Annotated in this window: 53 protein-coding genes and 3 pseudogenes (1 of these 56 running past the window's edge); 17 read left to right on the top strand and 39 right to left on the bottom strand. The window is 54.1% G+C overall.

The features are described from left to right. A protein-coding gene (locus LKE08_RS19100; RefSeq protein WP_324705842.1) for an N-acetylmuramoyl-L-alanine amidase crosses the window boundary here: on the top strand, positions 1–1,486 show its 3' portion. Its footprint begins 383 nt before the window's first position; only the last 1,486 of its 1,869 coding nucleotides appear in the window; its start codon lies beyond the left edge, outside the window; its stop codon occupies positions 1,484–1,486. Between the two features lie 71 nt (positions 1,487–1,557). Here the strand turns inward: LKE08_RS19100 and LKE08_RS19095 are convergent, their stop codons facing one another. The 10 genes from LKE08_RS19095 to LKE08_RS29330 form a co-directional block, all read right to left on the bottom strand. After that, entirely contained in the window at positions 1,558–1,905 is a 348-nt protein-coding gene (locus LKE08_RS19095) for a DUF86 domain-containing protein (protein ID WP_324705841.1), read from the bottom strand. Next, positions 1,902–2,219, bottom strand: coding sequence for a nucleotidyltransferase family protein (locus LKE08_RS19090; RefSeq protein WP_324705840.1), 318 nt, complete (start codon positions 2,217–2,219; stop codon positions 1,902–1,904). Before LKE08_RS19090 ends, LKE08_RS19095 begins: the two co-directional genes overlap by 4 nt. A 140-nt stretch (positions 2,220–2,359) precedes the next feature. Next, a complete protein-coding gene (locus tag LKE08_RS19085; protein ID WP_324705839.1) occupies positions 2,360–3,493 on the bottom strand; it encodes a TIGR03364 family FAD-dependent oxidoreductase in 1,134 nt (377 codons plus the stop codon). Positions 3,494–3,496: 3 nt separating this feature from the next. Further along, positions 3,497–4,255 (bottom strand): HAD family hydrolase, encoded by a 759-nt coding sequence (locus LKE08_RS19080; protein WP_324705838.1) that lies wholly within the window; start codon positions 4,253–4,255, stop codon positions 3,497–3,499. 111 nt (positions 4,256–4,366) lie between these two features. Further along, positions 4,367–4,930: an AAA family ATPase gene (locus tag LKE08_RS19075; protein ID WP_324705837.1), complete on the bottom strand. Its 564-nt coding sequence runs from the start codon at positions 4,928–4,930 to the stop codon at positions 4,367–4,369. Next, positions 4,918–5,463 (bottom strand): ASCH domain-containing protein, encoded by a 546-nt coding sequence (locus LKE08_RS19070; RefSeq protein WP_324705836.1) that lies wholly within the window; start codon positions 5,461–5,463, stop codon positions 4,918–4,920. Before LKE08_RS19070 ends, LKE08_RS19075 begins: the two co-directional genes overlap by 13 nt. Next, positions 5,432–7,048, bottom strand: a complete 1,617-nt coding sequence (locus LKE08_RS19065) for a hypothetical protein (protein WP_324705835.1) — start codon at positions 7,046–7,048, stop codon at positions 5,432–5,434. The genes LKE08_RS19070 and LKE08_RS19065 overlap by 32 nt, the downstream gene beginning before the upstream one ends. Next, positions 7,038–7,694: a DUF4186 family protein gene (locus LKE08_RS19060; RefSeq protein WP_324705834.1), complete on the bottom strand. Its 657-nt coding sequence runs from the start codon at positions 7,692–7,694 to the stop codon at positions 7,038–7,040. The genes LKE08_RS19065 and LKE08_RS19060 overlap by 11 nt, the downstream gene beginning before the upstream one ends. Positions 7,695–7,702: 8 nt before the next feature. Next, positions 7,703–9,175, bottom strand: a complete 1,473-nt coding sequence (locus tag LKE08_RS19055) for a helix-turn-helix domain-containing protein (RefSeq protein ID WP_324705833.1) — start codon at positions 9,173–9,175, stop codon at positions 7,703–7,705. After that, positions 9,172–9,630, bottom strand: a complete 459-nt coding sequence (locus tag LKE08_RS29330; RefSeq protein ID WP_375341442.1) for a hypothetical protein — start codon at positions 9,628–9,630, stop codon at positions 9,172–9,174. Before LKE08_RS29330 ends, LKE08_RS19055 begins: the two co-directional genes overlap by 4 nt. Before the next feature lie 220 nt (positions 9,631–9,850). Here LKE08_RS29330 and LKE08_RS19045 point away from each other — a divergent pair, with 220 nt between their 5' ends. Next, positions 9,851–10,669, top strand: coding sequence for a PD-(D/E)XK nuclease family protein (locus LKE08_RS19045; protein ID WP_324705831.1), 819 nt, complete (start codon positions 9,851–9,853; stop codon positions 10,667–10,669). After that, entirely contained in the window at positions 10,670–12,880 is a 2,211-nt protein-coding gene (locus LKE08_RS19040; RefSeq protein ID WP_324705830.1) for a Piwi domain-containing protein, read from the top strand. Positions 12,881–12,941: 61 nt separating this feature from the next. Here LKE08_RS19040 and LKE08_RS19035 read toward each other — a convergent pair whose 3' ends face one another. Further along, positions 12,942–13,913, bottom strand: coding sequence for an adenylate/guanylate cyclase domain-containing protein (locus tag LKE08_RS19035; protein WP_324705829.1), 972 nt, complete (start codon positions 13,911–13,913; stop codon positions 12,942–12,944). A 164-nt stretch (positions 13,914–14,077) separates the two neighbouring features. Then, positions 14,078–14,809, bottom strand: coding sequence for a DUF3120 domain-containing protein (locus tag LKE08_RS19030; protein ID WP_324705828.1), 732 nt, complete (start codon positions 14,807–14,809; stop codon positions 14,078–14,080). Positions 14,810–15,066: 257 nt separating this feature from the next. On the opposite strand from LKE08_RS19030, the gene LKE08_RS19025 reads away from it, so the two are divergent. Beyond that, a complete protein-coding gene (locus LKE08_RS19025; protein WP_324705846.1) occupies positions 15,067–15,990 on the top strand; it encodes an undecaprenyl-diphosphate phosphatase in 924 nt (307 codons plus the stop codon). A gap of 383 nt (positions 15,991–16,373) precedes the next feature. Here the strand turns inward: LKE08_RS19025 and mnmA are convergent, their stop codons facing one another. Next, a complete protein-coding gene (gene mnmA / locus LKE08_RS19020; RefSeq protein WP_324705827.1) occupies positions 16,374–17,543 on the bottom strand; it encodes a tRNA 2-thiouridine(34) synthase MnmA in 1,170 nt (389 codons plus the stop codon). 232 nt (positions 17,544–17,775) lie between these two features. Here mnmA and LKE08_RS19015 point away from each other — a divergent pair, with 232 nt between their 5' ends. After that, positions 17,776–18,267 carry a hypothetical protein gene (locus LKE08_RS19015; RefSeq protein WP_324705826.1) on the top strand — a complete coding sequence of 164 codons (492 nt, stop codon included), beginning with the start codon at positions 17,776–17,778 and terminating at the stop codon, positions 18,265–18,267. Here LKE08_RS19015 and LKE08_RS19010 read toward each other — a convergent pair. The 6 genes from LKE08_RS19010 to LKE08_RS18985 all read right to left on the bottom strand — a co-directional run bounded on the left by LKE08_RS19010 (position 18,249) and on the right by LKE08_RS18985 (position 21,069). After that, entirely contained in the window at positions 18,249–18,635 is a 387-nt protein-coding gene (locus LKE08_RS19010) for a hypothetical protein (protein WP_324705825.1), read from the bottom strand. The two genes, LKE08_RS19015 and LKE08_RS19010, sit on opposite strands and share 19 nt — an antisense overlap. Continuing rightward, positions 18,601–18,972 (bottom strand): hypothetical protein, encoded by a 372-nt coding sequence (locus LKE08_RS19005; RefSeq protein ID WP_324705824.1) that lies wholly within the window; start codon positions 18,970–18,972, stop codon positions 18,601–18,603. The genes LKE08_RS19010 and LKE08_RS19005 overlap by 35 nt, the downstream gene beginning before the upstream one ends. Next, positions 18,972–19,178 carry a hypothetical protein gene (locus LKE08_RS19000; RefSeq protein ID WP_324705823.1) on the bottom strand — a complete coding sequence of 69 codons (207 nt, stop codon included), beginning with the start codon at positions 19,176–19,178 and terminating at the stop codon, positions 18,972–18,974. Before LKE08_RS19000 ends, LKE08_RS19005 begins: the two co-directional genes overlap by 1 nt. A 25-nt stretch (positions 19,179–19,203) precedes the next feature. Further along, positions 19,204–19,446 carry a hypothetical protein gene (locus tag LKE08_RS18995; RefSeq protein ID WP_324705822.1) on the bottom strand — a complete coding sequence of 81 codons (243 nt, stop codon included), beginning with the start codon at positions 19,444–19,446 and terminating at the stop codon, positions 19,204–19,206. Next, entirely contained in the window at positions 19,421–20,335 is a 915-nt protein-coding gene (locus tag LKE08_RS18990) for an ATP-binding protein (RefSeq protein ID WP_324705821.1), read from the bottom strand. Before LKE08_RS18990 ends, LKE08_RS18995 begins: the two co-directional genes overlap by 26 nt. 239 nt (positions 20,336–20,574) lie before the next feature. Next, positions 20,575–21,069, bottom strand: a complete 495-nt coding sequence (locus LKE08_RS18985; RefSeq protein WP_324705845.1) for a hypothetical protein — start codon at positions 21,067–21,069, stop codon at positions 20,575–20,577. 99 nt (positions 21,070–21,168) lie between these two features. On the opposite strand from LKE08_RS18985, the gene aroA reads away from it, so the two are divergent. Further along, entirely contained in the window at positions 21,169–22,515 is a 1,347-nt protein-coding gene (gene aroA, locus LKE08_RS18980; protein WP_324705820.1) for a 3-phosphoshikimate 1-carboxyvinyltransferase, read from the top strand. Positions 22,516–22,647: 132 nt separating this feature from the next. Here aroA and LKE08_RS18975 read toward each other — a convergent pair whose 3' ends face one another. Both LKE08_RS18975 and LKE08_RS18970 read right to left on the bottom strand, forming a co-directional pair. Further along, positions 22,648–23,202 (bottom strand): cyclic nucleotide-binding domain-containing protein, encoded by a 555-nt coding sequence (locus LKE08_RS18975; protein ID WP_324705819.1) that lies wholly within the window; start codon positions 23,200–23,202, stop codon positions 22,648–22,650. Between the two features lie 223 nt (positions 23,203–23,425). Continuing rightward, positions 23,426–24,034, bottom strand: coding sequence for an alpha/beta hydrolase (locus LKE08_RS18970; RefSeq protein ID WP_324705818.1), 609 nt, complete (start codon positions 24,032–24,034; stop codon positions 23,426–23,428). A gap of 214 nt (positions 24,035–24,248) precedes the next feature. Between LKE08_RS18970 and LKE08_RS18965 the strand changes: the two genes are divergently transcribed. After that, a complete protein-coding gene (locus LKE08_RS18965) occupies positions 24,249–25,730 on the top strand; it encodes a BCD family MFS transporter (protein WP_324705817.1) in 1,482 nt (493 codons plus the stop codon). Positions 25,731–26,115: 385 nt separating this feature from the next. Here LKE08_RS18965 and LKE08_RS18960 read toward each other — a convergent pair whose 3' ends face one another. The 4 genes from LKE08_RS18960 to LKE08_RS18945 form a co-directional block, all read right to left on the bottom strand. Beyond that, positions 26,116–26,709, bottom strand: coding sequence for a DUF6940 family protein (locus tag LKE08_RS18960; protein WP_324705816.1), 594 nt, complete (start codon positions 26,707–26,709; stop codon positions 26,116–26,118). 320 nt (positions 26,710–27,029) lie between these two features. Beyond that, positions 27,030–27,776, bottom strand: a complete 747-nt coding sequence (locus LKE08_RS18955; protein WP_324705815.1) for a PEP-CTERM sorting domain-containing protein — start codon at positions 27,774–27,776, stop codon at positions 27,030–27,032. A gap of 416 nt (positions 27,777–28,192) precedes the next feature. Beyond that, positions 28,193–29,350: an META and DUF4377 domain-containing protein gene (locus LKE08_RS18950; RefSeq protein WP_324705814.1), complete on the bottom strand. Its 1,158-nt coding sequence runs from the start codon at positions 29,348–29,350 to the stop codon at positions 28,193–28,195. Positions 29,351–29,585: 235 nt separating this feature from the next. Further along, positions 29,586–31,094 (bottom strand): site-2 protease family protein, encoded by a 1,509-nt coding sequence (locus tag LKE08_RS18945; RefSeq protein ID WP_324705813.1) that lies wholly within the window; start codon positions 31,092–31,094, stop codon positions 29,586–29,588. Between the two features lie 68 nt (positions 31,095–31,162). Between LKE08_RS18945 and LKE08_RS18940 the strand changes: the two genes are divergently transcribed. From LKE08_RS18940 to LKE08_RS18930, 3 genes and pseudogenes are all read left to right on the top strand, one after another. Further along, positions 31,163–31,837 (top strand): MBL fold metallo-hydrolase, encoded by a 675-nt coding sequence (locus LKE08_RS18940; RefSeq protein WP_324705812.1) that lies wholly within the window; start codon positions 31,163–31,165, stop codon positions 31,835–31,837. A 187-nt stretch (positions 31,838–32,024) separates the two neighbouring features. Further along, positions 32,025–32,276, top strand: a pseudogene (locus LKE08_RS18935) (zinc ribbon domain-containing protein); the annotation flags it as partial. 228 nt (positions 32,277–32,504) lie between these two features. Beyond that, entirely contained in the window at positions 32,505–32,969 is a 465-nt protein-coding gene (locus LKE08_RS18930) for a hypothetical protein (RefSeq protein WP_324705811.1), read from the top strand. Positions 32,970–32,993: 24 nt separating this feature from the next. Here the strand turns inward: LKE08_RS18930 and LKE08_RS18925 are convergent, their stop codons facing one another. Next, a complete protein-coding gene (locus LKE08_RS18925; RefSeq protein WP_324705810.1) occupies positions 32,994–35,141 on the bottom strand; it encodes an ATP-binding protein in 2,148 nt (715 codons plus the stop codon). A 471-nt stretch (positions 35,142–35,612) separates the two neighbouring features. Next, on the bottom strand, positions 35,613–37,370 hold the full coding sequence (locus LKE08_RS18920; RefSeq protein ID WP_324705809.1) for a ShlB/FhaC/HecB family hemolysin secretion/activation protein: 1,758 nt from the start codon (positions 37,368–37,370) through the stop codon (positions 35,613–35,615). Between the two features lie 125 nt (positions 37,371–37,495). Here LKE08_RS18920 and LKE08_RS18915 point away from each other — a divergent pair, with 125 nt between their 5' ends. Beyond that, on the top strand, positions 37,496–37,669 hold the full coding sequence (locus LKE08_RS18915; protein WP_324705808.1) for a hypothetical protein: 174 nt from the start codon (positions 37,496–37,498) through the stop codon (positions 37,667–37,669). Between the two features lie 74 nt (positions 37,670–37,743). Here the strand turns inward: LKE08_RS18915 and lptC are convergent, their stop codons facing one another. The 3 genes from lptC to metG form a co-directional block, all read right to left on the bottom strand. Continuing rightward, positions 37,744–38,895 carry an LPS export ABC transporter periplasmic protein LptC gene (lptC, locus tag LKE08_RS18910; protein WP_324705807.1) on the bottom strand — a complete coding sequence of 384 codons (1,152 nt, stop codon included), beginning with the start codon at positions 38,893–38,895 and terminating at the stop codon, positions 37,744–37,746. 6 nt (positions 38,896–38,901) lie between these two features. Beyond that, on the bottom strand, positions 38,902–39,513 hold the full coding sequence (locus LKE08_RS18905) for an NYN domain-containing protein (RefSeq protein WP_324705806.1): 612 nt from the start codon (positions 39,511–39,513) through the stop codon (positions 38,902–38,904). A 136-nt stretch (positions 39,514–39,649) separates the two neighbouring features. After that, positions 39,650–41,257 carry a methionine--tRNA ligase gene (metG, locus tag LKE08_RS18900; protein WP_324705805.1) on the bottom strand — a complete coding sequence of 536 codons (1,608 nt, stop codon included), beginning with the start codon at positions 41,255–41,257 and terminating at the stop codon, positions 39,650–39,652. Positions 41,258–41,674: 417 nt separating this feature from the next. Between metG and LKE08_RS18895 the strand changes: the two genes are divergently transcribed. From LKE08_RS18895 to LKE08_RS18875, 5 genes are all read left to right on the top strand, one after another. Beyond that, positions 41,675–42,391, top strand: coding sequence for a lysophospholipid acyltransferase family protein (locus LKE08_RS18895; protein WP_324705804.1), 717 nt, complete (start codon positions 41,675–41,677; stop codon positions 42,389–42,391). 89 nt (positions 42,392–42,480) lie between these two features. Then, on the top strand, positions 42,481–43,287 hold the full coding sequence (locus LKE08_RS18890) for an alpha/beta fold hydrolase (protein WP_324705803.1): 807 nt from the start codon (positions 42,481–42,483) through the stop codon (positions 43,285–43,287). A 172-nt stretch (positions 43,288–43,459) separates the two neighbouring features. Further along, entirely contained in the window at positions 43,460–44,383 is a 924-nt protein-coding gene (locus LKE08_RS18885; protein ID WP_324705802.1) for a class I SAM-dependent methyltransferase, read from the top strand. 174 nt (positions 44,384–44,557) lie between these two features. Then, a complete protein-coding gene (locus tag LKE08_RS18880) occupies positions 44,558–46,762 on the top strand; it encodes an alkaline phosphatase D family protein (protein WP_324705801.1) in 2,205 nt (734 codons plus the stop codon). A gap of 387 nt (positions 46,763–47,149) precedes the next feature. Further along, the gene (locus tag LKE08_RS18875; protein ID WP_324705800.1) at positions 47,150–47,416 is read left to right on the top strand and encodes a DUF1816 domain-containing protein; all 267 of its coding nucleotides are present in this window, start codon (positions 47,150–47,152) and stop codon (positions 47,414–47,416) included. Here LKE08_RS18875 and LKE08_RS18870 read toward each other — a convergent pair. The 5 genes and pseudogenes from LKE08_RS18870 to LKE08_RS18850 form a co-directional block, all read right to left on the bottom strand. Then, positions 47,413–48,231 carry an alpha/beta hydrolase gene (locus tag LKE08_RS18870; RefSeq protein ID WP_324705799.1) on the bottom strand — a complete coding sequence of 273 codons (819 nt, stop codon included), beginning with the start codon at positions 48,229–48,231 and terminating at the stop codon, positions 47,413–47,415. The genes LKE08_RS18875 and LKE08_RS18870 overlap by 4 nt on opposite strands. A gap of 514 nt (positions 48,232–48,745) precedes the next feature. After that, a complete protein-coding gene (locus tag LKE08_RS18865; protein ID WP_324705798.1) occupies positions 48,746–50,083 on the bottom strand; it encodes a serine hydrolase in 1,338 nt (445 codons plus the stop codon). Between the two features lie 123 nt (positions 50,084–50,206). Beyond that, entirely contained in the window at positions 50,207–51,100 is an 894-nt protein-coding gene (gene argB, locus LKE08_RS18860; protein ID WP_324705797.1) for an acetylglutamate kinase, read from the bottom strand. 89 nt (positions 51,101–51,189) lie between these two features. Beyond that, positions 51,190–51,339: pseudogene (locus LKE08_RS18855) on the bottom strand (IS66 family transposase); the annotation flags it as partial. A 244-nt stretch (positions 51,340–51,583) separates the two neighbouring features. Further along, a complete protein-coding gene (locus tag LKE08_RS18850) occupies positions 51,584–51,895 on the bottom strand; it encodes a hypothetical protein (RefSeq protein WP_324705796.1) in 312 nt (103 codons plus the stop codon). 740 nt (positions 51,896–52,635) lie between these two features. Between LKE08_RS18850 and LKE08_RS18845 the strand changes: the two genes are divergently transcribed. Next, entirely contained in the window at positions 52,636–53,982 is a 1,347-nt protein-coding gene (locus LKE08_RS18845) for an NB-ARC domain-containing protein (RefSeq protein WP_324705795.1), read from the top strand. 182 nt (positions 53,983–54,164) lie between these two features. Here LKE08_RS18845 and mreD read toward each other — a convergent pair whose 3' ends face one another. The 4 genes and pseudogenes from mreD to LKE08_RS18825 all read right to left on the bottom strand — a co-directional run. Beyond that, positions 54,165–54,719, bottom strand: a complete 555-nt coding sequence (gene mreD, locus LKE08_RS18840) for a rod shape-determining protein MreD (protein ID WP_324705794.1) — start codon at positions 54,717–54,719, stop codon at positions 54,165–54,167. A 33-nt stretch (positions 54,720–54,752) separates the two neighbouring features. Beyond that, positions 54,753–55,544 (bottom strand): rod shape-determining protein MreC, encoded by a 792-nt coding sequence (gene mreC / locus LKE08_RS18835; RefSeq protein ID WP_324705793.1) that lies wholly within the window; start codon positions 55,542–55,544, stop codon positions 54,753–54,755. Between the two features lie 83 nt (positions 55,545–55,627). Next, positions 55,628–56,635, bottom strand: coding sequence for a rod shape-determining protein (locus tag LKE08_RS18830; protein WP_324705792.1), 1,008 nt, complete (start codon positions 56,633–56,635; stop codon positions 55,628–55,630). 505 nt (positions 56,636–57,140) lie between these two features. Next, positions 57,141–57,671 (bottom strand): annotated as a pseudogene (locus tag LKE08_RS18825) (photosystem II q(b) protein); the annotation flags it as partial.

The following is a 57,671-nucleotide window of genomic DNA, read 5'->3' as shown; positions in this document are numbered from 1 at the left end:
CCCCCGCCCCCAGCGCACCCAAACCGCCCCAACTGCGGCTCCCCGGCCGGCTCCTCAACCCGTCTCTCAACCGGCTCGACAGACAGCCCAAAACACCGCCGCCCGCCCCGTCCCCGACTCGGCCGCCACCGTCCTCGAAGACGTGGAAGTGCGGGAGAATGGCATCGTGCTGCACACCAGCGGCCAGATGCCGCAGATCGAGTTCAAGCGATCGCAAGACGGAACCTGGATGACCGTGGACATTCTCGGCGCCAATCTGGGGTTGCGATCGAGTACCTACGGGCGCCAGGTCAACAAAGACGGCGTCAGTGTCAGCCAAGTCACTCAGCTTTCTTCCACCCCCCCCGTGGTGCGGGTGACCCTCAGTACCCCCAACGCCAACCAGAATTGGGAGGCCCGACCCGCCGCCGGAGGGGTGGCGATTTGGCCCCAGGGCGGCGTCCCCCCCGCCGTCCAGGTGAGTACGGGTCTGACCATCATCGAATCCATCGACCTGCAAAATCAAAATTACATCGTTGTCCAGGGCGACGGCCCCCTCAACTACACCCACGGCTGGGATTCGGAAACCGGAGCCTACGGCATCACCTTTTTCTCGGCCCGACTCGCCGACGGGGTACAATTGCCCCGGCGGGAGGTGGGCGGACCGATCATTTCCTCCCAGTTGCGCCAGGAAGATCCGGAAACGTTTACGGTCTTATTTCAACCGGCCACCCGGGTTCAGGTGGGGCAGATCACCCAAAATAGCCCCCAAGATCTCGCCCTGCCGATGGGCATCAACGTGGCATCCGTGACGCCGCCCCCCCCCAGCAATCCGGCACCTCCCCCGCCCCGCAACGACCCGCCCAGACCTCTATTGCCGCCCCGCCGAGATCCCCCCGCCAACCGATCGCCCCTGCCTTTCCCCCCCCGTCCCACGCCACAACCGCCGACGAACCGAATCCCCAACACCCGGGTCGTCGTCATTATCGACCCGGGACACGGGGGCAGCGATCCGGGCGCCGTCGGGGTCGGCGGCCTCCGGGAAAAGGATGTGGTATTCCCCATTTCCCAGCAGGTGGCGCAGATTTTGGAACAGAACGGCGTGCAGGCCGTGATGACCCGCCTCGACGATCGCACGGTGGAGTTGGAACCCCGGGTGGCGATGGCCAACCGCATGGGGGCTACCCTGTTCGTGAGCATCCACGCCAATGCCGCCTACCGCGCCGGGGCGACGGGGATCGAAACCTTCTACTACCAGAGCGGCTACAGCCTCGCTCAGTACATTCAAAACAGCATTTTGGCAAACTTCTCGATGACCAATCGGGGGGTGAAGCAGGCGCGATTTTATGTACTCAGAAATACCGCCATGCCGGCGGCTTTGGTGGAGGTGGGTTTTTTGACCAACAGCTACGATGCCAGCGTCCTCGCCGACCCGGGACAGCGCAGCCGCATGGCTCAGGCGATCGCCCAGGGTATCCTGCAATATATTAAGGCGGCGGGGTACTGATGTGAGGACGAAAGGCGATCGCGTGGGGGTGCCAAGTTTGCGCCCGACGATGCGATCGCTCCAAATCCCGTTCATTCGGACTCAAGATCGGTCAGGATTTGAGAGACGATCAATTTGATTGTGGGAAGATCTTGTCGAATGGTATCCCACAAAATTTGATAGTCGATCCCGAAGTATTGATGGATCATCTTATCGCGCATTCCAGCCATGCTGCGCCAAGGAACGGTCGGATAGCGATCGCGGATCGGTTGAGGAATGCTTTTAGTGGCTTCGCCAATAATTTCAATGGCGCGGGTGACGGCATAAAGGGTGCGTTTATCTTCTCGAAATTGTTCGTAAGTTAGGTCGGCGATAAACTCGTTTGCAATATCAATATTTTCGAGAATATCTTGCAGATAGTCGGTCGCGTCGCGAGTCATAGATATCGCACCTCGGCTAAAATTCGTTCGCCGATGCGGGGTTTGAGTCCGGTTTTCATCACCAGATCGACTTTCACCCCCAAGCGATCGCTCAGTCGGTTTTCCAGTTCGCAAAAAGTGAGAAGACCGAAGCGACGGTCGCGATCGAATTCGACCAAAAGATCGAGGTCGCTGTCGGGGGTTTGTTCGCCGCGCACGTAGGAACCGAACACGCCGATTTGGGTAATACCGTAGTTTTTTTTGAGTTCGGGCAGCGCTTCGTTTAAGCGTTCCAGAATCTGCTTCAGGGTGGGTGAAGGTGAGTTGGCGTTCACGAGCGATTGATTCCGTTCGAGATGGGCGATAAAATTTGATCTAGCGATGTGAAATGATGAGTGAAAACTACAGGGTAAGAGCCCCCAGGATTGGGGGTTTGGGGGCGCGACGATTTACAAATGGTTTCCGATTGCTATCTTTACAACCGCCCGGAAACCACTTCTTCCGCCAAGCCGAAAGATAAGGTCATCCCCGCGCCACTCAAACCATTGACGATGGTGACGTCCGGTTCGGGGCGGGCGATAAATTCCGTCTGTCCCGCCAGTTTCGCGTAGACGCCGTTCCAGGTTTCGGCGATGTCGGGGGAGGGGACGCGGACGAAGGTTTTTAAATAGTCCAAAATATGGTTATTGATTTCGGCGCGGTTGAACGGGTCGGGATTGAGTCCGTATTCGTGGGAGTCGCCGATGATTAATTCTCCTTTTGCATTTTGCGACATCATGACGTGAATTCCCCACCGAGGAAATTGGGGCGTTTCTCCCTTGATTCTCGCTTTCAATTCCGGCAAAGATCGGCAGTGGGCAAACGATTCATAATGGGTTAAAGTCAACCCCCCGCACAGGGCCGCACCGATGCGAAAACCGCCGGGTTGGGGGGCGGTTCGCATCATCTGCAATTTGACTTTCGTCAGGCCGCTGTCGGCGTAAATGTCGGGATAAAGGGTTTCAAAATCCGCGCCACTACAGAGGAAAATGCGATCGCCCTTCCAGACTTCTCCGCCGGCGACGACCCGGGCATCGGAAATCTCCGTGACGACCGTCCCGAAGTGAAATTTTACCCCGTATTTTTGATTGAGAAAACCGGGAATTTTGGCGATCGCTTCCCGAGGATCGACGATGATTTCCGTGGAACTCCACAACCCGGCCAGCAGCCCCTCCGTCCGCACCGCCGGACTCTTTTTTGCCACTTCATCGGGGGTCAATAGGGCGACGGTATCGGTTTTTTTACCCGCCGTTTCGACGAACTCTTCCAAGACGGCTTTTTCGTCGGGGCGGTAGGCGAGGTGGAGGGAACCGCAGGGATCTAAGGAAAATCCGGCTTGGCTTCCCACCTGCAACCAAATTTCTCTGGCTTTTAAGGCGCGATCGCGGCGTTCTCCCCGGGGTTGTCCGATCGGCCACAGCATCCCGAAGTTGCGGATCGATGCCCCAACTGCCTGCAAGTTGCGCTCGAAAACGACCACTTTAAACCCCCGTTTCGCCGCCGCCAAAGCGTGAGCTAAACCGACGATTCCGGCACCGATAACGATGACATCTGCGCGATTTTCAGCCATAATTTACAACCCCGAAATGATGTCTTTTAATTCCCACAAAGAATCGAGCAAGCCATGATTTGGATATCCTTGCAACTGTTCCCGGCTGTGGGTGCCGTTGGTGACGCCCAAAGATAACCGACAACTGGCATTCATTCCCGCCGCCAAGTCCGACGGCGTATCACCAATGACGATAACAGATTTCGGATCGCTGACGCCCACCTGATACATGGCTTTTTGGATCATGTAGGGGGCGGGGCGACCTTCTTGATTATAAATCTCCGAGGGGGTGACGGAAACCTGGATGGTGGATTCGTCGGAGCCGACATAGCGATCGCCCAATCCTTCATCCCAGCCCAGACGATTTAAAATGATATCAGTAACAGCTCGGTAAAATCCCGTATTCAACCCGATTTTAATTCCCCGAGATCTGAGCCAGTCAAACACCTCCAAACATCCTTCGGTGGGTTCCACGGGTTGCGTCCGGTAGTGATGTTCTAAAACTTGCTTGAAACGATGGTAGGACGCTTCGACGCGATCGCGATAGTCGGGATGGTCGCCGCCGATTTGTTGAGCCCACAGGGTTTCAAACACCCGGCGTTTCGTCCACCCCATCATGGAAACGATGCGATCGCTCTCTGCCTTGAGTTCGGTTTGTTTCGCTGCCTGGAAAAAGCAATCTTGAACTTCATTTTTATCTTTGACCGTCGTCCCCGCCATGTCGAAGACCGCCAGTTGAATGCCGGACATCTGAGTATTTAAAATAGCGTTTGTCAACAGCATAACATGGTGCGATTACCACCGGAGTTTAAAAAAAGATTAATTCCTTTGCTCGCTATAAAACGTAACCAAAACTCAAAACGAGGTTGAAATTTTGGTAAATTTATCCAATTTTTATTCTTCTTTGGAAGTCATTACAGTTCCTCTAATCCAGTCAATTACTTCCATTTTTATATCTTCTAAGGAATGAAAATTATAAATTACTAAGCTTGCGACTTTTTCCAACTCGCCTTTAACCTGATTCTCCGTCGAGTCCCATTCTAGATGCCGTTGATACTTGATCGAGTTTTCTTCTTCTCTTTTTAGCAATCGGGCTTCTCTTACCGTCTCGTCAACTTTGATAAAAATCAGATAAACTGCCACTGGAGCAGTTATTTCTCGTAAAGTATTGAGAACTTTGATATGCCGAATACCATCGATTATTACTGATTCTCTATGTGGCCAGTTGACCTGAGCCAGGACATCATAGCAAAATTGCTTTACATTTCGTTCTACCAAGTCAGCTCCAATCCTTTGCAAAAACTCTCGTGATTCCGGAAGTCCTCTCTGTCGGGCAACCAATCGAACGTAATCCCCAAAGCTGACGCGAGGCAAATTCAAATTTTCTGCAACTGCTTTCGAGATGGCAGTCTTACCACTGGCAATCCTTCCCGATAAAGCAATAATTATTGGTTCCATACTTCCTTAAGATTCAGTTCTAGCTGACCCGATGATTTGTGCAAGACGACCCAACCTCGGCGGTCGCGCTTGGTGAATTTAATTGGTTCTATAGCCTTTACATTGTTTACTCGCATTAGAGTTGCATAAGATGCAGCTTCTCGCGCCTTCCAAAATTCGGGATCTTGAGCGCATAGCGCTTGAGAAAATTCTTGTCGGATAGTGTGCCAAGATTGGGGATCGAGCTCATAAAACCAAACGTAAGAAATTTGGCAAATCCCCAAAATCGGACCGCTTGAGCGCTTCAGTAAAACAACATCACCCTTTTGAACTTTATTGTAAGGAGCAAAACGTCGGGTAGAAAATCTAGATTCCACTGTTTTCTTTCCCTCAAGAACAAACTGAAGATAAGGTTCTACAAAGATTGCCAGATGTAGTGAGAATGGAACCGCATCCTGAGACATCAATTGTTTCAAATAGTTTTCCCAAAAATTATCTCCTTGCACACCCAACAAGAGTTCATCAATCAGGGGCAAGAGCGAAGTTTGAATCATTCCAGCAATCTGCAAAGAGTAGGTTCTCCTTTTGTTCGGTGCTAATCAAGGTGAGAATTTGCTCAGTAGTTTCAGAGATGAGCTTCACTTCCTGAAGAGCCAGGGAGCGCCCCAGAAAGACTTTCACCGCCTCATAAGGCGAGAATCCATTCGATATCGCTTCAAGAATCTGCCAAAGTATACTTCTTCCGGAGCAACCGAAGATTCGATTTCCAGAAGTCCAGACATCAGCAAGCTTGCGATGTGGATCTCGACGGCTAACAGAAGTAAGTATATCATTGGGGACTACCGATTGCAGCCTCGGATCGACAAATTCTGTTTGTTGACAGGGACGAACCCGAATTTTAACGCCGAGAAGGTTTACCTCCAGCCAATCATGGTCCCGGATATCAATATTTGGGCGGGAGACGTTGGTCAGACGGGTTCGTGAAAAAATTGCTAAATTTCCATGACGCCAGCTTTCCCCGACGCTGGGGAGGCCGGCCGCTCTAAAAACGTTGCGTTCAAAAACTGGAGTTAGATATGAAAGCGCCAACTTCTCTAGTTGAACAAGCTGAAGCCCAAGATATTCGGCCCAAGCTACCGTGCTTTCCCACTCTCGTTCAATTCCGGGCCGGGTACCTACCGGAGGCAAGCAGACCAAAATATACCCATTCAGGCAGCAAAGCTGACTGGCAGCCCATAAAAATGATTTAATGTGTTCGGGATACCAGGGAGGATCTAACATTACAAAAGAAGCACATAAATCGGGCAAATCATCTTTCAACAAGTTGCATAGAATAACTTGAAAACCAGATGTTTCTAAGGTCAGGTAATTTGTCATGGTTAAATTTGCCTCCAGCAGTATCATTTGTCGCCGATAGGTCGTCCTCGTACCCGCTCGAAACAAACTGGGCGTGCCAAGTAATGCTACAGTCTCATTTGGTGCTGTAAACTTCTCAGAAATTTTTAGTATATAGTCCGCCGTTGCATCGGTAAATCGCCAGTCAAAATCGAGTGGATGCGGTAATGGCAACCCTGTTTGATAATCAGAGTAAGGTGGTTGACCGAACTCCCGTCTCGTTGGGTTAACTATTCGATTCAGCAGGTTTTGAGCTGTCGCCGAACTCTTACCAAGTTTCTGCAATGCTTTGAAGGTAAAAATTGGGTCAACGCTGGGAAGTGTCTTGAGAAAATGAATGATTGGTGGCGGATCGGGTTGATCTAGATACAGGTCAATCAACTGTGATGGACTGATCCAATCGGAGTATTTAGGATTGGCAGCAAGCAACTCAAATGGAACATAACAGTACCAACATCGCCAATTGCACGCCGCATTTTGAAAGACTTGTGCACGTATCATGTCAACTTTTGGCAATCCCAAAGCTTTACAGGCGGGGTCAATTGGCAGCGGGTTGGGTGGAAATAAATTGCCACTTCGCCTCTGGAAATGCCTGATTCGTCCGAATCCATGACAGTTAGAAGGCTCTGTAAAATCTTGTTCTTGATGAGTATTATGAAAATTTGTGATCAGGAGACGTTTATTAATGATGTCAGCAGATGCAGCTCGATAGTGTGCCGATAAAGTGTCTGTATTAATCGTCATTTGAGCGATCCTCACTTTTTTTTGATTTTTTTTTACGAATGGGTGGAATGTATTCACCACCCTCTGTCAGAAGTGGAAATCTCTCCCCGATGTAACGCATTCCCAGTTTGGTCAAGTAGTCAATTTCTGCTTCTGTCATATGGCGATCGCGAGGGATTCCGTACCAGTATTCAGCACATTTGCGACAACAAGATGCCGTCCCGTGTTGGGCAAAGTGAACGGCGTTGGGTTGATTTGAAGTTTCTCCCGGAGTTTGGCGACCGTCATATTTCCCTTCCGGCGGAGCAATGTACTTGCGAATCCGTTTTTCAATTGCTTCCTTCATTTTCACTGTTCCTTTTCTACGCGCATAATTTTGAACTTTTTCAGGAATTTCATTGGTCCAGTAGTGTTTTCTGATCAATTCGTTTTTGAGCGCCGCTACAATATACTCAATATCTCCAGAGTCGCATTTATGAATGCGTTCCCAATCAAAAGGAGCATCCACCTGACAAGAGCGACATTTTCCAGCCGAATTGTTGACCTTCTTTCTAAGATCAGGTTTAAAGCAGTGCAATCCATTCTTGCAATCCGAACTCGTACAAGTAATCTTTTTTTCACTTTCGAGCGATTTAATTCTGTCTTTTAAAGATCGCTTCTTAGACATAAATTTTATCACTCCTCATTATCAGATAGCGCTCGGAATAGAAGATTTCGATCCATTTCATTCAACTTTCCAAAGTCTACATATTCCAGAAATATATCTCGTGCAGTTTCCCAGATCTTTTCATCTCGAACTTGAAGATTATTAGCCGTCCCCCACCAATTAATCTTTTGGTCATCCATCAGCGACAAGCAAAAAGCCACATAATTGGCAAGTGCACCTGTGGAAACATTCTCCTGTTGTGCAATTTTTGGGACAACTCCTTTGAGCCTTGCTACATCATATTTTTCATTATTTTCTGCCTTTTCAAGGCACATCTCAAATAGTTGATAGGCACGGTTATCTAGAACAACGTCAGCAGCATACTCGCTGGCATCGACTTCCTCATCAGATTCTCGTCTTTCCTCGGACATGATATCCTCTTCTATGATTGTGCGTTCGCTCGATTCCGGTTCTTGTGCGGCGTGATACAGTTCGTGTAACAGATCAAACAGCCAACGGGCAATAAAAGGGGTTTGTTGCTTGAGAACAATTACGTTACGTCCATTCATACGCCAGAATGCACCGTGAAATGCACCCGAATCTTTAAGGGGCAGTACGGGTATGCCCAAACTCCAAACATAACGCAGTGCATTCTCAAAAGTTAGAGAGCCGTATGTAGAGAATATTGCATCTCGGATCTCAAGCGGGTCAGTGGGTATTGGTCGCTTCGGTAAGTCAGATGTAATTTCCAGTGTAAGAAGAGCCAAAAAATGAGCATAGACCGTATATGCACTCAGTCGCCGTTCGTTGGTTCTGGCACCTACCTTAAAACGGGCAGAACCGAGAGCCGCCGTACTCAACTGAAGAGGCTGGGAACCAAAGATATCCGCCCATGACCAACCGAAAACTCTTTTCAATGCGGCGACTGTATAGATCACTGAATTATCGGTATATTCATTGCTTTCTGAACGCGAATCTATAGCTCTCAAGGAAGGCAAAAAACGCCGAACAATTAATTTGCGATCAATGCCCGCTTCGCTCAAGCGATTCAACAAATTTCCGAGTGTAATCTGAGGCAGAAGAATATCTTCTCGAATCCGGACACCAAGCGCATGACTCACCTCTACTAACCGGGTAAAACTGGCAGAGGCGTATTCGGTTTCCTCATAGCGTTGGATTTGTTGCTCTTTCAAGCCAAGCCGTTGCGCCAAATCTTTTTGAGTCAAGCCGGCGGCAATGCGAGCTTTAATCAAGGCAGGTGGCAATTCTTCGAGGGAATTTAGCTCCAGCACTGCATATCGTCCCGCCTTCAATGCCTCATATTCTTCAACTTGAGTACGCAGTTCGGCAAGTTGAGCTTCGAGAGCTTCTCTTTCAGCTTTTCGCAACAAGGGATGAACCGATCGATCCTGTTGCGCATGAACCGACTGTTGTGCTAAAGCATCTGAAAATTTCTCAACTTGCGCCTTTGTAATTCGATATTGCCGCTCGTTTTTGATCATGACCATATCTCCCGCAGTTTTAGGGCAACAATGCCTTTATGGTTTCCGGTCGTCTTATCAATTTGAAAAAACTCTAAGAATACTTTCCCACTTCCGCCTTCGATGACTTGAGTCGGAAAAAATTTGCCACGATATTTCAACTTCTGAGCATCCCAACCGCCTTTGTCTACTTTCAACAAAAGTGGGGCAAGTTGCTTAAGTTGATCGCCATCTACTCCAGTGGTATCCCAACAAACGTCAAAGTCATCTGGATGCTCCCTCGATGTTACAAAACTGCCATCGACATACACCATCTGGCATCTAGCTTGTCGCAGTACCCCTAGGGCAGACTTCATTCCCAAGAGAAGACTCTGCCGATGGGAGGTTTGTCCGAACCGCGAGGCAAACTCTTGCCATGTGTCTGCCACATGAATTCCAGGTGGTAGTAGTCCGTTCTCGTCAAAAGTAGGGAGCATGACACAACGAAAAGTTTGTGTTACCATGCTACTATTGGTAACACAACAATTTTGTTTTGTCAATGACGACATCGGTTGCCTCACGCAAAATCTGCATCAGAGCCGATTGCTCAAGTCGCCGAAATCCACTGCTGGCAAAGGATTTAGGCTTCTTACGATTTCATTTATAAATCGGCTCTCAAAGGGGGGACACCGGAACTGTTGGTAGGAGGTAGTAGGAATGGGAAAAGCATGGTTGCCGTTTGCGAGCTATAACCTTTGGTCTCAATTTGCTCCGCCTGTTGGCCAAGAGCGTTGGTACTGTGATATGAAGCGAGGCTATGCTAAGGTTCGCAAGCGAGAACCTGAAGTCACTGCGATTTTGGCTGAAGATACTCAGCCTCAACGGGTTGGTTTGCTGGCTCAACGAGGAGTCTATGAGTTTCATGCCGATGCGCAACGTTTGGCAAATGATGATGGTCTAGCGCAGGTTTCTCAAATTTTGAGGCTCGAACAAGAATCTCATGGAGTAAAAGAGCGTTTAAACCAAATTTTGAGTAAATATTGCGAAAATCCTATTCTCTTGGGCAAAAGGATTTTCAGTCTTAGTCGAGGGGATGAAGGTGTTCCAGAGCCGATTAGAATTCGTTGTGGCAACTATGCTTTTCATCTCTTTGCTGCCATTGACTGCATCTTTCTTGAACCAGACGGTACGCTGCACATTTTAGATTTCAAAACGGGTCGGTCGGATTTTGATGAACGGCAAGCATTCGTTTATTTGCTGGCTGCCAGCTATCTCTACCCCCAACGTCGGGCGATCGCTTCTTTTTACAACCTCGAACTGTGCAAATGGTCAGAGCCGATTACGGCGACGGCCAGCCAGCTCAACGCAGTCCGGATCGAATTGATGCGGTTGGCTCAACGCCATGAATGGGAGAAAAAGCAATATCGGAAGAATCCAGTTGATTTTGAACGCATTTTTCCCCCCAATCCCGGCTTTCAGTGCAAACATTGCCAGTTCAATCGCATTTGTCAGTTTTCTACCAGGGAGATTTCATAGATGACTACCATGACCGTTGCACAATCACAAAAACAAATTTTTTTCAGCGAAGTTTTTCCATTATCGCTTGCTCGACCGACTCTTACCTGTTGTTCCATCTTCCCAGATCTCGATCGAGAGTCCGGCAACCGTCTGAGCTATCATCTCTGTCGGGCTATGGAGGAAACCATCGCCATTTGGCAGGATCAAAAGCTTTGGATACTCACTTCCACCGGGGGAACAGAACCGAACGCTGCCCGGTGCCAAGAAGCTCTCGCTGCGGTTCAACGGGATTTGCCGGATATCGGCGATCGCCCCCTGGTTCTCCAAAAAGTCGAGCGCTCGCCGGCAACTCCAACTGTTATCTCTAAACTGGCGTTTCAAATTCTGAGAATCCAAGGAGCATTTACACCCAAACTTGTGACTTCAGTTGACAAACTCACAGTGATTCGCAAGGTTAAGTTTTGGGCAGAAACAGTTGAGTTGCAAGAGCAGATTTGCCCCGCACTGGGGTTGACGGTTCGTACCGACATTACCTTCAAGGGCAATTTGGCAGATTTTTATGCCAGCAATGCTGCGATCGAAAGCCCTGAAAGTCTTCTCATTGGCTTGCCCGTCCAAGATTTGGATCTCGGCAGTGGGGGGAGTATCGTTGGAGTTATTGGAACAGTAGCAGAACATCGCGATCGACTACTAAAACTGGCAACTGGCAGGTTGACTCAACGGGCAATTCAACAGGCTCCGGATGACCAGCTAATTGTTGGGCTTCAATTTGGTAAAGGGAAAAAAGTATTCCACTATCCACTCTCAGCACTTCGACCTTCTATCACGGCGGAAACGGCTGGAAAGTTCGGGTTTGACTACGGGCAACTTCTGAAGTTTACCAAAATTCCCTACCAAGAGCGTCAGGAAGTATTGGCTACCTTCAAAGAGCAAGCCACTACAGCATTAGCTCGTTACGGTTTTCGGATAGAACGGAGCCTCAATAGTCGGCAGTACCCCCAACTGTTCTGGCAACCCCATGTTGCTGTCGATCAAACCTCTCTGCTATTCGGTCGGAATGTAACGGGGATTCGGGGACGCATTTTACAAGGATTGTCCCGAGGAGGAGTTTACAGTCGTCATCCCCATTTTCAACCCGGCACTATTCGGATTGCAGTTTTTAAGCTTTGCGATTTTAAGGTCGGTCAATTTGTAAAAGCCACTCAAGAGCGTCTCAAGCGATATGGATTCGATAGCGAACTTATCGATCGCAAACAAGTTTCCCTGGAAGATTTAGATCCGGCTTCTGCCAGGGCTTCTGTAGAAAAAGCCGTGAATAAATTGATCACTGTTCCGGTTGATATTGTGCTGACATTTTTGCCGGGACGCGATCGCGCGGCGGATGATGAGGATGGCGGCAGCTTTTATCACTTAATTTATTCCCTTCTGCTGCGACGTAATATTGCCAGTCAAGTCATTTATGATGACACATTAAAAAGCGTCGATCGCGGACAAATTATCAATCAGGTCGTTCCGGGTATACTGGCAAAGCTGGGAAATTTGCCCTTTATTTTGGCTGAACCTTTACAAATTGCGGATTATTTCATCGGACTCGATATTTCCCGCTCTCCAAAAGTCAAACTTGCCGGAACCCTCAATGCTTGTGCCAGCATTCGGCTTTATGGCAAGCAAGGAGAATTTATCCGCTACGTTTTGGAAGATGCTTTGCTGGAGGGAGAGGAAATACCTCAACGCCTGTTAGAGCGTTTGTTACCAGCAACCCTGGAAGGTCAGACCGTTCTCATCTATCGGGATGGTCGGTTTTGCGGGCAAGAAGTACCCCACCTGTTAAACAGGGCGAAAGCCATCGGAGCAAAGTTTATTCTGGTTGAGTGCAAAAAATCGGGCGTTCCGAGGCTTTACAATTTAAATCAAAAAACTTTGGCTGCTCCAGTGCCGGGGTTGGGATTGATCTTATCTTCTCGGGAAGCTTTACTGGTGACAACGCAAGTGTCTGAAAGGGTCGGCTTGGCAAAACCGATTCGTTTGACGGTTCACGAATCGGGGGAATCTGCACCCATCGAACAAGTGCTGGACACGACGCTTAAACTGACATTACTCCATCATGGAGCGTTAAAAGCTCCCCGCCTACCCATGCCAATTTTTGGAGCCGATCGGGTTGCCGGGTTGAGACTGCAAGGCATTTATCCCAGTAGCTTGCTGGAAGGCGATCGCCAGTTTTGGCTGTAGCATTATTCTTGTGTTAGCCGTGTATTCTAACCCAACATTTCGCCGGCGTGGCTTTCCCACCTCAAGCGTCCGCCTGCCCCAAAAAAGCGTCGATCGCCGCAAACTCCCCCGCATAAGCCACGGTGGGGGCATCATCACCGGGCAGTTGCAGGGTATAGGCGGGGAAGGTGGGGCCGGGATTCAACGCGGTCAAATATCGGTACGTCGTCTCTCCCACGGCGATGTCCCGGTTGATTTCCCGGGTCGATAATTCCAGGCGAAAGGCGGCGTTGACGGTATCGCCGAGGGCGGTATATTCGGAGGTGTCTTCCCCCCCCCGACTGCCCGCCATGCCGTAACCCGTGTTCACCCCCGCACTGACCCGAAAGGGGCGGGGGAGGGAATAGGTGTGGGTGAGGCGGACGGCGACTCGGTTCAAGTTGCTGACGGCCGAAAACAGCAGCAACAGTTCTTGGGGGTTGACCTCCCGGGTCCCGTGGAACCAGACGGCCATGATGGCGTTGCCGATGTATTTATCGACCCAACTGCCGTGATCTCGGACGATCTGTCCAGCTTGGCGAAACCAAACCCCCATGACTTCGGATAAAATTTCCTCGTCGAGTTGACGGGTCAGGGTCGGAAAATTCCGGATATCCATGACCATCACGGACACCAGACAGCGGAATTTGAGGGTGGAGGTGAAGTCTTCAGCGTCGGTTTCCGGGGTGCGGCAGTCTTCTGAAGGGGAAGGGGCGTGAAATTCCAATTCGGTCCCTCCGAAACGGATGCGATCGCCATCTTTGAGGGAAACGGGGATGGTGACGCGGCGATCATTGACGAAGGAACCGTTGCGACTTCCCAGGTCGATCAAAAAAAATTCCCCCCGGTCCATCTGCTGCAACATGGCGTGATTTCGGGAGATCCAGCGATCGCGCAATACGATATTATTGTCCCTACCCCGTCCCAGAGTCCAGTAGCTTTTCCCGATCAGGGGAAGGTAGCGGTGGCCGACTTCGGTTCGCACGAGCAGGTGAGGGGTGAGTTCTGAGGTCACAGTCGTCCGCGAAAGATACGAGGCTTCAACAATTCGGATCTCGAAGGTCGAAAACTCACGGGAATTGAGGGGTCATCCCCATCGCCGATCGCCGTGGGTCGAACTCCGCCTCTCAATCATAGTCGAACTTGAATTTTGACTTCGATCGCCCGCCCCCTTTTCTTTCACGCGAAACAGGCCGCGACCAAAAACAGGCTGTCCACCAAAATCGTACTCAAAACCGCGCCGCCGAAGACCCACCAGTGGGATTCTTTGGACTGCAGCGGAAACACGCCCACCCCGAACAGCACCAGGGCCAACCCCACGGCCCAACTGATGCCCCAGGGGGTACTCACGCGGGCGATCGCATCCTGGAAAATCGGCATCGCCATCGACGGGTCCGCCTGCATCAACTGCCGCCAACTCGGCATCAGTCCGGCGATGTAAAAATATCCGTCGGTGACGCCGGTCCCGAACAGCGAACCCAGATAAAACCAGTTCCCGACTTTGCCCCACCCCCGCCACAGGCAGGCGATCGCGAAGGGAACCCCGATCGCCTCCACCGGCAGGTGCAGCAGGGGTTCCCACCGCAGCCAACCCCAGTAAATCGAACCCGTCAGCCAACTCCAGCTAAACCCCAGCAGCAGATCCCCCCACAACTCGGTTTCTTTCCGCCGCAGCAGGTAGAGGCTGGCCCCCAGCCATCCCCCCGTCAGGACCATGCTCAACATCGGCCAGATGCGGACGAGGGGGGCTTGGAAGAACACCGGGACGGAAACTAAAAAGACGGCGATCGCGAAGGGAAGCCACCGCCGACTCTCCCGAACTTTTCTCATCAAAGCCACCCCCGGCTCCTTCTGGGGCCAGGTGGGCTGAGTTGTTGTCAGGATGTATGCCAGTAGAATATTGCTAAACAAGGTTACTTTAAGATTTGTTACTTTAGTTCATCTTATTTAAGATATCACAGGATTTATCCCCCGGGGGGGCATCCTGATTTCATTATAACACGGTTTTTTTTATCCCCCCCGGGGGGGTATGACTTCGACTTTTTTTAAGATTTGTGTCGCGATCGCCCCGGCCGATCTCGCCGTTCGGGGGGCGGAAATGCTAAATTTGTGGCAATTTGTAGGCTGTCAATTCAAACATGGAGTTAACGACCCAATTGCCCTCGGCGATGCCGTTTCAGGCTTTTTTTCCCCTCCTCGCCGACGTGGTGACGGAAGGGACGGTGGAGGTTCCCGGCGTCCCGGCGGAATCTCAAATTAATATCTTCCAAGCCGTCATATTGGGACTGGTGCAAGGCTTGACCGAATTTCTCCCGATCAGCAGCACCGCCCACCTGAAAGTGGTTCCCGTGGCCCTGGGGTGGGGCGATCCGGGGGTGGCGTTCACCGCCGTCATCCAACTCGGGAGTATCGCGGCGGTGTTATGGTACTTTTGGGCCGATCTCAAACAGGTGACAATGGGATCGGTGCGGGCGATCGCCAAATCCGACTACCAATCCCCCGACTTTCGCATGGCTTTGGGGATCGCCTTGGGAACCCTGCCGATCGTCTTTTTCGGGTTGCTGATCAAAATCTTTATCCCCGACTTCGACAATTCCCCCCTGCGGAGTACCGTCGCGATCGCGATCGCCTCCATCGTCATGGCGATCCTGCTGGGACTAGCCGAAAAAATTGGCGCCCGAAAACGCAACTTTGAACAACTCGACGCCAAAGACGGGGTGTTGATGGGATTCGCCCAGGCGTTGGCCTTGATTCCCGGCGTCTCCCGGTCCGGTTCCACAATCACCGCCGGGTTGTTCATGGGACTCCAACGAGCCACCGCCGCCCGCTTTTCCTTCCTGTTGGGGATTCCCGCGATTACCCTGGCGGGGTTGGTGGAATTGAAGGGGTTGATCGACAGCGGTTTGACGAATATTGGTCCAGCCGCGTTGGTGGCCGGTTTGATTTCTTCGGCGGTATTTTCTTATTTGGCGATCGCGTGGCTGATCCGCTACCTGCAAACCCGGAGCACCTGGATCTTCGTCTGGTATCGGCTGGCCTTCGGCGTGGCGATTTTGGCCGCCGTTTTTGGGGGCGTTTTGCAGAATCGATAATATAGCGCTGCGTGCGGGTGTAGGGTGTAGGGTGTAGGGTGTAGGGAATAGAAACTGCCTTGACATGGGGGTTTCGGATTCTGTCTTCCGAACAGAACTCACGCCAGCGCTCATTGCTATATAGCAGTTTTCGATCCGATGAGATACGGACGATCCCCCTAAATCCCCCTTCAAAAGGGGGACTTTGAATTTTGAGAGACGGACGATCCCCCTAAATCCCCCTTCAAAAGGGGGATTTTGAATTTGCAAGCGTACCTCGCGGACTTGAAAATTGCTATATCAAATCCGGAGAATTATAGCAACGAGCGCCGGCCTATTTACACAGAGGAGAAGTCAGGGGACTCCAGAATTTCTCTTTCCTCTCTCCTCTCTCCTCTCTCCTCTCAATTCGGCCGTTCGAGGACCCCGCCGCCCAGCAATAAATCGCCGTCGTACCAGACCGCCGCCTGACCGGGGGTGATGCCGAAAATGGGATCGTCAAAAATCAGTTTCACCCGCCATCCGACCTTCGGAGCGGCTTCGCCCTCGTCCTCCGAAGAAAAGGGAACCACCGTCACCGGCAACGGCTTGGTGCGGTAGCGGATTTGGACTTCTGCCCGGATCGGCGCAGTGGGGGGGGCGACGGATACCCAATTCACCCGCCGGACGGTACACTCGGTTTGGGTGACGCTGTCGCGATCGCCTACGATCACCCGATTTCGACCCGGATCGATGCCGATGACGTACAGCGGGTTCGGTGCCGAAATGCCCAGGCCCCGACGCTGGCCGATGGTGTAGTGGTGGATGCCGTCGTGCCGCCCCAACACCCGGCCTTCGGCATCCACAATGTCGCCTTTTTGACCCGTGATGTACTTGTCCAAAAACGCCCGCATGGAGCCGTTAGCCTCCACCAAACAGAGGTCTTGACTTTCCGGTTTATCGGCGGTTTTCAACCCGTATTCGGTGGCAATTTTGCGGGTTTCGGACTTCTCCACTTCCCCCAAGGGGAAGACGATTCCCGAGAGCAATTCTTGGGTGAGATCGTAAAGGAAATAGGACTGATCTTTGCCGCGATCGACGGCCCGTCTTAACTGGTAGCGATCGCGATCGCGATCGTAGGAAATTCTGGCGTAGTGACCCGTCGCCACCTGTTGAATCTCCAACTCGGTGCGGGCATAATTCAACATCGGGCCGAACTTGACCGCCCGGTTGCACTGGGAACAGGGTAGGGGGGTGATTCCGGAGCCGTATCCTTCCACCAAATAATCGATAATTTCCGTTTGAAATAAATCCCGGCTATCGACGATGTGATGGGGGACGCCGAGTTGTTCGCAAATGTGGGCCGCATCGACCATTCCCTCGGAACAGCACTGACCTTTGCCCCGCATCAACCACAGCGTCAAACCTTCCACCTCGTAACCCTGATGGTGGAGGATCGCCGCGGCGGTGGAACTGTCAACGCCACCGGAAAGACCGACCACAATTTTTTTCATCAATAACCTCCGCAACTTTTGGAAATTCAAATATTGACATCGGACGAGTTTTCTCCGAGTCGGGGTTGATGCCCCTCCCATTTTCAACCCATCATTTGAGAACGGGATATATCTATCAGTTCCCCATCGGATTCAGCGGCTGACAATGACACGGCGAGCGATCGCCGATATCATCCGATCCGTTTTTGAATCATCATTGTAACATTTCTTGACTCGTACCGACGACCCCATGCCGACCCCTCAAACTTGCAATCCGGGACATTTTTTGGAATAATCGGTAGCCGAAACCTTATCGAAACAAAATTTAACTGCCGTGGCGCGATCGCAAACTCTACCGTTCTCTCGTAAAATCCTTTCCAGGTTGGCGTTCGGCCTCCTGTTGAGTACCGTAACCGGGTGTACCTGGACGAAATCGGCCCAGTGCACCAAACTCATGGATGTCGTCCACCGGGGCAATTCCCTCATTACCGCCAAACGCGATCGCTTCGATGCCGCGACCACCAAACAGTTGGCCACAGAACTGGAGGGGATCGCCGAGCAGATGAAAAGCCTCAATTTGGGAAATCAGACCCTCAAAGAGATGCAAACCGGCTACGGGGAGAACTTCGGCGAGATGGCCAAAGCCCTGGACGACATGGGTCAAGTTTTGAAGATAGGGGAGACGATCCCGGTGAGCTTCGATGGACGCCAGCAACTCAACCAAGCCAAAGAACGCATGGAAAAAGCAACCGAAGCCGCCAACCAAGCAGCCGATCGCACCGATGCCCTCACCCAGCAACTGATCAGTTATTGCCCGACCAATTGACAGACTCCCGCCGCCAACCTGCGGTATGGCGGGAGCCTTGTTTTCGCATTCGAGGTCATCAACCGGATGTGATCTGAGTTGGCATTGGGTTCGGATCGAACCCTTGTTTTCGGTTGCCAACTACAATGATTCCGCTGGTGGCGATCCCTCCGATCGCTCCGGTTTGTGTCGGGTATTTTCGCCCGAACCGCTTCGTATTTCGAGCGATCGCTCCGCCGGGCCCGTTTTCGCAGGTAACTTTCCGCCGTCAACGCCGAAATTTTCTCGGCGATCGCCAGCGTCACAAATTGATCCGTCGAAATCCCATCCTGCTCGGCAAGTTTCTGCAAAATTTTATTCCAAACGACCCAAATATTTGATGGTTTCATTTTCTATCTGTTTTCGCAGATCTTGCAACAGTTTGAGCCGAGAATAAAATGGTGAATATTCCTCCTTCGAGGGTGAATCTCCCAATTGCTCTAACACCTTGTCACCTTCTTTGACAATTTCATCGCGAAAGAAATCGCTATACTTGCGACGAGTTTCCCAGTCTAGGACAACGACATCAACTTGTTCCGGTTCACCATCTATTTCTATGTCTTTCTTTTCAGCTACACCGATTTTGGAAAACTCTGATTTAGCCAACCATTCATAAAAATCATCGGAAATGTCGATGGTATTGACACGATTTATATCTTGAGAATAAAATGAAATATCAAGCGCCATTAGCCTTCCTCCTGAGCCTCGGATTCCATGAAAAGTTTTTCGGGGACATTTTCCGCATATGCTATATCATTCTCACGAAAAAGATCCTTGGCTGGACCTGTTATTTTTCCTGTTGTCAACACGGCTGACACACAATCTTTGTTAATAATCTTTTTTGCCAAGGTAGAGTCAATCTGTTTGCGAACTTTGATTTCGATAAACGGCATATCTGTAACATCCTATCAAATTTTATCAGTCCGAGTTGTATTCTGAATTTATTTCTCGAACAATTTTTTTGACTTTTTCTTCATCTTCAGGATTGTAGTACAATATGTCACCATTCGGATCGTTGCCGGTTGTTCTATCGCATTCTATACCCTCCGCTTTTAGTTTTTTAATCAACCAAGTAATGAAGTCTCTGTGAGCTTCCAGTCGATTCATCATTCTATCTTCATCTGTTTCCCATTTTCTATCTACCATTTGTAAAGCCTCCATAAGTTCCAGCCAAATGCTCTTCAGTTGAGAATTCTTCCTTAAACAGCTTCAACAACCTATCTTTGATAAATTGTTCACGATCAGGTTGATTTTTGTCTTGGCAAATTAGATCGATAAATAAAATTTTATAAACATTTTTAATGTCGCCCGGTTTAAAATTTCGATGTCGATAGACTTCATAGAGTTGTTTTAACTCATCTTCTTGCGGCTTGTATTCGATCGGTTTACTCAAATATTTTATATAAGCAAAAAAATCATCAATAGAAAGTTCCGGATCGACAAGACGCTTGAGTGAAAAACGTCGCACCACTGCCGTGTCTATCAAACTGTCTACATTGGTAATTCCAAATAAAATAAGCTTTTGAGTTGAGGATGGATGCAATTTGTCAAGCTCCAGCATTAAAGTTGTCATGGCTCGGCGGATAGCATCATGTTCTTGAACCCGACTACGACTCATACAAAAGGAATCTAACTCATCCAAGACGAGAAATGCAAAGGAACCTTTAGCACAAACTTTTCGTAGTTCCTCAAATGCTTGCTCCAGATTACGAGATGACTGTCCTAGAGCCGGATCTAGCATCTTTCCGACATCAATCGTATAAAAGTTTATCTCGTTATCGACCTCTTTTTTTAGGCGATCAAACAGTAAATAACATAGAGTTGTTTTACCCGTATTTGGTGGGCCAAAGAGAAGCACTGAAGGGACTAGATCGTAAAAAACAAAGTTTTTAATTCTAGGAGCATCTGCCCTCATTACAGATCGACAAAATTGGAACAGATGTTCCTGTAGATAATCCAGCCCAAATAATTGGTGTTGGACGATTCTCTTTTTCAGATCCCCATGCGGTATTTGCAGGAGTCCACCGCTTTCTCGGATATAATTATCCATGAAATCGATACCCTGAAATTTAGAAGACAATATCAATGTTTATATTGTATCCTTGATTTTGCTGTCATCTGTGAAGTTAAGTATTTCTTCATCATTGACATGACTGATCCCTGTTTTTGGCGAAACCGACGAGGATGGGTGACGGTAAGCCAATCGCGATCCGGTCAACTTGAACTCGGCGAATCCACCTGAAAACCCCGGTCGATATCGGCGATCGCACCGCCGCCGTACCTCCCAGATCAGTGGTGAATTTTCAGCAGTAAAACGTAGTGTCCGAGCCGCACCTTTTCCGACCACAATTCGTATTCGAGCCGCAACGATTCCGGCAGGGCGCAACCCACCACAGTCAAATCTCGGGTAAAATTGCGGAGTCGGAGCTGGTTGGGCAACGAGCCGGAGGCGCCGTGCAGGTAGTAGCGGCTCAACCCGTACATCCCCTTTTGCCAGAGGTGGCGGTAGCTGAAATGGCCGTTTCCCTGCATGGTCATTACCGCCCGGTAGGGGGAAACTTCCAGCCACAGCAGGCGGGAGGGGCGAGTCTGAGACGTCCCGTCCGCCGCGACGTCATCTTTCCCTTCAAATTCCCCTGCACAGAGCTCGGGTTCGTGGAGCAGAAAGTGAAATTGCTGTTTGTCTTTCTGGTACAGCGTCGCCGCCGTCTCAATGTGCGATCGCAGCGGTAAATCGGTGGAAATCCAAGATAAACTAACGGGCTTGCGGTGGTGGGTGAGCATAAGATATCTTTCCGTCGTGATGATTTCCGGTCCCGGTCGAAATTCGGGACGAGGAAAGCGATAGGATCGCATCGTCGTATCCTTTCTCAATCTATCCTAATGCCATCCACGGTTGTCACCCTAGAAAATCTCGAAAGCCAGCAGCAGCTCAAGATACAGCCCCCCCAATCGGGTCCGTCCCTCCACGGCAGAATCCGCATTCCCGGCGACAAATCCATCTCCCACCGTGCCCTGATGTTGGGCGCCCTGGCGGAGGGAGTCACCACCGTCGAAGGCCTGCTCCTGGGGGCCGACCCGCGCAGTACCGCCCGTTGTTTTTCGGCCCTGGGGGCGGAAATTTCCGAGTTGAATTCGGAGCGGGTGGAGGTGAAGGGGTGCGGACTCGGGCAGTTACAGGAACCCGATCGCGTCCTGGATGCGGGCAACTCGGGCACCACCATGCGGTTGATGTTGGGCATTTTGGCCTCCCACCCCGATCGCCTGTTTACCATTACCGGGGACAGTTCCCTGGTCAAACGGCCGATGGACCGGGTGATCCGGCCCCTGACGGAGATGGGGGCGACCATCTGGGGGCGCCGGGGGGGATCCCTCGCGCCGCTGGCGGTCCGGGGCCGAAAGTTGAAACCGATCCACTACCATTCCCCCGTCGCCTCGGCTCAGGTCAAGTCCTGTATTTTATTGGCCGGATTGATGGTTGAGGGGTCCACCACGGTCACTGAACCGGCCCTGTCGAGGGATCACAGCGAACGGATGTTGCGGGCGTTCGGGGCCGAATTGAGCGTCGATCCGGACGCCTGCCGCGTCACCGTGACCGGACCGGCCCAGTTGAAAGGTCAGGCGGTGGTGGTCCCCGGCGATATCAGTTCGGCGGCGTTCTGGCTGGTGGCCGCGGCGATCGTCCCGGGGTCGGATTTGACGGTCGAAAATGTCGGCGTCAACCCCACCCGGACGGGGATTTTGGAGGCGATGGCGATGATGGGGGCCGACATCGAGTTGCAAAATGAACGGATTGTGGCGGGGGAACCGGTGGCGGATTTGCGGGTCCGCCATTCTCAACTGAGAGCCTGTGAAATTGGGGGGGATCTGATTCCCCGTTTGATTGACGAGATCCCGATTTTGGCGGTGGCCGCGGCGTTTGCAAAGGGGACGACCCGGATTCGGGACGCGGAAGAGTTGCGGGTGAAAGAGAGCGATCGCATCGCGGTGATGGCGACTCAACTCGGAAAGATGGGGGCGAACATTTCGGAACGGCCGGATGGGTTGGAAATTACCGGCGGATCTGCCCTCAAGGGTGCACAGGTGGACAGCGACACAGACCACCGAATTGCGATGAGTTTGGCGATCGCGGCTTTAAATGCGACGGGAACCACAACCATTCATCGGGCCGAAGCGGCGGCGATTTCCTACCCGGATTTCGTGGGGACGCTGCGGACGATCTGCGATTGAGGGAGTCGGGAGTCGGTATTAGGGAATGGGGAATGGGGAACTTTTCATTTCCCGCTCTTCCCCGGATCTAAAATCAGGGCGCAAGCGTTGCGCCCCTACAATCTAAAATCTAACATCTAAAATTCCCCTCCCTCAGTTGATCAACTTCAGATTGTAGAGCAGCCAGTTGAACTTGGCTTCCGCCAGGGTGAGGAAATCTTGCATATTTTGGGTGAAGTCGTCCCCGAATAACAAATCCGGATCTTCTTCGTCGAGTTGGTAGCCGAGGCGCCGGACGGTCCCCCGCATTCGATTGGCCAGACACAGACAAATTCCCTGGTAAAATCGGGAAGAAAATTTGGAACTGTTGCGGAGTTTCATGGTCAGTTCGTAGCGGGGAATCGCCAGCAGTTGGGTTTTTTCCAAAGCTTGGACTGTGGCGAGGGGGGCGCGGTTGTCCAAAAATGAGATTTCTCCGACCACTTCTCCCTGGGATAGATGGGCCAGTTCGCGATCGCCGTTGGGGTGGATCGAAACCCGCAGGGTCCCGCTCAAGACGATGTAGAGAGCCGCGATCGGTCGCCCTTCGTAAATCAGGGTTTCGCCGGCGGGGAGGGTTTGTACTTTGCCTTTGTAGATGATCCACCGCAGGTCATCGTCATCCAATCCACCGAGAATAAATAGTGCCTTTTTGGGTCTGTCGTCCATCTTTAAATTTGGGGTTTGGCGGAGTGTGGCGGTCGGCAACCGTCTCGACCGACTTTCCGATCTCCTCTAATATAACCCGACGGTCGCCGTGCCGGATTCTCTCGAAGCTGGCAATGGCCGGACGGGGGCGACGTGATTTCGGTGTTCCGGGATACAAATTTTTGGCCTCCCCGGTTCCGGTTTCCACCCATTTCCCACTGTCAACACCTCCAATTTTTGGCTCCTAAGATTTCGACACGTTGTCGAGAAATCGAATCAAATTTTCGTGAAATTTGTGGGTCGCTTTCATGTAACAGGCGTGGCCGGAATTTTTGAGGATCACTTTTTTGGAATTGGGCAGGACTTCGGTCAAAATGTCGGCTTGACTCGGCGGTACGATGGTGTCGTTGCTGCCCCAAATTGCCAAGGTGGGGATGTCATTGCCCTGCAATTGTTGGCTCATCTTCAAAATGCCGACGGGCGCCACGGCGACGAACCCCCGCAGGGACTGGGCGTGTTCGACGATGAAGGGCAGGCTGTAGCGGCCGCTCATCGACGGGGAAACGATCGCCGCCCCCTGCAACCGCAGCCCCTCCACGAGTTTCAGTAAAAATTGTACCGGCGTGCAGGCGATCTCTTCCGAAGTCCCGTAACCGGGCAAATCTACAGCGACGACGCGATAATTTTGGGCGACCAACTGCTTTAACGTGCCGATTTCTTGCCAGGTTTTGGCGGAGAAACTCGCCCCGTGTAAGAGCAGGACGGGGGGGGCATCGCGATCGCCTCCCTCCAAGTAATGAATCCTTTTATTTTTAACCGCGATGGATCGGGAGATAACATTCGGCTTCATCATTTGAGAAAATTAAATATATGAAACAGTATGCAAACTCTAAAATTGGAGTTAACATCACCCTATCATATCGCATCGATATCAGAAGATTCACCCACCCATGCACAGATTTTAAAAATCCGGACGGCGGGCGGCGGGAACGTCCGGTTCCTTTTGGGAACGACATTTTGCTAGTCTAGTTAAAATGGTAAACTTCGTATCATTTTCTTGAAATGCCATGGCAATCGACACCCCACCGGAGTCAAAATCTCCGCAAGCGACGCAGGGCAAACTGAAGCCGAAAGTCGGCTTGCCGACCATGTTTCGATTGGGCCTGTTTCAGATGGGACTCGGGATCATGTCCCTCCTCACCCTGGGCGTGATCAACCGGGTCATGATCGACGAGCTGAAAGTCCCCGCACTGATCGCCGCCGGTGCGATCGCCATGCACCAGTTCGTTTCCCCCGCCCGGGTCTGGTTCGGCCAGCTCTCGGACGGAAAGCCGATTTTCGGCCTTCACCGCAGCACCTACGTCTGGATCGGGGCGGTTCTGTTCACCGCCACCTCTTTCTTCGCCCTGCAGGTGGCTTGGCAGTTGGGGGAGAGCATCCAAAATAACGGCATGGCGGGGATCAGCTACCTCTGGGCCGGCCTGTTAGCCCTGGTCTTCGCTCTGTACGGTCTGGCCCTCAGTGCCAGTTCCACCCCCTTCGCCGCCCTCCTGTTCGATGTCTCCGACGACGACAACCGCTCCAAACTGATCAGCATCGTCTGGTCCATGTTGATGATCGGAATCGTCGTCGGCGCCATCATCAGTTCTCAAATTCTCAACCAACCGGAGATCTGCGGGGCGGACATCCTCTCCTACAGCCCCGCCGCCGGGGCGAGAGCGGCTGACATCCCCACCCTGCGGGCGACCATCAACCCGCTATTCGTTATCGTCCCCGCCATCGTCTTCGCCCTGTGTTTGGTTTCCACCTGGGGGGTCGAAAAGCGGTTTTCCCGCTACACCGAGCGATCGACGGTGACGGACCGGGAAGACCAAATCACCCTCGGCCGCGCCCTGAAAATCCTCACCGCCAACCGCCAGACGGGGCTATTTTTCACGTTTCTATTGGTGATGAGCATCAGCCTGTTCATGCAGGATGCCGTCCTGGAACCCTACGGCGGGGAGGTGTTCGGGATGTGTGTCTCGGAGACGGCGAAGTTGAACGCTTTCTTCGGAACCGGAACCCTCGTCGGCATCGGCTCGACGGGCTTTTTGGTGATCCCCCGCCTGGGCAAGAAAAATACAGTGCGGACGGGTTGCCTGGGGACCGCCGTCTGTCTGACGCTGTTCATCGGCGCCGGGTTTACCGCTAACCCGGAGATGCTCAAGGGTTCCCTGCTGCTGTTTGGTTTGTTTTCCGGCATCCTGACGGCCGGTGCCATCAGTTTGATGTTGGACCTGACGGCGGCGGAGACGGCGGGTACCTTCATCGGTGCCTGGGGACTGGCTCAAGCGATGGCGCGGGGTCTGGCGACGGTGCTGGGGGGGGCGGTTTTGGATGTCGGCCGATTCCTGTTTTCCGCCCCCGTGCTGGCTTACGGGACTGTGTTCGCGGTTCAGGCGATCGGGATGGTCGTGGCGATCGCACTCCTGAGCCGGGTCAACATCCGCGAATTCCAGGATAACGCTAAAAAGGCGATCGCGACCGTTCTGGAATCGGAGTTGGATTGAAAAATTGCATGGGCATCCCAATCCGCCCCTATTAACCAACGGACGTGATTGATTCTGGATATCGTCCTAACTTCCCCCGAAGCCGTTCGGGGGATTTTTTTGGGAGTCGGGAGTCGGGAGTCGGGAATGGGGAATGGGGAATGGGGAATGGGGAATGGGGAATGGGGAAAATTTCATTTATATGGCGGTTGTCTATCTGCTGCGATATGATCGAATCCCCCTAAATCCCCCTTAAAAAGGGGGACTTTCTGATTCCCCCCTTTCCAAGGGGGGTTAGGGGGGATCTTTTCCGGCTGTGCCTCATTACCGCGCAAAGTGCTGTAATAAGCGGGAGTCGGGAGTCGGGAAATCTAAAATCCCCACCGAGCACACCCCACACCCCAAATTAAGGCGATCGCCTGTAGGGCTCAAACGTATAATATTTCGGACGGGAGTCGAGTCGGACGTGCAGCCAATAAACGCCCAAGCCGGAGGTGCTCACCCAGACCGGATTTTCGCCCAACCGTCGGGCGAGGTGGGTTCCCACTTCCCGCCACAATTCCTGTTGCTGGGCTTCCGGGGCTTCCCGGATAAATTTGGCGAGGTGGGGGTAGGCGGAAGGAGAAATAATCGGACAGGGGGCGATTAATAGGGCATCTTTGTGCAGACTGGGAAAGGACACGATCGCTTTGTCGGGGGGGGCGGTATCAAAATAGTCGCCGAACGTGCGATCGTCGGGCGGGACGTTTGCTAAAGCCGGACTTTCAACCACTACAAATTCAAAGGGTTGTCCGGCCGAAGCGGTGGTGACGGGTGGGGTTTCCCAGAAATAGGCCTCGAACGGAACTTTGGCGAGTAAGGTGATGAAAAAACGGCGAAAATCGCGATCGCACTCCCAGAGTCGGATGGCTTCAGAATGGGCGATCGCACCCTCTTCGCGGAACAGGGAAAATTTTTGAACTCGCCCGGAATTGAGCGAGTCGATCTCAGCACTCCACATTTGTCATTTTATTGATCGGGTTTCATCCATATTAATCTCAAATTCCTCCGGTCATCCATCAGATCTGCCGGTTTGACCGCCGAGCGATCGCCGTGTAAGGTGGGAGGTCGGCTCCCCGTGGGGGAAACCTTATAGGGTTGCCCGATGTTCGGGAATTGAACCGAATTTGATATCAATTCTCCTTCTCATTTTAAATCCAAAAAATGGCTTTTGACCCGGTAAAAATTGGGGGACAAAAGCCATCGATCTTGAGGGTTATGATCTTTAAACTTCACACCTTAAATCAGGATTGACCTCGGCGATCGCCGAGGTCAAAATTATCAGACGCGACGTTTGTTTCGCCAGAACAAACCGATCGCGGCAACGCCGAACAGTGCGAGAGTTGATGTCGGTTCCGGAACGGAAGCCCGGAGCTGTTCGCGGCGCCCGATGGTGATATCATCCAAACCAAAACCATCTTCCGGAATGGGACCGTTGGCTAAAAATTCGATTTGTGTGAATGACAAATCGGGGTTGATGTAGCCGAAGAATAATTCGTAAGCATTTGCATCGGCGCTTTGGGTGTGGGGGATGTTTTCAATGGCCGTCGTGCCGTCCTCGAAGAAAAACTTGAGTTTGAAGTCATTCACTCCGGCATCACCCATGTCGGTGGCATAAAATCCGACCGCAGATTGAGCCGTATCAAATGCGATCGTGTAGGTGTCTTGATCCAGTTCGCCGAACGTCAAACTCCAGTATTTTTCGCCCGAAATGGCGTGTAATCCCTCGAAGTCATCGTCGCGAACTGCTCCCCCGCCAACCAGTTCGGCTTCATTGCCACCAATTTCGAGTGTGAGCGGAGATGTCGTTCCCGCATCAAAATCCTCAAAATCCTCCGTATCGGCGGCGATAAAGTTGCTGAGAAAGTCGAGTTCGGCTTTTCCGGCGAAATTCGTACCCGCATCGGGATCGTCTTCCCCGAAGTATAAACTGGCCGCGTGGGCGGTATTGGTCGCACCCAGTAAAAGGCACGTCCCGATGGCACTCGCACCCAGGAAATGTTTGGTAAATTGACTCAGATTATTCATTGTCGCTTGGCTTGTCTTCTAAACGGCGGTCAGATTTCGCGATCGCGCGATCGATCTGGGATCGACGGTGCGATCGTCGATGAGGTTGACCGGATTTCCTCAAATGAGTAGTGGGTTTGAAATATCCCAAATATGCAGGTCGGCCTCGTGACTCGCGACCCGAAACCCCGGGGGGTGAACCCTCGAAAGTCGAGTCGCACTGTCCGTGAATCAATGCACCTGCAAAAATGGGAGGCCCTCTCATCGATTACTATTATCCGATCATCCGAAATTTTACCCCTCTGTAAAGTGATGGAAGTTCTGACGATCCGTGAATTGGCGGATGCGATCGCGTTTCCCCATTCAAACGCAAACGGGAACTGGGTTGAATCTCCCAGTCCCCGTGCAATTGAATCTTAAAATTGGCGTCGCCCCCGTCACTCGACCGTTTGATCGACGATCTCCACCAAAATCCACCGGATCGAGGGGGCATCGGCGGGCGGATTCTCGACCGCTTCTTCCCGAATTCTCAACGTGTAGGTGTAGCCCGGTTCGTACTCGAAGCCCTCGATGCCGCTGTAGTGCAAGTGCCAATCGGCATCCGATTCTCCCCGAACTTGCAAGCATTTTTGCGGCCCAACTCCCACGCAGTCAGCCATCTGAGAGGCGACATAAATGGTTTTCTGATTCTCGGATTCCTGCGCCGTTTCTGCCGGCTCAAAAATCAAGACTCCCGCACCCTCGTCGGTGGTATAATTGACGCTCAATCGACCGTCCGCGATCGCGTATTTTTGCGCCCCCTGCAAAGCCGTCAAAAATTGAAATTCTTGATCCATGATCTCTTCCGGACACATCATCATCGTCCCTGCGGCGATTCCGATTTCCAACCCGGATGAAGCGGCGGTATAGGGTGCGGTATAGCTGTTGCAGCCGGAAGAACCGCCGAGACGGTCTTCGTCAAAGACGAGGGTAATTTCGGTGTCCGGAAGCAAAGTATTGGGGGAGTCCGGGTCGCCCCACGATGCCAGCGTCCAAGAGGTTCCGGCTAGGGGCATTTCGGAAGTGACCGAGGGGGGTTGAGTCGGCATCTGACCGGCTCCCCCGTCGGCTGCAAAAATTAAGACTCCCGAACCCTCATCTGTGGTATAATTAACGGTCAATCGACCATCCGCGATCGCGTATTCCCGCGCCCCCTCCAAAGCCGCCAAAAATTGCAATTCTTGATTCATAATCTCTCCCGGACAAGCCATCCGCGTCCCGGCCGCGACTCCGATTTCCAATTTGGAATTTTCGGCGGTATAGGATGCCATGAAACGATTGCAACCCGATGTTCCGCTGATGCGATTTTCTTCAAATGCGAGGGTAATTTCGGTGTCCGCTACCCGGTCATTGGGGGAATCCGGGTCGCCCCAAGATACAAGCGTCCAAGAGGTTCCAGCGAGGGCAGGTTTCACGGCGAGAGTGTCTCCGGGGATATCGACAGAAATGACCGAAAGCGGTTGAGACGCGATCGCCTGACCGGCGGTAACAAACGGCGTTGCGATCGCCCAAGTCAGCGCCCAAAAACAGCCCGTCCGTCCGATCAAATTTAACATGGTTTCACTCCTTGTATCCGAAAAAAATTGGCGATCGCCCACCCGAACCCGATCCGATCAAAGGAACCGGTCGCGATCGGCTTTGCCTCCCATAATTTAAACGATAAGATCTCGCCAAAAGTTTCACTTCCCCCAAATCGTTCGTGCGATCGGGGGAAATTCAAAGAAACCGGGTTTCTGATAGGAACTCGGGTTCCCATCCCCAATTGCCGTAGAAATCCGGTTTCTGAAACATTCAATAGTTCAGGAACTGGGCTAGTGCGTTGGGCAGGGGCAACAGGATCGTCAGCAATACCCCCAAGGTGATCAGGCCAATGAAATCCCGCAGGTCATCGAGTTCGCTGACATCGTTAAGGGCGGGTTCGTCGTTGAGGGGCAAGAAGAACAGCAGGACCGCCAAAATCAGGAATTCTTGCTGTACCAGAGCCAAGAATAACACCAAAAACCGGGTGATTTGCCCGATCGCCAAACTGGTGCGCTGGCCAAACATCGCGTGGACCATGTGGCCGCCGTCCAACTGGCCGATGGGGAGCAAATTGAAGGCCGAAACCACCAGACCGATATATCCCGCGATCGCCACCGGGTGCAGATCGATCGCCCCGGTCGCCGTCAGCGCGTCCCCCAAGGCGACTTTGCCCAAAACCGTCAGCAGAATCGAAAAGCTGGGATCGAGGGCATTGAAGGTCAAAATACCCGCCTCTTCAGGCAGAACCGAGACCACCTCGGAATGGGCGAACCCCCAGATCAGCAGGGGGATCGTCACCAGCAGCCCCGCCCAGGGGCCGGCGATGCTGACATCGAACAGGGCCTTCCGGTTGGGGATCGGCGATCGCGTCTGGATGAAGGCCCCGAAGGTCCCCAGGAAAAAGGGCACCGGGATAAAATAGGGGAGCGTGACCTTGATGCCGTGCGATCGGGCGCTCAGGTAGTGGGCCCCCTCGTGCACCCCCAGGATCGCCATCAGGGCCAGGGCATAGGGCAGTCCCGTCCCCAGCAGGGCTGGATCAGCCTGCCAATCCTGATTCGTCACCCCCATCAAAACGGTTCCGGCGACGGTCGTGGTAAATAGAGTAATGACCAGCAAAGCCAGGGCCAGCAGGGGTTGGGTCAACAAATCGCGATCGGGTTTCGGGGGCCCTGCGGTGCGGCGGTAGGGATTTTGCACCAGGGCGAACAGCGGTTTGTCGCCGAAATCTTTCTGAAACACGATCAGGAAGCGATCGCCGAAATTCGCCTCGATATTCTCCCGGACGGTTTTGTAGGCGACTTCCGGTTGCGATCGCAACTGACCCCGACAGATCACCGCCTGGGGCCGATATTCCAAATTTTGCAACGGGAACACCGCCCAGGGAAAACAGGTCCGCAGCTTTTCCTCCTCCTTGGGGGTGATCGGCGGCGGCGGGGGAGCGGCTTTTTCCGGCAGTTTGGGAATGGCGGGTTGAGGAGTCGCGGCATCGGCGGTGGGGGATGGGGCGCGATCGTCGGTTTCCCCTTCCGGGGGGGGTTGGCGGCCCATTTGCACCAGCACCCAGTACAGGCAGGGACAGGCGACAAACGGAATCACCACCAGCCAAGACGGGATCGGCGTCTGGGTCCCGTGCACGAGCATCCAGGCGCTCCAAATCAGGGCCGGCGCCATCATCACCAACCACAACAGCCAAATCGGCGTGCGGGTGATGCGCGTGACGCCCCGACGCAAAATCAAATAGGTCACCAGTCCCAAAATGAGCAGCAATAATAGCATGATTCAATAATCGGATTTGAGAGATAAAATCAAAAATCGCGGATTGCAACAACAGTGGAACGATCTCAATGACCCAGCAGCATCCTGCAACCAAACAACCCAAACCGGTCCTTGAAAATATCTACGCATTTTCACCGAATCGAGATACCCTCGGCGGCACGGCTTACTTTATTGTAGAAAACTCGGGCAACATCTTGATCGATGCCCCCGCTTGGACGGAGACTCAGCAACAATTCGTCCGGGACCGGGGGGGCGTGAAATGGCTGGCCCTCACCCACCGGGGGGGGATGGGCAAGGCCCGGAAAATCCAGCAGGACGAGGGATGTCGGATTTTGTGCCAGGAACAGGAAGCCTACCTGTTGCCCGAAGCCGAGGTGACGCCGTTTGAACGGGAATTTTCCATTTCGCCCCAAACGACAATGATCTGGACTCCCGGTCATTCGCCGGGCTCGTCGTGCGTCTACACTTCCGTCCACGGGGGTATACTGTTTTCCGGGCGCCACCTGCTACCCGATCGCGACGGATGCCCCCACCCCCTGCGAACCGCCAAAACCTTCCACTGGCCCCGACAAATTCGCAGCATCCGCGCCCTCCTGGACAAATTTTCCCCGGAAACTCTGCACTGGATCTGCCCCGGCGCCAGCATCGGGGCTCTGCGGGGACAATTCGCGATCGCCGATGCCTACGAACGACTCGCCCGCCTGGACTTGGAGGCCTGTGTGCAAACTCAACCCCTTCTTTAAATTTTTGTGACATCTTGTAACGAAATGGGCCGGAAGGATCGGGAGTCGAGAGTCGGGAATCGGCAGTCGGAAAAGGCCGTGAGGCGTGGAATTGGGGGCGTTTCCGAGAATCTAAAATCGGGGCGCAAGCCTTGCGCCCCTACCATCTGAAATTTAACACTCTCCCCACCCCGACTGTTGATAAAATACCATTGCCGTGAATCCTGCTTACACCTCCCAGAAATGCTCTAGTTGCGGCACTGTGGTCAAGAAGTCCCTATCCACAAGGACGCATATTTGCCAATGTGGGTGCAGGCTGGATAGTGACCACAATGCCGCGCTGAACATCCTTAACTCAGGACTGGGTACGACGGGGCACGTCGGAACCTCTGCACTGGATGCAGGCAACGCTTCTGGAGAATCAACCTCTATCTTGGCTGGCGAAAGCCTGTCAGGGTAAGTCGGCTCGTTGAAAGAAGAATCTCCGTCGCTGTCTTCGCGGAGAGTGTCAACAGTCAGAATTTCCGATACGGCAATGAGCGCTCGTGTGTTCACTTGCTCGAGGGAACCACGAAAACTTAAAACCTCGATTTAAAGGGGCTTTGAGTTTTTCCGACTCCCGACTCCCGATTCTCGACTCCCGCGCGCAGCGCTATAACCGTCACAAAATTTACTCTCAAAAATCACTATGACCTCTGCCACCGCACTTTCCAACGCCCCCGACCTGACCGCCGATGATTATGTCGTCGTGGGTTTGGCCCACTGCTTCATCAAAGACGATGGGGAACTCCTGCCGGTGACGGTCGCCGAACCGATCCCCTCGGCGGCCTTAGAAGCCATCCTCAAGGGCATTCCCACCTCCTACGAGTTCGCCTGCGGGACGACCCTGGGAACCGTGCTCGGCGGCGAGTCCGTCACCCTTCCTGAAGGCTTCCCCCCCGAAACCCAACTCTGCGACGAATTTGCCGAACGGGCGATCGCCTCGGCCCGCACCTACAAGCGCCGCGAAGTCGCCCAATCTCATATTCCCGTCGGAACCGCATTCCGGGAGTTCAACTTCTCCACGGAACGCAAGCGCCTCCTCAACTCCGAAAACATCGTCAGCACCGAAGATAACGTCAAACAACACGCCTACACCCACCAGGTGTTGTAATTGATAATTGATAATTGATAGTTATTAATTGTCAACGATCGGCAGGTGAATTTGAAATTCCACGCCTTCGGGGGGGTCGGAGATGCAGGCGATCTGGCCGCCGTGTTTTTCCACGATCAGGTGGTGGGCGATGGAGAGTCCCAGGCTCGTCCCCTGGCCCGTCGTCGGGGCTTCCAGGAGGGGTTCAAACACCCGGCGACAGTCCTCGGGACTCAAACTCGGGCCGTTGTCGGCGATGGAAATCATGGCGCGATCGCCCTCCAGGAGTTGGGTTCGCACCCGCAGCGTCGGGTTTTCGAGGCGATTTTCCCCCGTCATGGCCGTTTCCAGGCGGTCGATCGCGTGGGTGAGGAGATTCATGAACACCTGGTTCAGTTGGCCGGGGTAGCAGTCCACCCGGGGCAAGTCGGCGTAGTCTTTCACCAATTCGATGCTCGATCGCCCGCCCTTGGCTTGCAGGCGGTTCTGGACGATCAGGATCGTACTTTCGAGTCCGTCGTGGATATCCACCGGTTTCATCCGGCCCTCATCGACGCGGGTGAACGATCGCAGCGATCGCACCACGTCCCGGATGCGTTCGGCCCCCACTTTCATCGACTCCAGCATTTTGGGCAGGTCCTTTTTCATGAACTCGTACCCCATCTCTTCGAGTTCTTCCTCGATTTCGGAGATCGGCTCGGGGTAATATTCGGCGTAAAGTTCCATCACCCCCACCAGGTCTTCGATGTAGTTGCGGGCGTGGGTGAGGTTGCCGAAAATAAAATTGACGGGATTGTTGATTTCGTGGGCGATCCCCGCCACCAGTTGTCCGAGGGAGGACATTTTCTCCGTCTGCACCAACTGGGTTTGGGTGCGCCGCAACTGCACCAAAGCGGTTTCCAATTCGGCCCGACGGCGGTCCAGATGTTCCTCGCTCTCCCGCAGGGCGATTTCCATGTTGCGACGCTCGGTAATGTCCAACCCCACGAACACCGCCGCCGCCCCCCGCAGGTACTTTTGGGCGACGATCAGATAGGTGCGGGGCTCGCCTTTGACATCGGCGATAATTTCCCGGGAGTCGGTCCAGTCGGCTTTGTCGAAAAAGGCGTAGACGAATTGGTTGAATTCGGGACTCGTCTGCAGGAACCCCACTTCCCGGCCGATAAATTGGTGGGCGGGTACGCCGTAGGCGTTGGCGAGGTGCTGGTTGACGCCCAAATAGCGCCGGTCTGACCCGATCCAGGACACCAACCCCGGTACGGCGTTGAGCACCGCTTCGAGTTGGTCCCGGGACTCGGTGATGGCGGAGGAGGCGGCCTTGCGGTCGGAGATGTTGCGGGCGAACCAACACAGCAGGGGCAACCTGGGGGAATCGGATGATCGGCTCTGCCGGTGCGCTTCGCGCAATCGCGATACCGGGCCGGCGTCCTCCGGCGCGATCGGATCGACTTCCAAATAGTTGACGTTGACTTCCACCGGGACGATGGTGCCGAGTTTGTGGCGGTGGCAAGATTCAAAGGTCAGGGAACCCCGGTGTCTGATCTCCTCGCAGTGGGACGACCACATGGCCGGGGGCAGGTCGGGATCGATATCGTGGATGGTCAGCCGCAGCAGTTCCGGCCGGGAATAGCCCAACAGGTGACAGGCAGTGTCGTTGGCGTAGCACAACCGCCCCTCTAACGTGATCCACAGCACCGCATCGCCGGCCCGATCCATCGCCAGTTGGGTCAGTTGCAGGGCATTTTCAAATAGCTTCCATTCCGTGATCGTATCGACTTGCACGATCAGGCCCGCGATGATCCCCGAGTCGGTTTTCCAGGCCTGCACCGTCCATTTCACCCATTCCACCGTCCCGTTTTCTGGGGGGAGGCAGGTTTCCAATTCCCAGCGGTCGAGCTCTCCGGCCAGGGATGCCGCCGCATTCCGATACCAGCGTTCCGGCAGGTTGGGGAAGCGATCGCCTGGGGAAAGGTCGTCCCCGATGGCCCGATACTTGTCCCGCCACCGCCGGGATACCGCGACGCAGCGCATTTGGCGATCGACCATCGCCGTCGCGGCCGGCGTGGACTCCAGAAATTGACGAAATAATTGCTCCCCCGATACCCCCGACGCCGAACCGCCCAAAAGTGAATGGTGATCGGCCGGCGGCGCCACGTTCTGGGACTGAAAGGATGGAATCGGTTTGTCATTCACAATTTGAGATGCTCCAGTATCATCGCGTCTCGGCGGCACAGTAAAGGATTACGGGGGAGAGTTTGGAGATTTCGGATGCTTTAAAATTCGACCGCAGACTCTTGGGGGGTCTCACCCCTCATTGTAATATTGATTACACTGCTTTGTCCACCAAGTTAACACTGCCGCGATCGCACCGACAAAAGACCGGATTCCCGTCCGGGCATTTTATAGCAGTGCGCGATCGTGTCGTTACAAGCTCTAGAAACGGGAGTCTGTCCTAGGGAGTCGGTCGTCAGTCCTAGGGATTGACAATTCTCACCCGTCCGGCGTGTAACTAGGCCAGCGCACAGCGCTATAGACAACAATCGTGTCCCAAACTCTGTAAATTCCCGGAGACATCAGGGGTTTTAAAGGTATAAAATTTGACATTGATATTCCTCACTTCTCACTTCTGTTGTCTGACTTGTTTTTTCTCCCCACACCCCATCCCTAAAACGGATTCCACTCCACCGAAAAATAGAGTCCCTGTTCTTGCCAGGTTCGGTCCTGAGAATCCAAATCCGTGAGAGGAATTCCCCAGTCGAACCGGGCGCGAAAATTGTCCCCGTACTGCCAGCGCAGGCCCAACCCCAAGGAAACTAACGTCTCGGACGACAACTGCGATTGTTCGTCCGGGCTGCTGCTCCAAGCCGTGCCGAAATCCACGAACGGCGTCAGTTGTAAAATTCCCTTATTATTGTCGATGCGGAGGATCGGATAGCGCAACTCCGCCGAGGCGAAGATAAAATTGTCCCGCAGCAGGGCATCTTGGCGGTATCCCCGCACGTTGTCCAACCCCCCCAGCCCCACCTGTTCCAGCGGCACCAGTTCCTCCGTAGCCAACTGGACATCCGATCGCACCAATACCACCGTATCCGGCGCCAAGAGCCGCAACCACTGCGCCTGTCCCCGCCAAGCAAAATATTCGCTGTCGGGTGCGGAGTCGTTAACCGTGGAATTGAGGAAATTCAAACCGATGCTAAATTGCGATCGCGCCGCGAACACCTGCCGAGTCCCCCGGCTCGTGTACTCCTGGGACAACCGCAAAATTGACAGGCGCGTTTCCCCCTCGTCGTCCGCCCCCCGCGCCAGGGGGAACCCCACCCCCAAAATCGAGGTCTGACTTTCCCGACGGGCCAAACTCACCCCCAGGGCCAATTCCTCCGTCGGAGTTTGGATGATGGGTTGGCGGTAGCGCAGTTCAAACGTCACACTTTCCGCCTCGATGTCGAGTTCGTCGAAGGGGGGTTCGACGATATTGCTGTCGGTGTAGTTGAAGTAAAACCCGACGGTGCCGTTGCTGGCGTTGATGGGAAAGTCGTAAAAGACATCCACCACGTTGCTGCCATCGGTGTTGCTGTAAAACAGGCTGAGGGCGTCCCCCTGTCCGAGGAGGTTCGCTTCGGTGACTTCCACCCCCCGCTGAAACGTGCTGACGCTGGGGGGTCGGTAGTTGTTGGCGAAGATTTTGACGCCGAAGGTTTTGGCGGTTTTGAACTCCACGTCCAAAATGCTCTCCCCCGGACGGGTCCCGGCGGAGAGTTCCGCCTGGATGGTTTCGATGAGGGGACTCAGTTGCAGCAGTTGCAGGGCTTCGAGGAGGCGGTTTTGGTTGAGGGGACCGGACGTGGCCGCGGCGAGGCGGCGGAGGACGTAGTCGGGATCGAGGCGTCCGGCGGCTTCGACGTTGATTTCGGCGACTTCCCCTTCCAAAATCTGGATGGTGAGGGTGCCCCCCTCGAGTTCCTGGGGGGGGATGAAGGCGCCGGAGGTGATGTAGCCGTTGCGGATGTAAAGGTCGGTGACGGCGGAGCGGGCCAGCAGCAGTTCGGCGAAGGTGATGGGGCGGTTGAGAAAGGGTGCGGTGACTCGGGCGAGTTCTTCGTCGCTGAAGGCTGTGTTGCCTTCAAAGGCGAATTGTTCCACCACGACGGTGACGGCTTCATCCGGCGGTTCTCCGGAGTCCGTGGGAGCCGGCAGGGGAGATGGCAGCAACTCCTCGAGGGGGGGCAGCGGCGCGGGGAGGTCGGGTTCGGGCTCGGGACGTTCCGGCAGTGTCGGAATGGCGTCCGGCAGGGGTCGTTGCGGTTGGGGTTGGGTTTGGGCGGACAGGGGCGTTGGGGCCAAAATCAGGGCGAGGGCGATGCCGGTCGGGATGGAATCGGGAAAAATTCGATTCAAAAAGGCTTTTTGGCGATCGTTGCACATTCTCACTCCTCAATTCAAGGCTGTGGCTCCGTTGATTGCGTTTCGTGACCCCAATCGAGAACCTTTCAGATCGGGGGTTCGCCTCGACGAACCGGCCCGATCGCGCCCGACCGCGATGAGAGTTGATGGCAGTTCTAACGGACTGTCGGGTTTCGAGGGTTGAAGGCACAACTCAGTTGAGAATTCAGAATATGGGATCGGATACCGTCAAGACAAGGGCTGCGATCGCCCGTCAGTCCGAAGGTCGTCGCAATCCTTTGTTCTCCGATCGCGGTTTCCCATCCGGACGGGAGAATTGATCATTGACAATTGACAACTGACCATTGATTTTCCGTCCCCCGACTCCCGACTTCCTAATACCGACTCCCGAATTTTACGGTACGAATTGCGTCGTGACCCGATCGCCGGGGGTGTTTCCCGTCACCACGACGGTCTGATTGTCGAACCGGCCCGTTGCTTTTTCCCCCCGCAGGGTCATGGGGGGATCGACTTGGCGGTAGATGACATCCCCTTCCGCCTTGAAGCTTTGTTGGGAGACGTACCAGGTGAGCAGATCGGTGTTGATTTGGGCCTGCTGCTTCTGGCCGACCCCCAGGACGTTGCCGATCAGGTGAAAAATTTCGGCGTTCAGATCTCCCCAACCGCTGTCGCCGGAGAAGGTGAGTTGGTCTTTGCGATCGATGACCGTGATCGGTTTGGGGGACTCCAGGGTTTCCTTTTCGTAGTTCCAGCGCAACTCGTCGCTCGACACCTGCAGGGGGGGGTCGGAGAGGGCTACCTGGACGCTATCCTTCAACGTGGCGACTTGGGCCTTCAAGTCCAATTCCGCCGCCTTGGCCACGCCCCGATCGCTCAGGGTTTGATTTTCAAAGCGATCGAGTTCTACCCGGCGGTCGGCGACAAATTTTTCTTCCTCCCACCGCCAGATGATGTGGTCGCTCCGTAGCTGCACCCCGGATTCTTTAAAGTTGACTACCACCTGGTTCCAAAATTCCACCCGCTTGTCTGCGTCGAAAACCTGAACTTCGGTGGCGACCGCCTGCATTTTCTCGTGTTCCCCCGTCACCCCGTTGCGGGCGATCAAAATTTCCTGATCGACGATCCATTCGAGCTCGGATCCCCGCAACACGATGCCATTTTCCAAGTCCTCGGCCACAATCGAACCCCGCAGAAACAGCCGCTTGCCGTCTTGGTGGAGCGTGCCGGTGTCCCCCTCGATTTGATAGCGCAACTTCCCGTCCGCGAACAATTCTCCCTGGGGTTCGATGACGGTGGCTACCTTGTTGTCCGGGCTGTAACTCGCCTGTTTAGCCCGGACGCGCCAGAGCAGTTGCCCCTCTTCGTCCGCCTGTTCGAGCACGACGTCATCGAGGGTGAGGGTATTTTCGATCTCTTCTGACTCGGTTTCCGTTTCCGCTTCCACGGCGACATCCTCCGGCGTCGCCGGCCGACACCCCGCCAACCCCGCCACCAGCAGGGCGAGGGGCAACAGGATCGTGCAGGGTGAGTGCGGGATTCGAGCCATGTCCCCTCACGATCCTTCCGCCTTTCCGTCGAGCAAACTCATGCTCGACAGGGGGCGGTAGTTGTAGTTGTGGCCCCGGGGGGTTTTTTGGATGTCGTCTTTGATCGCTTCCAGGTCGATGTAGCGGTCGGCGACGTTGATCAGGCTGTCGCTGGTCATCGATCGCAGGCTGACCACTTCCACCCTCACCCCCCGGTAGCTGACGCAATCGACGGCGTAGGCGAGATCCCCGTCGCCACTTACCAGTACCGCCGTGTCGTAGGCCCCCACCAGGGCGATCATGTCCACGGCGATTTCGACGTCCAAGTTCGCCTTTTTGGAGCCGTCGGGCAGTTGGACGAGATCTTTGGCGATCACCCGGTAGCCGTTGCGCCGCATCCACAGCAGGAACCCCTGCTGCTTTTCGTTGGAGCGATCGACGCCGGTGTAGAAGAATGATCGCAGCAGCCGCGAACCGCTCGTCAGGCGGCAGAGCAACTTGGTATAGTCGATCTCGATCCCCAACTGCAGGGCGGCGTAAAATAGGTTCGACCCGTCGATGAAGATCGCCACCCGACCTCGATTTTCTAAGATTTGCTCGGGCGTAAATATCTCTCCACTGTTGATATGATTCAACATGATTTTTTTATACCTCGTTTATTATCTATGGTGATGGAAAAATCGGATTTGGGTGATGGAAAAATCGGATTTTGAAAAATGAAACCGTCAATTTGAGATGCTGGGGTCGGCGAATTGAATCGGCGGCGCGATCGCCCTAGGACTCGGTAGAGGCCGGCATTTCCAGCTTTTGAAAGACCGGTTGCGGTTTCCCCAGGGGTTGCTCTGGGGGCAAGATGCCCCAGCGGCCGTGGGTGTCGAAGGGGGCCGACGTTTCCCCGACGCGGCGGTCGTGGAAGTCGATCGCGTATCCGAGCTGCTCGTAAACCGCCTGAGAGAGGTTGGGGACGATGGGTGAGAGCAAGTAGGCTGCCTGTCTGACGGATTCGAGGACGCAATACAACACTTCTCCCACTGCTTCGAGATCGCCTTGTTTGTAGAGCGCCCACGGCGCTTTTTCGTCTACGTACTTATTTCCCGCCCGCATGAGAGTGAGGATCGCTTCGCACACCTGGCTGAATGCCAGGGCGTCGTAGGACTGAGCTACGCTGTCGGTGAGGGAATCGCCGATGGATTTTAAGGGGTTGTCCGGGGAAATTGCCTCGGCCGCGATCGCCGGAACGGTTCCGTCGAAGTATTTGTGAGCCATTTTGACCGTCCGGTTGAGCAGGTTGCCCAGATCGTTGGCGAGGTCGGCATTGAGGATATTAATAAATCGCGTCTGATTGTAATCGCCGTCCTGTCCAAATTCTATCTCTTTTAAGAAATAATAGCGGACGGCGTCGGGGCTGAATTGGTTGACCAATGCCACCGGATCGAGGGTATTTCCCAAGCTCTTCCCCATCTTTTTCCCATCTTTGGTCAAAAAACCGTGTCCGAAGATACGGCCGGGCAACGGCAAATTGGCCGACATCAGCATCGCCGGCCAGTAAACGGCGTGGAACCGCAGGATATCCTTGCCGATCAGGTGCAGGTCGATGGGCCACCACTTGGCGATCGCATTCTCCAAGGTGGGTTCTTCGTCCGCACCGAGGAGGGCGCTGACGTACCCTAACAGGGCGTCGAACCAGACGTAGAGGGTTTGGCTGGGATCGATGGGCACGGGGAATCCCCAGTCGAGATTGACGCGAGAAATGGAGAAATCCTGCAATCCTTGCCCGACAAAGGCTATCACTTCGTTGCGGCGGCTTTCCGGCCGGATGAAGTCCGGGCGATCGCGGTACAGCTTCTCCAACTGCTTTTGATATCGAGACAGGCGGAAAAAATAGTTCTGCTCGTCCCGCCATTCCACTTCTTTGTTCGAGTGGATTGGACAGTATTTTTCATCGACGAGTTCCCGTTTTTCTTTGAACTCTTCGCAGGAGACGCAGTACCATCCCTGCTGTTGGTTCAGGTAAATGTCCCGGTTGTCCCACACTCTCTGAAAAAAGTCTTTGACTACCCCTTCGTGGCGGGGAGCGGTCGTCCGGCTGAAGCGATCGTACTGGATCTGGAGCTGCTTCCACAAATCTTCAAAACTCGAGACGATCCGATCGCAGTGGACTTGGGGCTCGCACCGGGCTGCCTCGGCGGTGCGCTGAATTTTTTGGCCGTGTTCGTCGGTTCCGGTGATCAGCAAGACCGAATTTCCCTGCAGGCGTTTGAAGCGGGCGATCGCGTCGGCCGCGATCGTCGTGTAGGCGCTGCCGATGTGGGGGACATCATTGACGTAATACAGGGGAGTCGTTAAAGCGAATGTCTTTTGAGTTGTTTCTGTCACATCCATGACGATCTAGATTGTTTTGACTTAAACTGGTGTCGATCTTAACTTAATGGTACGTCGGAAATTCGCCGTTTTGACTGCCGGGTACGAGTCCCCCGCCGTCCAAAACAGTACCCATTTGATACCGTTTTAAAAATTTGAAACCGAGCTTATAAATCATAAGGCTTTTTTAAAAAATCTCAAAAATTCTCAACGAAGTCTTAAGTTTTCATGGCGGCTCTGAAGGCGACGGACGGCATGGGGGGAAGATTTCGGGCGATCGCGTCAAAAATGTCGGACCGCCTCCGTTTCCGATCCCGGTCGTCGAAGTGCCCCGATCGATTGATCCCGGTCACTTCACCGATAAGGTAAAGTAATGTTAAGCGACTCTCGATCGCGAACCCGACGGCGCGAAAAACCACTCGCTCTCTATTGTGACCTATGGTTTCCAACAGAATTCAGCTCACCTCTCGCGGGCTTCTCGCCGGATTGGGAACTCGCATTTTCCTGCACTACGGCGATCGCATCCCCCCAGAGTGCGCCGTCCTAATGGTCAGCAACCACCGCAGTTTCCTCGATCCGATCGTCCTGATGGCCACCCTCGACCGGCCGATCCGCTTCGCCTGTCACCCGTTCATGGGCCGGGTCCCCCTGCTGCGGGAAACCATCGCCGCCGTCGGCGCCTTTCCCCTCGACCACCGTCCCAAACCGTTTTTTCAACGGGCCGCCGGACTGCTGCGGGCCCGGGAAATGGTGGGGATCTTCCCGGAAGGGGCCGCCCCGATGTTGCGGCCTACCCTCCCAGACCGGGTCGGTTCGTTTCACCGGGGATTCGCCCACCTGGCCCTGCGGGCGCCCGTGCGGGAGTTGGCCCTGTTGCCGGTGGCGATCGCGAGCGTGGAGGAAGAGTACATCTCCTCCGGCATCCCTATCAAAGTCCTCGGTTGGTTCGACCCGGACGAACCCCAGTTCGACCAGCCCGGTTCCCATCCGGCCCTCGTTTACCGCCAGGTCAACGTCCTCGTCGGCCGCCCCTACTGGGTGAAACCGCAACTGCAAGGTCAATACCGGGGTCGAACCGCCAAAGCGGCCGTCGCCGACCTCACCGGCTACTGCGAAGCCGAAATCGCCGACCTGCTGCGCGGGGGATGCTTCTGAGCAGACTTTGCTTTATATCAAAAAAACAGCCCGACAGACAACATTTCCGAATCCATCTCCAGATAGAATTAACCGCATTCAAAACCCCCATGCATTTTTTTAGCCCCACTTCCCCCCAACCGAACCGACCTTTATTTTGCTTTCTCCCCGGCATGGACGGCACGGGCCGCCTGCTGCGGACTCAACAGCCCCAACTCGCCCGCAGCTTCGACCTGCGCTGTCTGAGCATCCCCCCGGAAGATCTCTCCGGTTGGGAGATCTTGGTCGATCGCACCGTCGGCCTGATCGAAGCCGAACTCGAACGCAACCGACATCGCGACCTCTTCCTGTGCGGCGAGTCCTTCGGCGGCTGTCTGGCCCTGAAAGTCGCCCTCAAAATTCCCCACCGCCTCAAACGCCTGATTTTGGTCAACCCCGCCTCCTCCTTTAAACAGAGGCCCTGGGTGCAGTGGGGCTCCTACCTCACCCACTGGCTGCCGAGTTGGTTCTACCCCGTTTCGGTGACGGGAATGTTGCCCTTTCTCGCGGCGTTGAGACGCATCACCCAAAGCGATCGCCGCGCCCTTCTGGACGCCATGCAGTCCGTCCCCCAACCGACCTCGATCTGGCGCCTGGAACTGCTGCGATCGTTCCACGTCGAACCCCGGCAACTCCGCCAACTCAGTTTGCCCGCTCTCATCATTGCCAGCGGGTCCGACCGGCTGCTACCCTCGGTAACGGAAGCTCAATTCCTGACTCGGGAACTGCCCGACGCCGAGATGGTCGTCCTCCCCGACAGCGGCCACGCCTGCCTGTTGGAAACCGACGTCAACCTGTACGCGATCGTCAAAGACCGCGATCCCGACCTTGATCGCGCGACAAAAGACTCGGCCTGTGTGGGAATAATTGATCATTGATCATTGATCATTGATCATTAATAATTATCAATTCATGATCCCCGACTCCCGATCGCGGATGAGCCGGATTTCACAGATGACCGATTCGGGTCGATTCCCTATTCCCTATTCCCTATTCCCTATTCCCTATTCCCTATTCCCTACTCCCTACTCCCTGCTCCCCAAACAAACCATGACAGCAACCGCAAATGCTCCCGCCGGACTCGCCTCCCGACTGGTGAATGGCGTCCTTTCTATCAAACCTCTGGCCGACTGGGCCAAAAATCGCGCCCGCCAGATGATGATCGATCGCGCCGAAGACATGGGCGTTCCCTGGCGCCGCCACGCCGACGAACTCCTCTCCCGCGACTGGACCCGGGAATTCGAGCAGGTCAACGATCCCCACCTCACCTACCCCGACTATTACTTGAAACCCTTCCACGCCTACGACAGCGGGAACATGAGCTGGCGGGCCGCAGTCGAAGTGGAAGTGGCGGCCAAAGCCGTCCACGCCAAAATCTGGCCCGAGGCGGGGGTCGCCGGAGATAGCCGGCTGCGGCAGAGTTACCACGACGTCCTGAAAGCCCGGTTGCCTAAAGATCCCGAAAATATTCTCGACCTCGGCTGCAGCGTCGGGTTGAGTACGTTCACCCTCCAGGAGATTTACCCCCGGGCCTCGATGACGGGCCTGGACCTGTCCCCCTACTTTTTGGCGATCGCGGCTTACAATACCGCCCAAAAACAGACCGCCAACCCCCCCACCTGGGTGCACGCCGCGGCCGAAGCCACGGGTTTGCCCGACGCCAGTTTCGACCTGGTGTCCCTGTGCCTGGTCTGCCACGAACTCCCCCAACGGGCCACCCGCGACATCTTCCGGGAAGCCCGGCGCCTGCTGCGTCCCGGCGGACACCTGGCGGTGATGGACATGAACCCCCAATCCGAGGTCTTGGCCCAAATGCCCCCCTTCGTCCTGACGTTACTCAAGAGTACCGAACCCTATCTCGACGAGTACATGAGCCTGGATTTGGCGGAAACCTTCAAAGACGCGGGTTTCCAAACCCCCGCCGTCACCTGCAACAGCCCCCGCCACCGAACCGCGATCGCACAGGTGGAATGATCAATCATTAATCATTAATAATTGACAATTAATTATTCCGGACCGCGATCGCACGAGTGAAGTGAGGGAGTCGGCAGTCGAGAGTCGGTATTAGGGGGGCAGGGGTATGAATTGATCATTATCAATTGTCAATGATCAATTTTCCCCACACCCCACGCCCGCACACCCCAATTTATGTTAAGCGCCGAAGACCTTTACAGCGAGTCGTTTTACCTCGCCAACAACCCGGATGTCGAGCTCGCTGTCGAGGCCGGCATTATTGAAAGTGGGTTCGAGCATTTCATCGAAACGGGTCAGTTTCAGGTCCGCCAGCCCACGCCGCTCTACGACGAATTTTATTATCTCGCCACCAACCCCGACGTCGCCCAAGCCGTCAACAGCGGGGCGATGGCGAGCGGGTTCCAACACTTTATCAACGCCGGTCAATTTGAAGGGCGCGATCCCAGCATCTTATTTAATACGGCGTTCTATCTCGAAGAATATCCGTTTCTGGAACCGGCGGTTTTGGCGGGGGATGTGACCGCGATCGAGCATTTCGTCAAATTCGGACAATTTGCAGATTTCCGCCCCAGTCCGGTCTACAACCCCGACTATTATCTGGCCCGAAATCCGGATGTCGCCGCCAATGTCGCCCGGGGCGAGGTGACGGGGATCGAACACTATCTCGAAATCGGGGCGGCCCAGGGTCGGGATTTCAGCCCGTTTCTGGAACCGGACGGGTCGAATTTTCCCAACCGGGTCGCCAGCGGGGACACCACCCAAACCGGCACGACCCTGATGGCCCGCAGCACCGTCGCCGGCCCCCTGACCTTTGAAACGGCGACCGATCCCAATTTTACCAATATCGTCTCGTCGGTGACGACGATCGCCCTCGACCCCACCCTCCCGTCCCAGGTGTCCCTGTCGGGGCTGACGCCGGGGACGCAATATTTTTACCGGGTCACGAATGCCCGGGGAGAGTCGGACCTGGGCAGTTTCCGCACGCCGGAACCGCCGGGAATTCGGGGGGGCTTGCGATTCGGGGCCACCGGTGACGGCCAGGGGGAACTGATGCCCCATGTAGCCGTGGGCAATGTGCCGGAACGGAACCTGGATTTTTTTGTGGAATTGGGCAATAGCATTTCGGCGGATACCGAGTCTCCGGATGTGCCGGGAGTGCAACAGGCGGCGAGTTGGGAGGAATTTCGCACCAAGCACAACGAGATCTATTCCCCACGGCTCGATTTCAATCCCTGGGGGAATTTGCGGGCTTCGACTTCGGTGTTCTCGACCTGGAATGATCGCGAACTGACGGAGAATTTTGCCGGGGGGACGGCGCCGGCTTTGTCTCCCCAGACGCCGGGATTGTTCGGGATGGGGGGGGGTTTTGTGAATGATACCCCCGTCTTCGAGGCGGCGCTGGAGGCGTTTTCGGACTACAACCCCCGCCGCCGGGAGGTCTACGGGGAGACGGGCGATCCCCGCACGGCGGGGGAGGAGGAACTGTACCGGGCCGTCACGTTCGGGGATGACGCGGCGGCGTTTCTGTTGGACGTGCGATCGTTCCGGGACGCCCCCCTGCCGCAGGTGTCGGAAGCGGCACCTCAACAGCAGATCGATGGGTTTTTGGCCGCCAGTTTCGATCGCAATCGCACGATGTTGGGATCGGCCCAGTTGGAGCGGTTGCGGGGGGATTTGTTGGCGTCCGAGGCGGCGGGACTGACCTGGAAGTTCATTTTTTCTCCGGTCCCGATGCAAAATTTGGGGATTCCGGGGGCGGCAGACCGCTGGGAAGGATACGCGGCGGAACGTGGCGAGATCCTCAAGTTTATCGATGAAAATGATATTGATAACGTGGTGTTTGTGTCGGCGGGGTTGGATGGGACGGTGGTCAACAATTTGACCTATCAGGAACGGTTTGGGGGGCGACAAATTCCGGTCGATGCGATGGAAATTACCGTCGGTCCGGTGGCGGTTCAGGAAGATTTGGGCGACGGATTGACGGGCGCCCCCTTGGGTCCGGCGACGGTGGCAAATACGCCGGAAGACGTGCTGACGCGGGAGGCGAAGGCGGTTTATGATTCCTTGGAAACGCGATCGCTGCGGGATGAGTTGATCCGAGATGTTCTCGACTCGCGCCTCGTGGCTTTGGGGTACGATCCCGTCGGGTTGCAGGGGTCGGGAATTGACGTTCGAGAGGTGATCCCGGCTCCTTATGTGGCGGTTCACACCTTCGGATGGACGGAGTTTGTGGTCGATGAGAATACCCGAGAGCTTCTCGTGACGACTTACGGCGTCGAACCCTATTCTCAAATCGACGTGGAAACGGTTCCCGCACAAGTGATCGGCCGCCAACCCGAAGTGGTGAGCCAGTTTTTGGTCGCTCCGGAGTTGTTCTGATTCCCGACGGGACGGCTCGGGAAAAATCTGCCAGATTAGCACACCCATCCAAGTGAATTGGTATAGCTTTACGCTGCGACATCTGGCGATTCGAGCTAAAATTGAGGTCAATTCCGAAGGGTCTTTGTACGCCGAGTTGACTTCGACCTGGGGGATCGGTACTTAGTCCAACCCATCCGCGAGGAAGGGGTTTTTTTGATCGTGACGAAAATCTCGACGATCGCCCCCGACAACAAAATGGGTTTGGGTCGTTGAAAAATCAAGTGCGACAGAGTATAACAAAGTGTAAAAATTCAGAACGATTTTAGGCGCGATCGCGATCGCAGAGTTGGACGTTGAGGACTCCGCCCCTTGTTGACATCACACCCCCCAATGGAACAGATCAAGATGAAAGAATTTGTCATCAATCAATTTAATTCCCTCGGGCTGGCATTTTGGGTAGAAATTATGACTGAAATCCCCCGGTGCACCTACTACTTTGGACCGTTCCTCACCGAAGATGAAGCTCAGGAAGCGGAACCGGGCTACATCGAAGATATTGAAGGCGAGGGCGCCGAGGGATTGCACGTCGCCGTCAAACGCTGCCAACCGGAATATCTCACCGTGGCTGAGGATCTCGGCCCGAATTTTGACAACCCACTCAAATGGGCTTAGGGCCGCAGGACTTCGGGATGGGCGTCGAGCCAGCGGTCGATATCGGCCCGGATGCGATCGCTGATCTCCCACGGTAACAAATGGGCCGTGTCGGGATAGCAGTAAAATTCCGCGTTCGGGAGGCGGCCGGCCGTTTCCCGACTCGATGCGGCGGTAATGTGCCGATCCCGTTCCCCCGCCAAAACTAACGCCGGACAGGTCAGGGTTTCCAATTCCCCCAGGCGATCGTATCCGGCCCGCAATGCCTGACGCAGGGCTCGGGTCGCCGTCGGGGAAGTCCGCAAGTAGGCGGGGGTGGCCTCCCGGGCGATGTATCGGTAGGCTTCCGGGCTCTGCCGTCCCAGCAAGTATCGAAATAGCGATCGCCGTCCCAAGGTGTCGATATTCCACCGACATCCGGGTTTGACCCAATTCACGACCCCGGCGAGTCCGGTGAACAGGTTGTCTTGCCAGGAAATCGGCGGATGGCTGCCCCGGGGACGGGCGGCGGTGGCGACCAGGATCAGGCCCGTCACCCGCCACGGCGATCGCAGGGCTAATTCCATCGCCAAAATTCCCCCCAACGACCACCCCAACACTAGAGTGCGATCAATCCCCAGGCGATCCAACAATGATTCCAGGTCGAGGAGGTGATCCGACATCTCGAACGTCCCACTCACCCGGCTTTTCCCGTATCCCCGCAAATCCGGCGCGATCGTCCGAAATCGCTGGGATAAATGCTCCGAAAACACCGACATACATCCCCCAGACCCCGGATGGCCGTGAAGGCACAGGATCGGAAATCCGGTTCCCCCAATCGAGTGGTGAAGTTGCATCAAATTAGCGCCAAGAATTAATCATTTTTTAAAAAAAAATTAAGAAATGTTAAAAATTTCGACTTTTTTTCCAGGATCGTTGCTTTTTCGCTTGACTTCCAGTATTATTTTAGATAATGGGAGTGGTGACGGAAATAAAATTTTTGCAACCACCCGATTATGAAGCATTATGTCAATAGTTTACTGGAAATCGCCACCCCTGTCAACCCCTCCCCGGCTTCGATCGCGGCAAAAATTAAAAAAATTAAGAAATGTTAAAAATTTCGACTTTTTTTCCAGGATCGTTGCTTTTTCGCTTGACTTCCGGTATTATTTTATATAATGGGAGTGGTGACGGAAATAAAATTTTTGCAACCACCCGATTATGAAGCATTATGTCAATAGTTTACCGGAAATCGCCGCCCCTGTCAACCCCTCCCCGGCTTTGATCGCGGCAAAAATTAAAAAAAATTGGGCCAATCTGTTGCCTTCCCCTTCCCAAAAAATGACATTCCCCTAATACCGACTCCCCCAATTAAATCTGACCGTTGCGGATAACGTGATCGACGATTCCCGCGATCGCCCGCCGAATTTGGGGGATGTGGCCGCTGTAGTTATCAGTGATCGTGATGACGTAGCGTTCGCCGTCGATGCTGGCCGCGACCGTGGTGCCGATCATTTTGGAATTTTGGCCCGTTTTTTCCCCCAGCCACTGGGCATTTAATCCATCCAACGCCATGTAACCGATTTCGCGATCGTACTGCTGGCTCAAAGCCTCGATCAGCAATTCCGAGTCCGGGTATTCGTAATTGTAGATTTTCACCATCATTTCCGTGAGTTCGTCGCTGGTGAGGCGATTTCGGCCCTTGCCCGGTCGGAAGGGCATGATCCGATCGCCCATGAGTTTGAACCGCACCCGGGTTTGTGTGAACCCCTGCCCTTCCAGGAACGAATTGATGTAATCGTGGCCCAGATAGTCGATCAGTTGGTTGGTGGCGATATTGCTGCTGTGGTCGATCATCTGGCCCATCAGGATCTTCAGGGGGTAAGACTTGCGGGCGCGGATGTCGGAGGCATCTTCAGTGAAGTTTCCCCCCTCCACATAAACGGATTCCTCGAAGCTGACTTTATCCGCGTTGGCTTTGTGCAATAGTGCGATCGCCACCGGAACCTTGATCAGACTCGCCGGACTCGCGGGAGGCACGTCCCCCCGCAGGCTGGCACAGTGGCGGTTGAAGTTACAGACGCTGATCGTCGCCTGTCGGGACAGGCCGCTGTCCTGGCGAATTTCCTCCAAAATTTCCGCCTGGACATTTTGCAGGTCTTGCTTTAAACGGTTGAGATTATCCCGATACTGCCCGATTTTCTCCGTCGCCTGCCGTTTCAGGAACGATTCTTCGGGAATTTCCTGCAAATTGGCGATCGCCCGCTCCCACAGCAGGGCCATCTGTTCCCGGGTTTCCCAGGAGATCTCCGACACCTTGCCCGTCTCCACGGCCTGGGTCGCCAAACTGATCCCCTGCTTCCAACTGTCGTTGGCCCGCCGTTCGATCAGAATTTGCAGTTCCACAGCCCGCAGCTTTTCCAGGACATCCTTTCGAGGTTCCGGGGGGCGATTGGAGAAGATCGGGATAAACTGGGGAACTTGACGGGATTCCGGGGGATTTTCCAGGCTTTCCACCAGGCGATCGCGCAATGCGACCAACTCGTTCAGGGAACCGGCCCCGTACAACTCGGACGATGACCCGAGCATGGGCAACGTTTGGGTCAAACCGATCCCCGCCGCGATCGCGATCGTCGCCAAAAACCGATTTGACGCCCGAACCGTTTTCGAGAAACCCGATTTCCGATTCCCCGGCCAAAGTCGAACCATCCTCTCTCCTCACCACACGCGAACCTGGGAGCATGATATCAGGAAATTTTGGGTGTCGGGTGTCGGGTGTCGGGAATTTATTCCCCATTCCCCATTCCCCATTCCCCATTCCCCATTCCCCATCTAACTCATGAACTCGGACGCCACCAACATCGTCCCGATCCCAGCATCAGTGAAGATTTCCTGGAGCAAGGCGTGGGGGAGGCGGCCGTCGATAATATGGGCACCGCGGACTCCCTGGGCCAAACTCCGCACGCAGCAGGTCACTTTGGGAATCATCCCCCCCGCCACGATACCTTTTTCGATCAACGCTCGGGCTTCCCCAATGTCCAATTTGGCGATCAGGGTGTCGGGATTTTTGTAATCTTCCAAAATTCCGGGGGTATCGGTCAGCAAAATCAATTTTTCGGCGCCCAACGCCGCCGCAATTTCGCCCGCGACCGTATCGGCGTTGATGTTGTAAGCCTGCCCCGTTTCGTCCGCCGCAACGCTGGAAACCACGGGGATGTAGCCGTCATCGACCAGGGCCTCCACCAGTTTGGTGTCGATGCTGGTGACTTCTCCCACGAAGCCGATCCCCTCGTCTCCCTGGGGACGGGCGCGGATCAGGTTGGCATCCTTGCCGCACAACCCCACCGCCGACCCCCCCACCTGATTGATCAGGGAAACGATTTCCTTGTTGACCCGGCCCACGAGAACCATTTCCACCACGTCCATCGTGGGGGCGTCCGTGACCCGCAGGCCGTTTTTGAATTGGGGTTCGATGCCCAGTTTTCCCAGCCAGGTGTTGATTTCTGGCCCCCCGCCGTGTACCACCACCGGGCGAATTCCCACGCAGGACAGCAGCACGATGTCTCGCATGACGGTTTCTTTGAGGGAACTGTCTTTCATCGCCGCGCCGCCGTATTTGACGACGATAGTGCGGTTGGCGAATTTTTGGATGTAGGGGAGGGCCTCGCTGAGGATCTTGACTCGATTGGTTTCGTCGGAGCGGGCAAAATCGCTGTGTTTGAGCATGGGCGTTCGATGTTAGAATCTCGCTTTTAGATTTTAGCTGCAAATTGCCGATCGCACAGAGGGCACCAGGAGGCGGAGGGAGCAGAGTCGCCACCCGCCACTTGGCGCCGAGTCACCGCCAGAGGCAATGCTCGTTCCGCCCGATTGTTATCGGGTGGAACTTGGGGAGGGTCGAGGAAATACCACCATTGATGAGCCTTGGGAGTCAAAGACTTTGATAACAAACCAGCCGCATAGCCTGATCGGAGACACCAAGCCTCGATAATTGTAGCGGCGATCGCAGGCTGATTGACATGAGTCAATTTTCGGTGCGTTCCCACCCGGCCGAGTTCTCGGTCATTACAATTGCCCAATATGGGAAATGATCGGGGAAATTTTATTGATCCAATGCGGAGGTGAATCAACCTCAATTTTTCAGTATTGATTGGGTGATTCACCTTCGTACCCGTAGCAGGGTCAGATTTTTTCTAGCCAAAATTATTGTTAGCAGCTCAAGAGACTCTGAATGGCAGCAATTAAACCTGTCAATGCCTCTATACTACCACTGAGAATAAATAAATCACTTCCCGTGATCACGGCTATGATTTCTGATATCGTCGCACCAGCTAGAATCATTGGTACTACGACAGAAGCAAAGGTCGTGGCTACACCAAGGAGCGATGTACTAGCAAATACAATCAAGACACCAGAACCACAGATCAATGCAATAATTGCCATCCATTGTACGGGACCGGGTGCCACACAACTTGCAACCCAGATCGTTGGAGCTGTTTTGAGCATGACTATTAGTGACATTTGATTTCCTCTTAATTAGTTTCTCCTGCGAGAGATAACCGCGTGTTGCAGGATCGCCCGCCGGGAAGTTCACCGTCAAATCGGTGCGTTCCCACGCCATTCATCGGCGGTGAAGTCAGTGACGCGGGGAACGCACTCTACGAGACTAATTACTATTGCCCTAAATTACGGAAAGAATCGATCAATTCTTCTCATGATATTCTATCATAAGGCTCTTCAGAATATCCGTAAAGACTACAACGGTAGTAAGCTGCTGCTGCCGGTGCCAAGTCTCCTACTAAATTTTGACACCTCCTAGCGTTCCCTTGATGCTCAGGTATATCACTTATGGGGCTGAAATAGAGCCAGACAACATTTCCGTCGGGAGTAGGACTGGGAGTGTAACATCTTTGGGAAACAGTATTACACAAAACTGGTATTCGGCCAATTATCAACCTGACCTCCTCAGCAGTTGCTTTTTGGGGAAGGCAACAAGCCAAGCCGAAAGAAAATAAGGGGACTACAAGTAAACCGATAATTTTGGGGCGTCGCATAAGAACACCTGATGACTGTAGAGTAAAATATTTGTTCTTTGTTCAGAATAACAAAATTTTTTCGTTTTGCCTTTACAAAATATGGGGTCATTGTTGGGCTTTTTTCAGTTGAAGACTGAATGGAAAAGCCGGAAATGTTGGGAAATGTCGGGAACTATTGGGAAATTTTTGGTAAAATGCGAGAATCCCTGACATCTACCCGGCTCTATGAACCTTCAGGAAGTGGTGAAACTCGCAGACGAACTGGTGTTTGCTCGGACAGGTCAGCATCTCAGTGACGTGCAAGATACTATTCTGCGCGGAACATGGCAACATCAGGATTACAAGGAAATTGCCAAGCAGGTTAATCTGTCGGAAGCTCGTGTTAGAGAGGTGGGAATGGAATTATGGCAGACTCTTTCAGACGAGTTGGGAGAAAAAGTCACCAAATCAAATTTTAGACCGACAATGGAGAGATTGCAATTTTCGATTGATTCACAATATTTTGCACGACAAGATTCGGTTCAAATTGGTTGCATTAATTATTGTGGAGAAAGCCGACATCCGCCTCATTCATCTCAACCCCATCAAGAAACACAAGCTAGATCTAACCCAGCCTTCAATCACGATTTGAGTGAAATGCCACGACTCGGCAACTTTTATAATCGTGTTGATGAACTGGAACGCATCAAAACAGTAATCCTAACAGACAAAGTACAACTCCTCACTATTACGGGTATCATCGGGAGCGGCAAAACGGCACTGGCTATAAAACTGGTACAAGAAATTAAGCATGAATTTGAATGTGTGGTTTGGCGCAACCTGGAAACCGGTTATGCTGCCAGCAATTTAAAGACAGATATCATAAATTTATTTGCCCATAATGACAACAAGAAATTATCACAGATGTCGGCAATTAAATATTTACAAAAACATCGATGTTTAATTATTTTAGATAATATCCATAATCTGTTTATGCGGGAAGAATTAGCAGGTCAGTATCAACTGTGTTATGAAGATTATCGCAGTTTTTTTAAAAAAATTATTGATTTATCCCACCAAAGCTGCTTTCTCCTCGTGGGTTGGGAAGCACCGCGAGACATTGCTCAAATTCAACAAAAGAATATACCCCACTTCACGATCGCCGGTTTGGACTCCTCCTCTGCTAGTCGTGTTCTAGCAGATCAAGGATTGGAAATTGACAACCGATGGAAAAATTTAATTGACTTTTATCAGGGCAATCCGTTATGGTTGAAAATTGTAGCTCATTTTATCCTTGAGTTGGGATTAAATGTCACAGATTTGTTCCACAAACAGCCGGTGTTACCCCAGGATTTGAAAGGTATTCTGCGACAATCATTTGCTTATCTATCGGAAACAGAAACAGAGTTGCTTTCTCAATTGGCAAGAGAAGATGATGCGATCGCTCTCGTCAAGTTATTAGAAACGACACAAATGCCCTTGTCAGATTTACTCGATGCACTACAATCGCTCTGCCGTCGTTGCTGGCTGGAAAAAACTGACAAAGTTTATGTGATGTCATCGATATTGAAGCAATATATTCTACAATTGTAGTGGTCAATTTGCGGTGCGTTCCCACACCATTCATCAATTGATCGCACCAGAGGGCAGTGGGGGGCTAAAGCCCGACAACCGTGATTCGTTGTTGCGCTTTAGCGCACAGAGGGCAGTGGGGGCAGAGGAAGATGTTTGAGGTCAATCGTCGAAATGCGATCGCAATTGAAAATTATCAATTATCAATTATCAAAACTCCGCTCGGAGGAATTCTGAAATTTCCACCACCGGCTCAGGGGAAAATAGATGACGGGCGCCCACAAACTACTGAGCAGGGCACAACTGAGGGCGATGCGCTGGCGATCGCTCCAAATTTCGGCCAAGTCGGTCTGGAGGGTTTGCCAATTCCCCCCCCCGAATTGCAGCGCCCGGAACAGTTCCACCCAGATCGCCATCCCGAAGACGATCAGCGCCACGGAGATGAAATCTTCCTGAATATTTTTCATCACCAATTGGGACAGGAACACCGTCAGAACCGCCGATCCGACGTAGGGGAAAACGTGGCTGGGGTCGGGGGCGGTGAGGCTGTCCAGAAGCAGGCCGATCGCCGACCCGGCCGCGATCGCTTCCCATAGCGACCGCCGCAAACTCCAAGCCACCAGCCAGATCAACGGCCAGTTGGGGCCGATGCCGAACAGCTCCATGCCGGGGATGGGGACGAGGGTCAGCAACAGGCAGGCGATCGCGGAGGTGACGGTGACCATCCAGTTGAGAAGTTGACGGGTGTTGATATACATGAGAATTGGCGTGGGGAGAGCATCTAGAAAAAATCAGTCTGAAGTCCCGTCGGGGGACTCCGGAGCCTGTTGTTCGTTGGGGTAGATCGCCACCCATTCCAGGGTGTCGAGGGGCGTGAAAAATTCCACGATCGCCTCGGGTCCGGTCGCCTTGTTGATGTCCACCGACACCACCTTGCCCACCGGCCACCCCGGCGGCAGGATCTGGCTGAAGGCCGAAGTCGCCACCACGTCCCCCGGTTTCACGTCGGGGACGGTGTTGAACAGGGCCAGCACCCCTTGATTGCTTTCGTCGCCCCGCAAGTAACCCATCTGGCGCGATCGCGTCACCGCCACGCCGATCTGGCTGCTGGGGTCGCTCAACAGCAGCACCTTGCTGGTGTGGGGGGTGACAGCCACGATGCGGCCGACCAACCCCCCCGGCCCCACCACCAGCGCATTTTGGCGGATGCCGGCGTCGGCTCCCCGCCCCAACGTCACCTGCTGCCACCAGTGGTCCGCGCCGCGGGCGATGACGGGAGCGACGATCGCGGTGCGGTCGGGTTTGGAGGAGACGTAGCCCAGCAGCTCCCGCAGGGTTTCATTTTCTCGCTGTAACTCTTCGATTTCGGCTTCGAGCTTTTGAATCCGCGGCTCGGCTGCCTCAATTTGGGTTTGCCGTTCGACGAATTCTTCGGGGGCGACTTGAAAGGGGCGGTGTAGCCAATAATAAACCTCAAATAGGGCGGCACCTCGGGTCTGCCGCACCCACAGCGCCGTCACAATGGCCAGGGCCAGCAGGGCGAGTTGCGAACCGTATCGATTCCACCAGCTTCTTGTATCCATTCCCATAAGTTTCGCGATCGTCGGACGGGAAGCCGACGGGATATCATCCCGGCGCGGCTCCCCTTATATTTAAACGGAGCGGGCTAGAAATTGCGCGATCGCACCGTGAACACCCGCTCGAACTGTTTGAAATTCTCCAAAACCCGCCCGGTTCCCAGCACCACGCAGGAGAGGGGGTCGGCGGCGATGTGAGTGACGATCCCCGTTTCGTGGCTGATTAGGGAGTCCAACCCCCGCATCAGAGCCCCGCCCCCGGCCAACATGATTCCGCGATCGATGATATCCGCCGCCAACTCCGGCGGCGTCCGCGCCAGGGTCCTTTTTACCGCGTCCACGATCGCCGTCAGCGGCTCCGACATACTCTCGCGGACTTCCGAACTTTTGATCGAGACGGTGCGGGGCAACCCCGAGAGCAGGTGAATCCCCCGCACCTCCATGATCATCTCCTCATCCTCGTCGCCGGGATAAGCCGAACCCATCTGTATTTTGATCTCCTCAGCCGTCTGCTCTCCGATCACCAGGTTGTGCACTTTTTTCATGTACCCGACGATCGCCTCGCTGAGTTCGTCCCCCGCCACCCGCACGGATTCGCTCAACACGGTTCCTTCCAAACTCAGCACCGCCACCTCCGTCGTCCCACCCCCGATATCGACGATCATGTTCCCCGTCGGATCCGCCACCGGCAGTCCGGCCCCAATTGCCGCGGCGATCGGTTCGTCGATCAGCCGCACGTCCCGGGCCCCGGCGCGGGTCGCCGCCTCGATCACCGCCCGCCGCTCGACCCCCGTCACCCCGCTCGGAATCCCGATCACGATCCGGGGGGCGATCAGGGTCTGACCGTCGTGAACCCTGCGGATAAACAGTTTGAGCATCTGCTCGGCCGCGTCCACATCGGCGATCACCCCGTCCCGCAACGGCCGCAGGGCGATTACATTATCTGGCGTGCGCCCCAACATTTTCTTCGCATCGTTTCCGACCGCCAGGGGGGTCTTGTCTTGCTGGTCGATCGCCACGACGGACGGTTCTTGCAAAACGATCCCCTTTCCCGAAACATAGACGAGGGTGTTGGCCGTACCCAAGTCGATACCCATGTCCCGCGATAAGGAAAAGCGATTAAAAAAGCCCACTGGTGTTTACGCCCCCACACTTGAATGCTAAATCACAATTTGAAAAAAACGCGCTGCCGCTTTCGGGCTGTCTGCAACCGGGCCAAACTTGCACCCCGGTTGGAAATCCAAACCAATCATTTACTCAATTGGGTTGACGTTTGATTGCGACACAGTTAATCTCGCTAAGAAGACTTCCTAGCAGTTTTGCACATTTCCCCCGCAACAGGAGAATGCAATGCCAAGTTAACCGGATCGGTTTTGACAACCCCAATCCCGACAGCCAAACCCGCCATCCTCACAAACCGATGTGGATTGTATTACGTTTTTCGGTCGGAGTCCAGCCCCGTAGCCCGAGACCGAATCGCCTTGCCCGAAGCGACTTGACTCTCTCTCACTGTTCGTCGGGACTTCCAGCGGATCGGGACGAACGGGAAACCAAAAAAAACGCCCCCCATTCGGGGAGCGTTTTTTGAGTGGTGGCTCTCAATTAGCCAATTTCGGGGGCAACCAGCGCCACGGGAGTGGCTTCAGTTGCAGCCAAGTCGAGGGGGAAGTTGTGAGCGTTGCGCTCGTGCATCACTTCCATACCCAGGTTGGCGCGGTTGATCACGTCAGCCCAGGTGTTGACCACCCGACCGCTGGAGTCCAGGATGGACTGGTTGAAGTTGAATCCGTTCAGGTTGAAGGCCATCGTGGACACGCCCAAAGCGGTGAACCAGATGCCGATCACCGGCCAGGCACCCAAGAAAAAGTGCAGGGCGCGGCTGTTGTTGAACGAAGCATATTGGAAGATCAGGCGACCGAAGTAGCCGTGAGCCGCCACGATGTTGTAGGTTTCTTCTTCTTGACCGAATTTGTAACCGTAGTTTTGAGATTCGGTTTCGGTGGTTTCACGCACCAGAGAAGACGTCACCAGAGAACCGTGCATCGCGGAGAACAGCGCACCGCCGAAGACACCGGCAACTCCCAGCATATGGAAGGGGTGCATCAGGATGTTGTGCTCGGCTTGGAACACCAA

The sequence above is a fragment of the Lyngbya sp. CCY1209 genome (assembly GCF_035615495.1).
In the GTDB taxonomy this organism is placed as follows: domain Bacteria; phylum Cyanobacteriota; class Cyanobacteriia; order Cyanobacteriales; family Microcoleaceae; genus Limnospira.
This window is presented reverse-complemented; position numbering and strand designations above follow the sequence as displayed.

Excerpts from the sequence above, each read along its gene's own strand:
- LKE08_RS19095 (WP_324705841.1), bottom strand. The coding sequence starts at position 1,905 with ATGACTCGCGACGCGACCGACTATCTGCAAGATATTCTCGAAAATATT.
- LKE08_RS19085 (WP_324705839.1), bottom strand. The coding sequence starts at position 3,493 with ATGGCTGAAAATCGCGCAGATGTCATCGTTATCGGTGCCGGAATCGTC.
- LKE08_RS19080 (WP_324705838.1), bottom strand. The coding sequence starts at position 4,255 with ATGCTGTTGACAAACGCTATTTTAAATACTCAGATGTCCGGCATTCAA.
- LKE08_RS19075 (WP_324705837.1), bottom strand. The coding sequence starts at position 4,930 with ATGGAACCAATAATTATTGCTTTATCGGGAAGGATTGCCAGTGGTAAG.
- LKE08_RS19070 (WP_324705836.1), bottom strand. The coding sequence starts at position 5,463 with ATGATTCAAACTTCGCTCTTGCCCCTGATTGATGAACTCTTGTTGGGT.
- LKE08_RS19065 (WP_324705835.1), bottom strand. The coding sequence starts at position 7,048 with ATGACGATTAATACAGACACTTTATCGGCACACTATCGAGCTGCATCT.
- LKE08_RS19060 (WP_324705834.1), bottom strand. The coding sequence starts at position 7,694 with ATGTCTAAGAAGCGATCTTTAAAAGACAGAATTAAATCGCTCGAAAGT.
- LKE08_RS19055 (WP_324705833.1), bottom strand. The coding sequence starts at position 9,175 with ATGATCAAAAACGAGCGGCAATATCGAATTACAAAGGCGCAAGTTGAG.
- LKE08_RS29330 (WP_375341442.1), bottom strand. The coding sequence starts at position 9,630 with ATGCTCCCTACTTTTGACGAGAACGGACTACTACCACCTGGAATTCAT.
- LKE08_RS19045 (WP_324705831.1), top strand. The coding sequence starts at position 9,851 with ATGGGAAAAGCATGGTTGCCGTTTGCGAGCTATAACCTTTGGTCTCAA.
- LKE08_RS19040 (WP_324705830.1), top strand. The coding sequence starts at position 10,670 with ATGACTACCATGACCGTTGCACAATCACAAAAACAAATTTTTTTCAGC.
- LKE08_RS19025 (WP_324705846.1), top strand. The coding sequence starts at position 15,067 with ATGCCGTTTCAGGCTTTTTTTCCCCTCCTCGCCGACGTGGTGACGGAA.
- mnmA (WP_324705827.1), bottom strand. The coding sequence starts at position 17,543 with ATGGGAGGGGCATCAACCCCGACTCGGAGAAAACTCGTCCGATGTCAA.
- LKE08_RS19010 (WP_324705825.1), bottom strand. The coding sequence starts at position 18,635 with ATGAAACCATCAAATATTTGGGTCGTTTGGAATAAAATTTTGCAGAAA.
- LKE08_RS19005 (WP_324705824.1), bottom strand. The coding sequence starts at position 18,972 with ATGGCGCTTGATATTTCATTTTATTCTCAAGATATAAATCGTGTCAAT.
- LKE08_RS19000 (WP_324705823.1), bottom strand. The coding sequence starts at position 19,178 with ATGCCGTTTATCGAAATCAAAGTTCGCAAACAGATTGACTCTACCTTG.
- LKE08_RS18995 (WP_324705822.1), bottom strand. The coding sequence starts at position 19,446 with ATGGAGGCTTTACAAATGGTAGATAGAAAATGGGAAACAGATGAAGAT.
- LKE08_RS18990 (WP_324705821.1), bottom strand. The coding sequence starts at position 20,335 with ATGGATAATTATATCCGAGAAAGCGGTGGACTCCTGCAAATACCGCAT.
- LKE08_RS18985 (WP_324705845.1), bottom strand. The coding sequence starts at position 21,069 with ATGCTCACCCACCACCGCAAGCCCGTTAGTTTATCTTGGATTTCCACC.
- aroA (WP_324705820.1), top strand. The coding sequence starts at position 21,169 with ATGCCATCCACGGTTGTCACCCTAGAAAATCTCGAAAGCCAGCAGCAG.
- LKE08_RS18975 (WP_324705819.1), bottom strand. The coding sequence starts at position 23,202 with ATGGACGACAGACCCAAAAAGGCACTATTTATTCTCGGTGGATTGGAT.
- LKE08_RS18970 (WP_324705818.1), bottom strand. The coding sequence starts at position 24,034 with ATGATGAAGCCGAATGTTATCTCCCGATCCATCGCGGTTAAAAATAAA.
- LKE08_RS18965 (WP_324705817.1), top strand. The coding sequence starts at position 24,249 with ATGGCAATCGACACCCCACCGGAGTCAAAATCTCCGCAAGCGACGCAG.
- LKE08_RS18960 (WP_324705816.1), bottom strand. The coding sequence starts at position 26,709 with ATGTGGAGTGCTGAGATCGACTCGCTCAATTCCGGGCGAGTTCAAAAA.
- LKE08_RS18955 (WP_324705815.1), bottom strand. The coding sequence starts at position 27,776 with ATGAATAATCTGAGTCAATTTACCAAACATTTCCTGGGTGCGAGTGCC.
- LKE08_RS18950 (WP_324705814.1), bottom strand. The coding sequence starts at position 29,350 with ATGTTAAATTTGATCGGACGGACGGGCTGTTTTTGGGCGCTGACTTGG.
- LKE08_RS18945 (WP_324705813.1), bottom strand. The coding sequence starts at position 31,094 with ATGCTATTATTGCTGCTCATTTTGGGACTGGTGACCTATTTGATTTTG.
- LKE08_RS18940 (WP_324705812.1), top strand. The coding sequence starts at position 31,163 with ATGACCCAGCAGCATCCTGCAACCAAACAACCCAAACCGGTCCTTGAA.
- LKE08_RS18930 (WP_324705811.1), top strand. The coding sequence starts at position 32,505 with ATGACCTCTGCCACCGCACTTTCCAACGCCCCCGACCTGACCGCCGAT.
- LKE08_RS18920 (WP_324705809.1), bottom strand. The coding sequence starts at position 37,370 with ATGTGCAACGATCGCCAAAAAGCCTTTTTGAATCGAATTTTTCCCGAT.
- LKE08_RS18915 (WP_324705808.1), top strand. The coding sequence starts at position 37,496 with ATGGCAGTTCTAACGGACTGTCGGGTTTCGAGGGTTGAAGGCACAACT.
- lptC (WP_324705807.1), bottom strand. The coding sequence starts at position 38,895 with ATGGCTCGAATCCCGCACTCACCCTGCACGATCCTGTTGCCCCTCGCC.
- LKE08_RS18905 (WP_324705806.1), bottom strand. The coding sequence starts at position 39,513 with ATGTTGAATCATATCAACAGTGGAGAGATATTTACGCCCGAGCAAATC.
- metG (WP_324705805.1), bottom strand. The coding sequence starts at position 41,257 with ATGGATGTGACAGAAACAACTCAAAAGACATTCGCTTTAACGACTCCC.
- LKE08_RS18895 (WP_324705804.1), top strand. The coding sequence starts at position 41,675 with ATGGTTTCCAACAGAATTCAGCTCACCTCTCGCGGGCTTCTCGCCGGA.
- LKE08_RS18890 (WP_324705803.1), top strand. The coding sequence starts at position 42,481 with ATGCATTTTTTTAGCCCCACTTCCCCCCAACCGAACCGACCTTTATTT.
- LKE08_RS18885 (WP_324705802.1), top strand. The coding sequence starts at position 43,460 with ATGACAGCAACCGCAAATGCTCCCGCCGGACTCGCCTCCCGACTGGTG.
- LKE08_RS18880 (WP_324705801.1), top strand. The coding sequence starts at position 44,558 with ATGTTAAGCGCCGAAGACCTTTACAGCGAGTCGTTTTACCTCGCCAAC.
- LKE08_RS18875 (WP_324705800.1), top strand. The coding sequence starts at position 47,150 with ATGAAAGAATTTGTCATCAATCAATTTAATTCCCTCGGGCTGGCATTT.
- LKE08_RS18870 (WP_324705799.1), bottom strand. The coding sequence starts at position 48,231 with ATGCAACTTCACCACTCGATTGGGGGAACCGGATTTCCGATCCTGTGC.
- LKE08_RS18865 (WP_324705798.1), bottom strand. The coding sequence starts at position 50,083 with ATGGTTCGACTTTGGCCGGGGAATCGGAAATCGGGTTTCTCGAAAACG.
- argB (WP_324705797.1), bottom strand. The coding sequence starts at position 51,100 with ATGCTCAAACACAGCGATTTTGCCCGCTCCGACGAAACCAATCGAGTC.
- LKE08_RS18850 (WP_324705796.1), bottom strand. The coding sequence starts at position 51,895 with ATGTCACTAATAGTCATGCTCAAAACAGCTCCAACGATCTGGGTTGCA.
- LKE08_RS18845 (WP_324705795.1), top strand. The coding sequence starts at position 52,636 with ATGAACCTTCAGGAAGTGGTGAAACTCGCAGACGAACTGGTGTTTGCT.
- mreD (WP_324705794.1), bottom strand. The coding sequence starts at position 54,719 with ATGTATATCAACACCCGTCAACTTCTCAACTGGATGGTCACCGTCACC.
- mreC (WP_324705793.1), bottom strand. The coding sequence starts at position 55,544 with ATGGATACAAGAAGCTGGTGGAATCGATACGGTTCGCAACTCGCCCTG.
- LKE08_RS18830 (WP_324705792.1), bottom strand. The coding sequence starts at position 56,635 with ATGGGTATCGACTTGGGTACGGCCAACACCCTCGTCTATGTTTCGGGA.